This window comes from Micromonospora fluostatini, assembly GCF_050410825.1.
In the GTDB taxonomy this organism is placed as follows: Bacteria; Actinomycetota; Actinomycetes; order Mycobacteriales; family Micromonosporaceae; genus Micromonospora; species Micromonospora rosaria.
The window spans coordinates 4,618,778-4,675,092 of sequence record NZ_CP191251.1; the positions used below are offsets into that span (position 1 = coordinate 4,618,778).

Here is a 56,315-nt window from a genome sequence, read left to right on the forward strand (position 1 = left end):
GCCCTTCCGGTGCCGGACCAGGTGCGCGGTGACCCCCGGCGAGCGGTACAGCAACCAGACCACGGTGGCGCAGAGCCCGCCGAGCAGGGTGAACCCGACCAGGCCGGGCAGCGGCGGCACCCCCTCCCGGGGGACGATCAGCCGGCCCACCGCGAAGACGGTGGTCACGGCGAGGATCAGGCCGAGCGGCCGGGCCGCCACCCGCCCCCGCCGCACGTGCCCGATCAACACCAGGAAACCGAGGGTACGCAGCAGCGCCCAGCCGGTCCGCACCGCGAGCCCGTACCCCTGCTCCGGGGCGTACCAGAAGTTGAGCAGCTCGACCGCGACGGTGGCGGCGGCGGTCACGCCGAGCAGCACGACCAGCGCGCGGACGGCGGACGGCCGCCGGACCTGCGCGGTCCCGGCGGCCGTCTCCGGGGCGCCCCTGGGCACCCGGGCCGTGCTCGTGCCACCCGACGCGGCACCCGTGCCGTCCGACCCGGTGCGGGTGCCGTCCGACGCTGCCCGGGGCGGTTCCATGGCACCCGATGGTGCCCGGTCCGGGCAACCCACCGCCCGCGGGGGCGACGGCCGACGGCTCAGCGCTGCGGCGCCTCCGCGTCCAGTCGGGCCCGCAGCGCGTCCAGCTCGGCCCAGAGCACGCCCGGCAGCTTGTCGCCGAACTTCTCGAACCACTCGGTGACCAGCGGAAGCTCCCGGCGCCACTCCTCCGGGTCGACCTTCAGCGCGATCCGGACGTCCTCCGGGGTCATGTCCAGACCGTCGACGTCCAGCGCGTCCTGGGCGGGGACCATCCCGATCGGGGTCTCCACCGCGTCGGCGCGGCCCTCGATCCGCTCGACGACCCACTTCAGCACCCGGGAGTTCTCCCCGAAGCCCGGCCACAGGAAGTTGCCCTCGGCGTCCTTGCGGAACCAGTTGACGTAGTAGACCTTCGGCAGCTTGGCCTCGTCGCCGTCGGCGCCCTTGCCCATCTCGATCCAGTGCCGGAAGTAGTCGCCCGCGTGGTAGCCGATGAACGGCAGCATCGCCATCGGGTCCCGGCGCACCACGCCGACCGCGCCGGAGGCGGCGGCGGTGGTCTCCGAGGAGAGCGTCGCGCCCAGGTACACGCCGTGCACCCAGTCCCGGGCCTCGGTCACCAGCGGTACGGTGTCCCGCCGCCGACCGCCGAAGAGGATCGCGTCGATCGGCACCCCGTTCGGGTCGTAGTAGTCGTCGGAGAGGATCGGGCACTGGGTGATCGGGGTGCAGAACCGGCTGTTCGCGTGCGAGGAGAGCCCCTCGCTCTCCGGCGTCCAGTCGTTGCCCTTCCAGTCGGTCAGGTGGGCCGGCGGCTCACCCATCCCCTCCCACCAGATGTCCCCGTCGTCGGTGAGCGCCACGTTGGTGAAGACCGAGTTGCCCCGGTCCAGGGTGCGCATCGCGTTGGCGTTGGTCTTCCAGTCGGTGCCCGGCGCGACGCCGAAGAGGCCGTACTCCGGGTTGACCGCGTAGAGGCGACCGTCCGGGCCGAACCTCATCCAGGCGATGTCGTCGCCGATGGTCTCGACCTTCCAGCCGGGCAGGGTCGGCTCCAGCATGGCCAGGTTGGTCTTGCCGCAGGCCGAGGGGAAGGCCCCGGCGATGTGGTACGTCCGGCCCTCCGGAGAGGTGATCTTCAGGATCAGCATGTGCTCGGCGAGCCAGCCCTCGTCCCGCCCCATCACGCTGGCGATCCGCAGCGAGTAGCACTTCTTGCCGAGCAGCGAGTTGCCGCCGTACCCGGAGCCGTACGACCAGATCTCCCGGGTCTCCGGGAAGTGCGAGATGTACTTGGTCTCGTTGCACGGCCACGCCACGTCCTGCTGGCCCGGGGCGAGCGGGGCGCCGATGGAGTGCAGCGCGTGCACGAAGTCCGCGTCGTCGCCCATCGCCGCCAGGATCTTCGATCCCATCCGGGTCATGATCCGCATGGAGGCGACCACGTACGGGCTGTCGGTGATCTCGACACCGAACATCGGCTTCTCGGCCTCGACCGGGCCCATCACGAACGGGATGACGTACATGGTGCGCCCGCGCATGCTGCCGCGGTACAGCTCCGTCATCGTCCGCTTCATCTCGGCCGGCGCCATCCAGTTGTTGGTGGGGCCGGCGTCCGCCTCGTCCACCGAGCAGATGAAGGTGCGTTCCTCCACCCGGGCCACGTCCGACGGATCGGTACGGGCATAGAACGAGTTCGGTTTCTTTTCCGGGTTCAGCCGGATCAGGGTGCCGGCCTCGACCAGTTCGTCGGTGAGCCGACGCCATTCCTCGTCGGAACCGTCCACCCAGACCACACGGTCCGGGGTGGTCAGTTCGGCGACTTCTTTCACCCAGGCGAGCAGTTTGGGGTGGGACGTCGGGGCCTGATCGATTCCGCGAACAGTAGCCGGAGCAACCATGACACATCTCCTTGTGGTCGACGCTGACCGGGCTGTGGGATGCACGAGTTCTGGCGGGCGCGAGCCGCGTCGCCGTCGTGAAAACCTGGGATTGGGCTCAGGGTAGACCGGGCTGCCCGGCGAGTCAGTCGGACTGGTTGTGAAGAACTGCACAAGGTACGGCGGGAGTGCGGCATCACGATCTGATACCCGCTTTCCCGCGCAGTTTCACGCAAATCTTCCGGCGACACCCGGCACCGCTCACCGAGTGCAGCCACGGCGTCACGATCCCCAATCGGGTCGCGAAGAACCACCTCTCCCCTCCGCATCCGGCCACGCTCCATTCATCCGCGCCGGCACCGGCCACCCGGCGGGGACCGGGCGGGCACCCGGTCGGCCCCGCCCGGCGACGTCGGGTCCGGCCGGTCGGTGGTTACCCGCGGGATTCGCTTCCAACCGGTACGCTCGCCCCCGTGGCCGCGACGATGACCGACGGGCAGTCAGGCGCCCCGCCGACCCGCCCCGGGCTGATCGGATCGCTGCTCGACCGCTTCGGGCACCTCGTCCGGGAGCTCAGCAAGTTCGCCACCGTGGGCGGGATCGCCTTCGTCGTCGACTTCGCGCTCTTCAACTACCTGACCGCCGCGCAGGGCGTCGAGCAGGTCACCGCAAAGACGGTCTCCACCGTGATCGCCGCCACCTTCGCCTTCCTCGGCAACCGGTTCTGGACGTGGCGGCACCGCCAGCGTTCCAACCCGGCCCGGGAGTACGCGCTGTTCTTCCTCTTTAACAGCGTGGGCCTGGGCATCGCCGTCGCCTGCCTGGCGATCAGCCGGTACGGGCTGGGCAGCGTCTGGCCGGATGTGTTCCAGACCACCCTCGCTGACAACGTCGCCAGCTACGTGGTGGGCACCGGGCTCGGCACCCTGTTCCGGTTCTGGTCGTACCGACGGTTCGTCTTCGTCGAGGCGGGAACCCGAGAGGCCACGGATGCGGAGCGTGACCCAGCGTCCGGGGCGTGACCTGCCGCCCATCCCGTCCCCGCCGACCCGACTCGGCACCGTCCACTGGCCTAAGGTGTTTCGCATGCGTCTTGTCCGATTGCTGCCTGAGCGCTGGCAGAAGTTCATCCGCGAGGCGCTCACGTTCGGCATCGTCGGCGGCATCAACACCGTCATCAACTACGCGGTGTTCAATGCGCTGGCCCTGACCATCTTCGTCGACGGGCAACTCAAGGCGACGGTGGTCGCCACCGTGGTGGCGACGATCACGTCGTATCTGATGAATCGGCACTGGACGTACCGGGATCGCCCGAAATCGGCGATGCGCCGGGAATACGCCCTGTTCTTCCTGTTCAACGCCACCGGCCTGCTCATCGAGCTGGGCGTGCTCGCCCTGGCCAAGTACGGCATGGGCGTGACCGGCCTGCTGGCGCTGAACGTGGCCAAGACGGTCGGTGTCCTGTTGGCCACCCTGTTCCGGTTCTGGTCGTACCGGACCTTCGTCTTCCAACCCGCCCCGGCGGTCGCCGAGGCGAGCCCGCCCCCGGTCCCGCGCGACGAGTGGGACACCATGGCCGAGCTGGACCCGGTCGCGGACCTGGCCGAGTCGGTCAGCGAGCTGGAGGAGGCGGCGGAGCCCGGTGCCACCGCCGGCCAGTCGCCGCCGGCCACCGTCGGCCCCCGGGCCCCGGCCACCGACCCGGCGTACGTGTCACCCACCGCCCCGGCGCAGGGACGCTCCCTGTCGCTGGAGGCCGGCCTGCCCGCCGCACTGGACCGGGAGCTGGAGGCGGAACTCGCCGCCGAACTGCACGCCGGCACCCGCCGCCCCGGTCAGTGACCGGGTCAGGACAGTGACCCGGCCAGGACAGGTGACCGGGCCAGGGCGGTGACCCTGGCCCGGTACCCGCACCGCGCTAGCCGGCGGACGGGCTCTGGTCCGCCCGGGGGGCCCGCCCGGCCCGCTTGCCATCCGCCCGGGCGGGCCGCTCGCCGACCGGCCGGCCGTCCAGGGTCTCGGTGAGGATCTCCCGCAGCTCGCCGTCGTCCAGCGACCGCCGGTCGTGGTCGGCCTCGACCAGCTCGTACAGCGTGGTCTGCACCTGCCCGACGCCGGGCACGTGCGGCAGCACGGACTGGCCCCGCTCCCCGGCGGACTCGATGGTGAGCGTGCCGCTGCCGAAGATCCGGTCGACGACCCGCTGGTTCATCGAGTGGTCGTTGATCCGGCCCAGCGGGATGTCCCGCCGCTCCCGGGAGAACACCCCGTGCTGGAGCAGCACCCGCTCGTTGGTGAACAGGTAGTGCGTGGTCCGCCAGACCAGGAACGGCCAGAGCGCGAAGCGCAGCACCGCCAGCAGGGCCAGCCCGGTGAGGACGTACCAGACGATCCGACCGCCGTCGGGCAGCAGGAACGCCCCCGCCACCACCACGGCGACGGCGAGCACGAGCACCCCGACCGGGCGGACCAGCGCACGCCAGTGCGGATGCAGGTGCAGTACGACGTGCTCGTCCTCGGTGAGCACGTCTTCGGGAAACGCCACGGACAACCTCCTCGCGCAACGGGACGCGCTGACGGTAACCGCCCACCGCACGTCTCCGCGTCAGCCGCGCGGGCGTCCCCGACGGCCGCGCAGTCAGCGCAGGTGCAGGACGTCCCCGGCGGCCAGGTTCCGTGGGCCGGCGGCGGTCGCCACCACCAGGTGGCCGTCGGCGTCCACGCCGGTGGCGTCGCCGGTCACCTCGCCGCCGCCGGGGAGCAGCACCCGGACCGGACGGCCCACGGTCAGGCAGGAGTCGAGGTACGCCTCGCGCAGCCCGCTGGCCACCGCGTCCCCGCCGGCCGCCCGCCAACGGTCGTACCAGTCGGCGAGGGCGCGCAGCAGGGCGCGCAGCAGCGGGTCCCGGTCGGTGGCCGCCGCGCCGGCCAGTTGCAGCGAGGTCGCCGGCAGGCCGGTCGGGTTCGTCGGCAACTCGTCGGCGCGCAGCGTGACGTTGAGTCCGATCCCGAGCACCACGGCGGGTGGCGGGCCGGGCTGGTCCGGCGGTACCGCCTCGGCCAGCACCCCGGCGCACTTAGCGCCCTCGACCAGCAGGTCGTTCGGCCACTTCAGCCCGGCGTCCAGCTCGGCCAGCCGCCCCACCGCCTCGACCAGCGCCACCCCGGCGAGCAGCGGCAGCCAGCCGTACCCGGTCGCCGGGACCGGACGCCAGTCACGCTCGGCGACGGCCTCACCGGGCCGGAGCAGGACGCTGGCCGCGATCCCGGCGCGGGCCGGCGACTGCCAGACCCGGCCGCGCCGGCCCCGGCCGTCGGTCTGCCGCTCGGCGACCACCACCAGCCCCTCGGCCGCACCGGCACGGGCCGCCTCGGCGGCGTCCGCGTTGGTGGAGCCGGTCTCCGTCCGCAGGTCCAGGTGCCGCCACGGGCCGTGCGGGGCGACCAGCGCGCGGCGCAGCCGGGCCGCCGACAGCGGCGGCCGGTCCAGATCGGTGTACGGGGAGCCCGGCATCCCGCCAGCCTACGGGCCGGGCGCGACCGGACGCCCCGAGGCGTGGCCGGGGCGGGTTGAGGCGCGGCCGGGGCGGGTTGAGGCGCGGCCGGGGCGGGTTGAGGCGCGGCCGGGGCGGGTTGAGGCGCGGCCGGGGCGGGTTGAGGCGAACTGCACAGCTCGCGGGTGGCTGAACGGTCGTTATCCTCGCCTGGTGAATACGGAGACCGGGAGCAACCCTCACAGCACCGCCGGCAAGCTGGCTGACCTGGAGCGACGGGTCGACGAGGCGGTGCACGCCGGCTCCGCGCGAGCGGTCGGCAAGCAGCACGCGCGGGGCAAGAAAACCGCCCGGGAGCGGATCGCGCTGCTGCTCGACGAGGGCTCCTTCGTCGAACTGGACGAGTTGGCCCGGCACCGGTCCACCAACTTCGGGCTGGACCGCACCCGCCCCTACGGCGACGGGGTGATCACCGGGTACGGCACCGTCGACGGCCGGCAGGTCTGCGTCTTCGCGCAGGACTTCACGGTCTTCGGCGGCTCCCTCGGCGAGGTCTTCGGCGAGAAGATCGTCAAGGTGATGGACCTGGCCATGAAGATCGGCTGCCCGGTCGTCGGGATCAACGACTCCGGCGGCGCGCGGATCCAGGAGGGCGTGGTCAGCCTCGGCCTGTACGGGGAGATCTTCTTCCGCAACGTCCGCGCCTCCGGCGTCATCCCGCAGATCTCCCTGGTGATGGGGCCGTGCGCGGGCGGCGCGGTGTACTCCCCGGCGGTCACCGACTTCACCGTGATGGTCGACCAGACCTCGCACATGTTCATCACCGGCCCCGACGTGATCAAGACGGTCACCGGCGAGGACGTGGCGATGGAGGAACTGGGCGGCGCGCGGACCCACAACACCCGCAGCGGCAACGCGCACTACCTCGCCAGCGACGAGGACGACGCGGTCGAGTACGTCAAGGCGCTGCTGGCGTACCTGCCGTCGAACAACCTGGACGAGCCGCCCGTGGTCGACGCCCCCGCCGACCTCACGGTCACCGACACCGACCGGGAGCTGGACACGCTCATCCCCGACTCGGCCAACCAGCCGTACGACATCGTGCGGGTCGTCGAGCACGTCCTCGACGACGGCGAGTTCCTGGAGGTACAGCCGCTCTACGCGCAGAACATCGTGGTCGGCTTCGGCCGGGTCGAGGGGCGCCCGGTCGGGGTGGTGGCGAACCAGCCGATGCACCTCGCCGGCACCCTGGACATCGCCGCCTCGGAGAAGGCGGCCCGGTTCGTGCGCACCTGCGACGCCTTCAACATCCCGATCCTCACCTTCGTGGACGTCCCCGGCTTCCTGCCCGGCACCGGCCAGGAGTGGGACGGCATCATCCGCCGGGGCGCGAAGCTCATCTACGCCTACGCCGAGGCGACCGTCCCGAAGGTCACCCTGATCACCCGCAAGGCCTACGGCGGGGCGTACGACGTGATGGGCTCCAAGCACCTCGGCGCGGACCTGAACTTCGCCTGGCCGACCGCGCAGATCGCGGTGATGGGCGCGCAGGGCGCGGTGAACATCCTGTACCGGCAGGAGCTGGCCGCCGCCGAGGATCCCGCCGCCGTCCGGGCGGAGAAGATCGCCGAGTACGAGGACACCCTGGCCAACCCGTACGTGGCCGCCGAGCGGGGGTACGTCGACGCGGTGATCCCACCGCACGAGACCCGTACCCAGATCGTCCGGGCGCTGCGGATCCTGCGAACCAAGCGCGAGACCCTGCCCCCCAAGAAGCACGGCAACATCCCGCTCTAGGTGTAAGGAGGGGCCCCTTATTAACAGGCGTCTGTTAATAAGGGGCCCCTCCTTACACCCGGGCGCTCAGCGACAGGCGGGGTTGGCCGCCACGCACATCCGCTCGGCCGCCGCCCGAGCCAGGTCGAGCAGCCGGTTGCGGTGCTCCGACGTCAGGGTGAGCGACGGGGCGGCCTCCAGCCCGGTCGCCGGGACGATCACGCTGATCAGATCACCGACCCGGACGACGAGCGTGTTCTCCACCGGGTACGCCAACCCGGGGTCGAGGTCCGACTCGACGCCGGTCGGCGCGGTCCGGGTGTGTTGCAACAGGACCGCCTCGTCACCGGCGAAGTCGCGCACGGAGACCGTCCAGGCGTGGGTCACGGTGACCGAGACCCGCTGCCCCGTGACCGTCCATCCGGTGTCCTCGCTCCGGGCGCCCGAACAGGTGGCGACGAGGTCGTCCAGGCCGGCGAAGAAGCCCTCGGCCGCCTCCGGGGCCAGCCGGTACACGTCCTGGCTGACGAGCGCCGCCCCGGTCGCGCCGGGCCCGCTGGCCGGGGTGCGCTGGATCAGGGTCTGCGACCGGGAGTAGCGGGACACCGGCAGCCCGGGGGTCCGCCGGCTGTCGCAGAGCTCCAGGTCGGCGTCGAGGGAGACCGGCTTGGCCAGCCCGCTGTCCCCGAGCCGCAGGTTGCTGGAGACCGGCAGGTCGGCCGGGTCGAGCAGCGCCGCCACGGGGATCTCGGCCCGCGGGGCCGGCTGTCCGACCAGGCCGGGCAGGCCGGGCAGAAGCCCGCCGTGGGACCCCCAGGACAGACGCCCGGCGGTCACCACCCCCGAGACGACGACGAGCAGCACGACCGCCGCTCCCAGCGCGGTACGCCGCTGCCGGCGACGTCCCGCGCGGGCACGGATCTCGGCCGGCTCGGGCCAGGGGACGGCGCGCAGGTCCTCCCGCAGGCGTTCGGCGAACGACAGGTCGTCACGCATCAGCGACCTCCTCCAGGTCGGACACTGCGAGCAGGTCGGCCAGCGCCGACCGGCCCCGGTGCAGCCGGGCCTTGACCGTGCCGACCGGCGCGGCGGTCTCCCGGGCCACCTCGGCGACCGGCATGCCGAGCAGGTAGTACAGGGCCAGGGCGACGCGCTGCTCCTCGGGCAACTGGCGCAACGCGGTGACCACCGCCACCGTGTCGGTACTGGGCGGGGGAACCGGGTCGGTGGGGCCGTGCCGCAGGTACGCGCGGGCCCGGCTGCGCAGGCTGCGCCAGCGGCTCACCGCGATCCGCGAGGCCACCACCCGGGTCCAGGCCTCCGGGTCGTCGTACCCGCCCACCGTGGGCCAGCGCTGCCACGCCCGGATGTACGCCTCCTGGACCGCGTCCTGGGCCTCGGAGAGGTTCCCCGTGAGCGCGTAGACGAAGCCGAGCAGCCGTTGCCTGCTGCCCCGGTAGAACTCGTCGAACTCCTCGACGTCCGGCACCCGCCACCTCCCCGTGTCCGGTCGCAGGTGACACGCACGGTACCGGGGTGCCGGTTGCCGCCCCGCCGCACGAATCCGGCACGGTCGTGCCGGCAGCGCGTCAGCCGAGCAGCCCGGAGGCGGTGACGAAGGGGCCCGCCAGCAACGCCGCCCCGACGACCAACGCCAGCACGTTGACCAGCACGAAGAGCCCCACCCAGAACAGCGGCGGGAACGGGGTCAGCCGGGCCAACTGGTCGGCGTCGGACTCCGGCATCCGCCCCCGGGAGCGCATCCGCTGCAACTCGAAGACCGGTCGTACCCCGCCGAGCAGCAGGAACCACACCCCGGTCCAGGCGAACGCGGCCTGCACCTGCGGCGAGGCGTACCAGGAGACGGCGAGCACCACCCCGCCGGTGACCAGGAGGGACAGTACGCCGAACACGTTGCGTACCAGCAGCAGCATGGCCAGCAGGAGCGCCACGGCCACCCAGAGCAGCAGGGTGATCCGGTTCCCGCCGAGCAGCCCGGCACCGGCGAGCCCGACCAGGGACGGTGCCACGTACCCGGCGACCAGGGTGAGGATCATGCCCGGCCCGCTCGGTCGGCCGGCGGAGAGGGTCAGCCCCGAGGTGTCCGAGTGCAGTCGGATGCCGTGCAGCTTCCGGCCGGTGAGCAGGGCGGCCAGGGCGTGCCCGCCCTCGTGGGCGATGGTGACGACGTTACGGGCGATCCGCCACGGCACCTGGGTGGCGACCACCGCCAGCGCCCCGGCGGCGGTGAGCAGCACGAGCAGTGGCGGCGGATCGGGCTGGGCGCTGAGCAGCCGGTCCCAGAGGGAGGTGAGGCCGTCGATCAGGGGCATGGCCCGCGAGCCTACCGGCCGGCCCTGTGTCGCTCAGTCGCGCGTCACGGAGCGTTCCGCTGGCGTGTCGATCCGGCCACGCTGCGCTGATCCCCAGCCCAGAAGACGGTGGCGATACACATCTGTCGATGAAATTTTCCTTTTCTGGTCTTGCACCGGAGCAAAGTTATCTCCAAAGATTGACGTCTATCACAGGCGCTCCTGGGGAGGAACCATGCTCCGTACCAGATCAACGCTGCGACGACTGCTCGCCGCCGGCCTCGCCGCGCTCGCCACCACCGCCGTCACGCTCGTCGCCACCAGCGGCCCGGCGGCAGCGGCCACCACCCCCGGCATCGACGTCTCCCACTGGCAGGGGGGCATCAACTGGACCAGCGTCCGCAACTCGGGCGTCCAGTTCGCCTTCATCAAGGCCACCGAGGGGACGAGCTACAAGGACCCCAACTTCAACGCCAACTACGTCAACGCCTACAACGCCGGGGTGATCCGGGGGGCGTACCACTTCGCCCGGCCCAACATCTCCTCCGGCGCGGTCCAGGCCAACTACCTGGCCAGCAACGGTGGCGCCTGGTCGGCGGACAGCCGGACCCTGCCGGCGGCCCTCGACATCGAGGCCAACCCGTACGCCGGGGGCTACTGCTACGGCCTGAGCACCACCGGGATGCGCAACTGGATCCAGGACTTCCTCAACACCTACCGCTCCCGCACCGGCCGGTACGCGGTCATCTACACCACCACGAGCTGGTGGAACCAGTGCACCGGTAGCTGGAGCGGCCCGTGGGCCAACCACCCGCTCTGGCTGGCCCGCTGGTCCAGCACCCCGGGCGCGCTGCCGGCCGGGGCCCCGTTCTGGAGCTTCTGGCAGTACACCGACTCGGGCAGCGTCTCCGGGATCAGCGGCGGCGTCGACCGCAACCACTGGAACGGCGACCGCAACCGGCTGATCGCCCTCGCCAACAACACGTAGCAACCCCGCAGGCCCCGGCCGGGCGCGCGCCGTCCCCACGGCCCGCCCGGCCGTGCCGCGTCATATCGGGTACGCGTCGTCGGCCCATCCGTCGTCCGCGGGGCGCTACCGCTCCGGTGTCTCCGCCACGAACACCCCTACGCCGGACATGCCTTCGACCATGCCCTTGGCCTTGAGCCAGTTGATGGCGCCGCGCACCACCGTGATCGAGACACCGTACTGGGCGCGCAACTCCGCCGTGCTCGGCAGTCGGTCGCCCGGCCGCAGCTCACCGGATTCGATCTTCTCGGTCAATTCATCGATGATCTTCTGGGTTTTTGAGGTAGGCATCTGCACTCCCTGGTCCGCGCGGCCATTTGATCACGCGTGACGGGGAGCCACAAGCTTCAGGATGCATCAGGAGGCACAAAGCTTGCCTTGTGACGAGGCATATGCATAAGGTTGTACATGGCCGATTTCCCTGGTCCGCAGCCTGGCGGAGTCGGTTCCCCCCGCGCGGCGGCCCGCGTCTCCCCCGTACCCGGCGGGCCGCCGCGCGTCCCCACGCGCCTGGCGGAGGTGTCCGATTGGAACGGGACCGCGCACTGCTGCTCGCCGACCGGCACCAACCGCCGCCACTGTGGCGGTTGCTCCGGATCAAACTCTGCCCCGTCTGCCGGCTCCGCTGGCCCTGCCCGCGCTACCTGGACGCACGGGCCATCCTGCTCGGCAACGACCGCGTCGACGTGGCCGCGCTGCTGCGCCGCAACAGCCGCTGGCGGGCTTAAGCCGAGCACCAGGGCGACATCCGGCTGCCCCACCTCGGGCTGGCCGGTCGCGGCAGGACGGCCGATCGCGGCTACTGCGGCCACCTCCGGCACCCGGCCGGCTGCCCGCCGCCAGGGCACAGGTATAGCTGCCCGCCGGGGCACGGGTGCACCAGATGCGGGTCACCCTGTCCGCGTACTCTCGGCTGCCCGGCAGGCCGACGGAGCTGGCGCGGGCGAACGGGTCAGGCGCGGCGGCGGGGTACGGCCGCAGCGGTCGACGGATGTCGGGCGAGGCCCCCACGGCGCACCAGCAACCAACCGGCGAGCACGAGGACGGTCACGGTCACGGCGCCGAGAAGCGCCACCATCGTCGGCAGTCCGGCGGCGATCAGCAACACCGCCATCAGGCCCCACAACGCCACACACGGCTTACCGGCTCGGTGTCGGTACCTCATCGGTAGCACCTCCCCTTCATCGTCGAAGGTGAGATACCCAGTTGGTGGCCCCTCCATGCGAATCGACCCGCCCTGCGTGGGAATCCCGGGTCGATGCCGCCGGTCGGCCGGGGCCGAGGTCAGTCCTGCCGGTCCGGCACGAACCCTTCGGCGATCCGGTCGAAGTCGGGCAGTCTCGCCGACCACTCCCGGTCGGCGACCTCCCAGCGGATTGCGTAGCCCCGGTCGCTCGCCGTCACGAAACCCCGGTTGCGGACCCGGATGCGGGTGTCGTCGCGGGTCTCCCGCCACTCCCAGTCCGCGCACGTCTTCCAGAACCCGTCACACGAGCGGATGCTGATGAACTGGTAGTTCCGGACGAGACCCGCCCGGTTCGGCTCCTGCGCCCGCCAGTCCGCCTCCGCGTCCGGCTGCGGGTTGTTGGTCCACTGGATGAGCAGCTCACCGACGCCGTCGGGCTCGGTGAAGACGACGGTGTCCCTCCCCGGAGTGCTCCGCCGCCAGCCCTGCGGCAGCGGCACGGAGAAGCCGGCCCGGTCCTCGTGCAACCTCCAGCCTTCCGGCAGGCCCGGCTGCTCCGACCCGCTCGGCGACGGGCTCGGCGCGGACGGGCTGGGCGACGGGGTCGGGCTCGGGGCCGCGCTGGTCGGTGCGGGGGCGGCCGGCTCGGACGCCGGGCCGCTGGTCGCGGCGCTGGTGGCCCCGGCCTGCCCGCCCGGCTCCCGCTCGGAGTCTCCGCCGTCCTGGGAGGTCAACAGCGGCACCACCACCGCGAGGCCGACCAGCAGGAGCAGCACCACGGCCCCGATCAGCAGGTTCCGCCGTTGCGGGCTGGAGCTGGTCGTCGTGCCGGCGGGCACCGTGGCCCGCCCGGTCGACGCGGCCGCCGCCGCAGGCAGCACCGCGGTCGGGTTGGCCGGCGGGGGCTGGGCCGCGTCGTCGCCCCGGCCGGTCCCTGCCGACCCGGCTGCGGACGTCGCCGGGGCGGGCTTCGGCCCGTCCACCTTGGTCGTGGGCGCCGCGTCGGAACCCCCCGGGGCGGCCGGCTCGGCGGCAGCCTCCGCCGGTGGCGGCACCTTCGTGGTCGCGTCGGCGGACGAGATCGTGCGGGTGGCGTCGTCGCCGGACGGGACCTTCGTCGTGGCGTCCGCGTCGGCCGGCTCACCCGGCGACGGCACCTTCGGCGTCGGCACCTTCGCGGTGGCGTCGGCAGCCGCAGCGGCGGCGGCTGCGGCTGCGGCAGATGCCGACCGGGGCGCGGGCGGGGTCGGCTGGCCACCGGTCTGCGGCTCCGCCGGACGCGGTGCCGGGACCACCAGCGGGCGCGGCTCGCGCGGCCCGTTCGGCCCCGGCCGGCGCACGCCGTCGAGCAGGGGAATCGTGCGGGTACGCTTCCCGCCGGCCCGGCGCAGCAGTCGCTCGGCGACCTCGGCGTCGATCCGCTCCGCCGGATCCTTGCGGAGCAGGCCGGTCAGGACCGCCTTGAGCGGGCCGGCGTTCTTCGGCGGCGGCATCGGCTCGGTGGCCAGGGCCGCGAGGGTGGCGATGGCCGACGGCCGGGCGTACGGCGACTTGCCCTCGACGGCGGCGTAGAGCGTCGCGCCCAGCGACCAGAGGTCGGCCTCCGGCCCGGTCGTGCCGTCGCGGGCCCGCTCCGGCGAGATGTACGCCGGCGAGCCGAGCACCATGCCGGTGCGGGTCACGTTCGGGTCGCCCGGGATGGTGGCCAGCCCGAAGTCGGTCAGCACCACCCGACCGTCGTTGCCGAGCAGCACGTTGCCGGGCTTGACGTCCCGGTGCATCACGCCGGCCCGGTGCGCCGCCTTCAACGCCCCGAGCACGCCCAGCCCGATCTCCACCGCACGGGCCGGTGTCACCGGACCGTCCTCGGCGATGGTGTCCTGCAACGACTTCGAGGCGACGTACTCCATGACGATCCACGGGTCGCCGTCGGTGCGCAGCACGTCGAAGATCCGGACCACGTTCACGTTGTTGAGCCGGGCGATGGCCCGCGCCTCGCGCAACGAGCGTTCCCGCATCTCGCGCCGCTCGTCGTTGGTCAGGCCGGGCGGCGGCACCAACTCCTTGATCGCCACGTCCCGGTGCAGCACCTCGTCGCGCGCCTTCCACACCCGACCCATGCCACCCTGGCCGAGCGGCGATATCAGCCGGTATCGGTTGGCGACGAGTTGGGGCTGCGCGTCAGACATCGCCAGAGACGGTACCCGGCGGCTGTGACGCTCACACCGCCGGCACGCCACTGTGCGGGAAAGGACGTGCGTCGGCGCGTACCCTGGGGCCATGGCTGCCGAAGAACCGCTGTTCCGGGTCGTCCGGGGCACACCCAGCGCCGAGGAGACGGCCGCCCTCGTGGGCGTGCTCGCGGCCCGGTCGCACCCGGCAGCCGCTCCCGACCGGCCGGCCCCGTCCGCGTGGGCACGCAGCGGCCGGGCCCCGCACCCGGGCACCGTCGCCGGGCCGGGTGCCTGGCGCGCCTCCGGCCTGCCCCGCTGACCCACGACGGTACGGGGCTGCCAGGGCCCCATCCCACCGGCTAACCTCACTCAGGGAGACGGTGCCGTGACAGGTAGGGAGGGGTCGATGATCCCCGAGGAGGACCGCCCAGCATCCTGGTTGCGCGGCTACGGTGGCATCGAGGCCGACATCCGTCAGCTCCGGGATTTCGCGGCGAAGCTCGAAGCCGAGGTGCAGCGGCACTACGCGCCGCACCTGTCGTACATCGCCGACGACATGCAGGCGAAGCTGCCCAACCCGTGTGACGCCTTCATCGAGTTGGTCCACTTTCTCCAGGCGCACCACGAGACCCAGCAGGCGACCACCGACATGGTCTACGCCGTCGGCGGGCACACCGGCCGGCTCGCCCAGGCCGCCGGCCGGGTCGCCGGGGCGTACCAGGACTCCGACGCCTTCTCCGCCGCCCGGGTGACCGATGTGGAGCAGGCGCTCGCCGGCACGCAGGCCGCCAGGTTGCCGGTCGTCCCGCCCCGGCTGGTCGATCCGACCGGGCCCGACAACGCGGGGCCGGTGGTGCTGCCATGATCGAACGCGGCAGCGGCCGGACCTCCGGCCTCACCGACTGGCACCTGATGAACGTGCCCAGCATGTGGGCCTGCCTCCAGGACCAGGACACCACCAACCAGTGGCGTCAGGTGGCCGGCTGGGGCAAGGTCTGCGACCTGGCCAAGACGCACCTTTCCCGGCTCCAGGAGTACCGACGCGGCCTGGCCGAGGCATGGCCGCCGGAGACCAACTCCGCCGCCCGCGTGTACCTCGGCGAACTGGACCAACTCATCGAGCGGGTACAGCGGACACACGACGCGGCAGCCGCCAACTACACCGCGCTCTCCGCCGCCACCCACGCCATCGCCAGCAGCCGTGGCGAGCTGCGAAAGGTCTACGACGAGTACGTCACCAAGAGCCGACAGAAGCAGGCGTACGAGGAGATCGTCGCGGATTCCAAGGCGGTGGCCGGAAGCCGCCTACCCGAGCGCCCGCCGGTCACCGACGCCGACCTGACCCGGCTCGACGCACAGGCACGCACCATCATGTACGGCCTCAGCGGCGAACTCCAACACGCCCAAGTAATGCTCCAAAAGCCCCCACCTCCGCCAAGGCCTGCTATTCAAGACGGGGATCCCGACATATTTGCAGGTGCGGGAATCCAACCACCGACAATTCCACCGATCGCCCCTGTCCCTATTGCGCCTCTGACAGGAACTGGGCTAGCGAAGGTTCCGTCCCAAACGGCGCAGCCAGTGGCGACACCCGCTGCACCTTCGACCGGCCCGGTTCTGGGCAGCCCGACCCCTAGCGCGCCAACGCCGCCCGCAGGGGGCGGGCCCGTGCTTGGCGGAGCCGGCAGCGGAGTGCTACCGCCACAGACTTCGGCACCCAGCATCGGGACACCTCCACCCCCGGCCGCGCCCGGCCCAACGATAGGTCTACCGCCCACCACGGCCCCATTTCGCAACAGCAATTCCCTTCCGGGTTCTGTCGGGCAGCCAATCAACAGGAACACCAACGGCACGCCCCACGCGGCACAACCAAGCCCTCCACGACCAATGCCGCCTGGCGGGCTAATCGGCGGAGTTCCTGGCATGGGGCTTGGGCAACCGACTGCCGGCGCCGTACCACCGCGACGGGTTAACCCGGTCGGAGGCGTAATCGGTGGTGGTGGAGCAGGAACCGCGCCGACAGGTGGTGCTGGTTCCCGCCCCGGACTCGGCCGCAGTTCACAAATCGGCTCGACACATGGGATGCCCCCAATCGGTGGTGCACCTGGTCGACTAGGGCGATATGAGCAGAATGACACTCAGTCGCAACGCTGGGACCCAGACAACCCGTGGGAGGTCGACCGAGGGGTAGCCCCTGTCGTTCGTCCGCCTGACGACGAAGGCCCAATCGACCCCGGTCCGACCATCGGTCTAAATCGGTGACGATGAGATTTGGCCTACATCCAGCGCTAGTACTAGCACTGACAACTACCCTGTATGCAGCAGCTAGCAATGCCACCCCCATCACTGAGGGGTCGGGAATTATCCGCACCAAGCAGTGGCATCTAGAGTTCCTGCGTATCGACAAGGCTCACAAGTTGAGCCAAGGCGAAGGAATTGTTGTAGCAGTTCCAGATACCGGCGTGGACACCCATCCCGATTTGCGACAGAACCTACTTTCCGGAACTGACACGATTTCAGGTGGAATGGGAGATGGAAGAAAAGATCGGGACAGTCATGGCACATCGATGGCGGGCTTGATTGCAGCGCATGGAATAGGCAGTTCACGCGGAGCGCTCGGAGTTGCACCCAAAGCAAGAATTCTCCCGATATTCAGCTCTCCACCAAACGCAGATGGCACCCCTGACGCCCTTGCCCAGGGGATAGAGTATGCCGTCTCACAAGGCGTCGACGTGATTAGCGTTTCAAGCGGAGGCGGATCGAGCCCTAGGCTAAATCAGGCCATCAGCACGGCGCTAGCATCCAACATCGTCGTAGTGGCGGGTGCAGGAAATCGGCCCCGCGAAAGCCATGTCGCCTACCCTGCCCGGGAAACCCAGGTTCTCGCGGTGGGGGGAGTCGATCGAGTGGGTAATCATGCGGCGGTTTCGGTTACCGGGCCGGAGATCGATGTGGTCGCGCCAGCCGTGGACATCTACAGCACCAGTTACGACGGTAAGTACTCGAAGGGAACCGGGACGTCGAGCGCCACGGCGATCGTGGCGGGGGCGGTGGCGTTGATCCGGGCGAAGTATCCGTCGCTGCCGGCGAGCGAGGTCGTACACCGGTTGACTGCGACCGCCGTGGACAAGGGGCCGCCGGGTCGGGACGACCAGTACGGCCACGGGGTGATCGACCTGGTGGCGGCGCTGACTGCGGACGTACCCCCGCTGGGGTCGGTGCCGTCGACGGCGCAGCCGACGGCCGGTGCGGGGCCGACCCCGACGGCGGTCGGGCCGGGCGGGTCGGAGGCGGCGGGGCCGGACGGCGACGGTGGGTCGACGGCGCGCGGGCTGGCCACGCTCGGGGTGCTGGTCGCGGCGGGCGGGGTGTGGATGTACATGAATCGTCGTCGCCGTCGTGGCGACGACCCGCCGCCCCGGATCAGCAGGTAGGTTCGGCGGCGTGCCGAACACGACGCCGATCCGTCTCGTGCTCGCCTCGGCGAGCCCTGCCCGCCGTAAGCTCCTCCAGGCCGCCGGGGTCGAACCCGACGTGCTGGTCAGTGGGGTCGACGAGTCCCAGGTGACGCACGAACGGGCGGAGGACCTCTGCCTGGAGTTGGCCCGGCGCAAGGCGGAGGCGGTGCTCGGGCGACTGCGGCCGGGCGACGGTGAGCGCACGCTGGTGCTCGGGTGCGACTCGGTGCTGGCCTTTGACGGGGATGTTCTCGGCAAGCCGGACGACGCGGCGGACGCTGTCCGCCGGTGGGAACGGATGCGGGGGCGCAGCGGGGTGCTGCACAGCGGGCACTGCCTGGTCGACGTCACCGACGGGCGGCAGGCTGCGGCGGTGGCCTCGACGGTGGTGCACTTCGCGTCGATCGGTGACGACGAGATCGCCGCGTACGTCGCGACGGGTGAGCCGTTGGCGGTGGCCGGGGCGTTCACCATCGACGGGATCGGTGGCCCGTTCGTCGAGCGGATCGAGGGCGATCCGAGCACGGTCGTGGGGCTCTCGCTGCCCCTGCTGCGCCGCCTCCTCGCCGACCTGGACCTGCGGATCGTGGATTTGTGGACGAAGGTCGCGCCGGGGGGCCAATCGGTGCAGCCGCTGGTCTAACGTCCAGTCATGACCACCAAGTCGCTGCCGCTCACCGACGACCTGCACACCTACCTCGTGGCGCACGGGTCGCCGCCGGACGAGATCATGCGGGACCTGGCCGAGGAGACCCAGGCGGTGTTGCCGGGGCAGGCGCGGATGCAGGTCGCGCCGGAGCAGGCCGCGCTGCTGACCTTCCTCACCCGGCTGGTCGGCGCGCGGCAGGCGGTGGAGGTGGGCACCTTCACCGGGCTGTCCTCCCTGGCGATCGCCCGGGGCCTGGCCGAGGGCGGGCGGTTGACCTGCTTCGACATCTCCGAGGAGTACACCGGCATCGCCCGCCGGTACTGGACGCGGGCCGGCGTGGACGACCGGATCGAGCTGCGCATCGGCCCGGCCGGCGACACGCTGCGGGAGCTGCCCCAGGAGCGGTACCTGGACCTGGCCTTCGTGGACGCGGACAAGACCGGCTACCCGATCTACTGGGCGGAGCTGGTGCCCCGGATGCGGCCGGGGGGCCTGATCGCGGTGGACAACGTCCTGCGGGGTGGCCGGGTCATCGCCCCGCAGGACGAGGCGGACCGGGCCATCGCCGCGTTCAACGACGACGTGCTCGCCGACGTACGGGTGGACGCGGTGATGCTGCCGGTGGCGGACGGCCTGACCCTGGCCCGCGTCCGCTGACCCCTCCCCTGCCGGCGCCGTCCCCCGCCCCCTGCCGCTCGGCGGGCTGCGCTGCCCAGCGTGGTGTTAAGAAGGGGCCCCTGCTCTACCGAATGCGTTAACAAGGGGCCCCTCCTTACACCTTCAGCGGACGCTGCGGGCGAACTGGCGGGCGGCCCAGACCACGGCGGCGACGGCGAGCACGGCGGTGATGCCGAGCCCCTGCCAGACCTTGTCGTCGCCGAGGTTGCCGGCGAAGAGGGCCCGGGTGCCGTCCACCGCCCAGGAGAACGGGTTCCACCGGGCCACCGCCTGCAACCAGCCGGGGGCCAGGGCCAGCGGCAGCAGGATGCCGGAGAGCAGCAGCAGGGGCTGGGCGATGGTGTTCATCAGCGGGGCGAGGGCGTCCTCGCTCTTCACCTTGAGCGCGACGCCGTAGGAGACGGCCGAGGTCATCAGCGCGATCAGGGCCAGCAGCAGGTACGCCAGCAGCAGGTCGCCGAGGAAGACGCGCAGGTCGAAGGCGAGCGCGAGCAGGGTGATGATGACCGCCTGGACGATCAGCGACACCACGTCACGCAGGGAGCGGCCGAGCAGCAGGGCGAACCGGCTGATCGGGGTGACCCGGGACCGTTCGATGACCCCGGCGCGCAGTTCGGCGATGAGGCCGAAGCCCTGGAAGAGTCCGCCGAAGATGGCCAGCAGCACCAGCAGACCGGGTACGAAGATCTTGTACGCGGCGGCCTGGCTGGGCGCGTTCAGCGCCGCCTTGAGCAGCGGGGCGAAGAGCAGCAGGTACATCACCGGCTGGAAGACCCCGACGAAGACCCAGACGGGGTTGCGCAGCAGCAGCAGGATCTGCCGTTGGAAGATCAGCCAGGTGTCGCGGGCGAGTTTCATCGTCACTCCCGGGTGCGGTCAGGACTCGCGCAGCGAGCGGCCGGTCTTGGTGAGGAAGACGTCGTCGAGGCTGGGCCGGTGCAGCCCGATGGAGCGCAGGTCCAGCCCGGCGGCGTCGACCCGACGCAGGATCCGGGGGATGGCGGTGGCCCCCTCGTCGACGGAGAGCCGCAGGCTGGTGCCCTCGCCGGCCTCCAGCGTGCGGACGTACGGCTCGTCGGTGAGCACCCGGGTGGCCGACTCGACGGCGGCGGCGGTGTCCAGCCCGACGAGGACGACGTCGCCGGAGACCTCCCGTTTCAGGTCGGCGGGGGTACCCTCCACGACCACCTCCCCGTGGTCGATGATCGCGATCCGGTCGCAGAGCGCGTCGGCCTCCTCCAGGTAGTGCGTGGTGATGAGGACGGTCATCCCCTCGGCGCGCAGCCGCCGGATCTCGTCCCACATGTACGCGCGGCTCTGCGGGTCGAGCCCGGTGGTGGGCTCGTCGAGGAAGACGATCCTCGGCTCGTGGATGATGCCGAGCGCGATCTCCACCCGCCGTCGCTGTCCGCCCGAGTAGGTCCGGCACTTGCGGTCGGCGTACTCGGTGAGCTGGAAGGAGTCGAGGGCCCGGGTGGTCCGGGCCTGCGCGTCGGCCTTGCCGATGCCGTACATCCGGGCCTGGAGCACCAGTTCCTCGCGGGCGGTGGACTCGTCCCAGGTGCTGCCGCCCTGCGCGACGTACCCGATCCGGCGGCGCACCTCCCCCGGGGCCCGGCGCAGGTCGGCGCCGGCGAGGACCGCCTCGCCGCCGTCGGGCTCGATCAGGGTGGCGAGCATCCGCAGGGTGGTGGTCTTGCCGGCGCCGTTGGGGCCGAGGAAGCCGAAGATCTCCCCCTCGGCGACCGCCAGGTCCACGCCGCGTACCGCGTCGACGGTCGTGGTCCGCCGGCCCGCGCGGGACCGGAACGCCTTGCGCAACCCGTGCGTCTCGATCATCCTGGCTCCTCGTCCCGGGCGGCGGGGAGGTCTCGGGGCGGGGCGACGACGACCGCAGCGGCAGCGGCAGCGGCAGCGACTGCGGAGGCCGACTGCGGAGACAGCCTCCGTACGCGCCCGGACCGCCCGGCCCCGACACCGCACCGCCGACCCGCACCCCACACGTATCTCCTGGTCAAAGCCGATTATTTCGCCTCCACCCCGACCCGGCGGGCCGGTTCGCGACGTGCGGCAGGCCACACTGAGCGATCGTTAGGCCGGCGGTGCCGGCCGATACACTCCCGGGCAACGACAGGGGAGGAGCCAACGTGCGAAAGGTACTCATCGCCAACCGTGGCGAGATCGCCGTACGCGTCGTCCGGGCCTGCCGTGACGCCGGCCTGGGCAGCGTCGCCGTCTACGCCGACTCCGACCGGGACGCCCTGCACGCCACCCTCGCCGACGAGGCGTACGCCCTCGGCGGGGACAGCGCGACCGAGACGTACCTGCGGATCGACAAGCTGTTGGACGTGGCGGCGCGGGCCGGTGCCGACGCCGTGCACCCCGGGTACGGCTTCCTCGCCGAGAACGCCGACTTCGCCGAGGCGGTGCTGGACGCCGGGCTGACCTGGATCGGCCCCACCCCGCAGGCGATCCGCGACCTCGGCGACAAGGTCACCGCCCGGCACATCGCCCAGCGGGCCGGCGCTCCCCTCGTCCCGGGCACCCCGGACCCGGTCGCCGGCCCGGAGGAGGTGATGGCGTTCGCCGCCGAGCACGGCCTGCCGGTCGCCATCAAGGCCGCCTTCGGTGGCGGTGGGCGCGGGCTGAAGGTGGCCCGGACCATGACCGAGATCCCGGACCTGTTCGAGTCGGCCACCCGGGAGGCGGTGGCCGCGTTCGGCCGGGGCGAGTGCTTCGTCGAGCGGTACCTGGACCGGCCCCGCCACGTCGAGGCGCAGGTCCTCGCCGACCAGCACGGCAACGTGATCGTCGTCGGCACCCGGGACTGCTCGTTGCAGCGCCGGCACCAGAAGCTGGTCGAGGAGGCTCCGGCGCCGTTCCTCACCGACGCCCAGCGGGCCCAGATCCACGACAGCGCGAAGGCTATCTGCCGGGAGGCCGGGTACCACGGCGCGGGAACGGTGGAGTACCTGGTCGGCGCGGACGGGACGATCTCCTTCCTCGAGGTGAACACCCGGCTCCAGGTGGAGCACCCGGTCACCGAGGAGACCGCCGGCATCGACCTGGTCCGCGAGCAGTTCCGGATCGCCGACGGGGAGAAGCTGCGGTTCACCGAGGACCCGACGCCGCGCGGGCACTCCATCGAGTTCCGCATCAACGGCGAGGACCCGGGCCGCAACTTCCTGCCCGCCCCGGGCACGGTCACCGCGCTGCGGCTGCCCACCGGCCCCGGCGTCCGGGTCGACACCGGCATCTCCGCCGGGGACGTCATCGGCGGCAACTTCGACTCGCTGCTGGCCAAGGTGATCATCACCGGGGAGACCCGGACCGAGGCGCTGGAGCGGGCCCGCCGGGCGCTGGACGAGATGGTGGTCGAGGGGATGGCCACCGCGCTGCCCTTCCACCGCCTGGTGGTCCGGGACGCGGCGTTCACCGCCGCGCCGTTCACCGTGCACACCCGGTGGATCGAGACCGAGTTCGACAACACCGTCGAGCCCTTCACCGCCGCCGCCGGCCCCGCCGACACCCCCGCCGAGCGGGAGACCGTCGTGGTGGAGGTGGGCGGCAAGCGGCTGGAGGTCAGCCTGCCCGCCGGCTTCGGCTCGGGTACGGCCGCCGCCGCGCCCGCCGCGAAGAAGCCGGCCCGCCGGGGCGGTGCCGCCAAGGCGGGCAGCGGGGCCAGCGGCGACACCCTGACCTCCCCGATGCAGGGCACCATCGTGAAGATCGCGGTGGCCGACGGGGACATCGTCACCGAGGGCGACCTGGTGGTGGTGTTGGAGGCGATGAAGATGGAGCAGCCGCTGTACGCGCACAAGGCCGGCACGGTCAACGGCCTGGCCGCCGAGGTGGGCGCGGTGCTCACCGCCGGCGCGACCATCTGCACGATCGCCTAGGTGTAAGGAAGGGCCCCTTCTTAACGCCTCCGGTAGAGAAGGGAACCCTTCTCACCATGCCAGCCGGGCGGGTCAGCGGAGTGCGTCGGCGGCGGCGGCGCGGACCGCCTCGGTGAGGGCGGCCAGGATGGGCGAGTCGAGCCGCCAGTGCTGCCAGTACAGCGGCACGTCGACGAACCGGTCGGGGGCGAGGTCCACGCACCGGCCGGCGGCCACGTCGGCGCGGGCGAGCTGCTCCGGTACCAGGCCCCAGCCCAGGCCCAGCCGGATCGCCTCGCTGAACGCGGGCACCGACGGGACGTAGTGCACCGGCGGGTCGAGGTCCCGGCCGGCCACCGCCCGGATGAACCGGTGCTGCACCCGGTCCCGGCGGTCGAAGACGATCACCGGCGCCGCCGCGAGCGCCTCCTCGGTGACCCCGTCGGGAAACCACCGGCCGGCCGGGGCGGGCGCGGCCAGGGCGCGGTACCGCAGGGCACCCAGCCGGCGGACCCGGCAGCCCTGCACCGGCGTCCGCTGGGCGGTCACCCCGGCCATCACGGTGCCGTCGCGGAGCAGGTCGGCGGTGTGGTCCTGGTCGTCCTGCCGCACGTCGAAGCGGACCGCCAGGTCCGCCGGGAGCCGGGCCAGCGCCGGGACGAACCAGGTGGCCAGGGAGTCGGCGTTGGCCACCACGGCCACCCGGGTTCCGGTACCCACGCCGGAGCGGGACCCGGGCGTACCCGACAGTGGCCCGCGCGCCTCGGCCAGCGCCTCCCGTTCCAACAGCACCAGTTGCCCGGCGAGGCGCAGCAGCGGCTCGCCGGCCGGGGTGGCCCGGCAGGGCCGGCTCCGGCGGACCAGGACCTGCCCGACGGTGGCCTCCAGGGCGCGGATCCGCTGGCTGACCGCCGACTGGGTGACGTGCAGCAGCCGGGCGGCGCCCTCGAAGCTGCCCTCCCCCACCACGGCGGCGAAAGTCCGCAGGTGCGTCGCGTCCAGCCCTTCCATCAGCTCAGCTTATGCGGGGTAAGGAAGTTCAGTTGGACTGGTGTCGGGCACCGCTCGTAGCGTCGGCGTGTGCCGACACCCGACATGTTCACCTCGGCGGTCGCCGGGTTCACCGTCTCCCTCGCGCTGATCGTGGCCATCGGCGCGCAGAACGCCTTCGTCCTGCGCCAGGGCCTGCGCCGCGAACACGTACTACCGGTCGTGCTGACCTGCGCGGCCTCCGACGCCCTGCTGATCGGTGCCGGCATCGCCGGCGTCGGGACGGCGGTCACCGCCCAGCCCGGCCTGCTCACCGCCATCCGGTACGGCGGCGCGGCGTTCCTGCTCTGCTACGCGGCGCTGGCGGTCCGCCGGGCGGTACGCCCCGACGCGCTCGACCCCGCCGACCGCCCGCCGGCCACGCTCCGGGCGACCCTGCTGGCCTGCCTCGCCTTCACGTACCTGAACCCGCACGTCTACCTGGACACCGTGCTGCTGCTCGGCGGGATCGCCCAGCAGCACCCGGACCGGTGGTTCTTCGGGGCCGGAGCGATGACCGCGAGCGTGGTGTGGTTCACCGCGCTCGGCGCGGGCGCGCACCGGCTGGCCCCGCTGCTGGCCCGGACCGCTGCCTGGCGGGTGCTCGACGGCGTGATCGCCCTGGTGATGACCGTGGTCGCCGTCGCCCTGCTGCTCGGCTGACCACGACGGCGGGGTGACCACGACGGCGGCGTGACCACGACGGCGGGGTGACCACGTCGGCGGGGTGACCACCGCAACCAGTGGTTCCCGGTACACCAGGGGGCGCGAGGCCCGGCGGGCGGGAATGATGGCCGGGTGAGGTTTCTTCATGGCACGGTCCCCGCGCACGACCTGACCTACAACGACGTCTTCATGGCGCCGGCCCGCTCCGACCTGGGCTCCCGCCTCGACGTGGACCTGGCCACGAACGACGGCACGGGCACCACGATCCCCCTCGTGGTGGCGAACATGACGGCGGTGGCCGGGCGGCGGATGGCCGAGACGGTGGCCCGGCGCGGCGCGATCGCGGTGATTCCGCAGGACATCCCGATCGACGTGGTGGCGACCGTCGTCGCCTGGGTCAAGCAGCGGCACCTGGTCCACGACACCGCGATCACCCTGGGCCCGACCGACACCGTCGGCGACGCCATCCACCTGCTGCCCAAGCGCGCCCACGGGGCGGTGGTCGTGGTGGACGACGACGGCCGGCCGCTCGGCGTGGTCACCGAGGCGGACACCGAGGGCGTGGACCGCTTCGCCCAGGTACGCCATGTGATGTCCACCGAGCTGCACACCGTCCCGGCGGACGCGGACCCCCGGACCGGTTTCGACCGGCTCTCCGCCGCCCGCCGCCGGCTCGCGCCGGTGGTGGACGGCGACGGCCGGCTGGTCGGGGTGCTGACCCGACAGGGGGCGCTGCGCGCCACCCTGTACCGGCCGGCGGTGGACGACCGCAACCGGCTGCGGATCGCGGCGGCGGTGGGAATCAACGGCGACGTCACCGGCAAGGCGCGGGCGCTGCTGGAGGCCGGGGTGGACACGCTGGTGGTGGACACCGCGCACGGTCACCAGCAGCGGATGCTCGCCGCGCTGCGGGCGGTCCGCGCGGTCGCCCCGGGCGTCCCGGTGGCGGCCGGCAACGTGGTCACCGCCGAGGGGGTACGCGACCTGGTCGAGGCGGGCGCGGACATCGTGAAGGTGGGCGTCGGGCCGGGCGCGATGTGCACCACCCGGATGATGACCGGGGTGGGGCGACCCCAGTTCTCCGCCGTACTCGACTGCGCGGCGGCGGCCCGGGAGCTGGGCCGGCACGTCTGGGCCGACGGTGGCGTCCGGCACCCCCGGGACGTGGCGCTGGCGCTGGCCGCCGGGGCGTCCAACGTGATGATCGGCTCCTGGTTCGCCGGGACGTACGAGTCCCCCGGCGACCTCTACAACGACGAGGACGGCCGGCGGTACAAGGAGAGCTTCGGGATGGCCTCGGCGCGGGCGGTGAGCGCCCGGACCGCCGACGACAGCCCGTTCGACCGGGCCCGCAAGGCGGTCTTCGAGGAGGGCATCTCCTCGGCCCGGATGTACCTCGACCCGCACCGACCCGGCGTCGAGGACCTGATCGACGAGATCATCGCCGGGGTACGAAGCGCGTTCACCTACGCGGGCGCACGCAACCTCACCGAGTTCCACCAGCGGGTGGTGGTCGGGGTGCAGAGCACGGCCGGCTACACCGAGGGGATGCCGCTACCCACCAGTTGGTGACCCCGCCGGCCGCTGCCCCGGCAGCCGCCCCTGTTCCGGAGCACCCTCCTGCGCCGAGCCGGATGCCTGCTCCGAGGTGCGCTGCCGCCCCGAGCCGAGTGCTCGCTCCGACGTGCGCTCCGGGGTGTGCTCCAGGGTGCGCTCCGGGGTCGGGGTGTGAGAAGGGGCCCCTTCTCTACCGGAGGCGTTAACAGGGGGCCCTTCCTTCTCCTTCTCCGCCTCCACCTCCACCGGCAGCCGGGCGCAGGCCACCAGGCCGAGCAGGAGGAAGGCGGCGGCGGCGAAGGCCGCGTACCGGGTGGCGTCGGAGAAGGCGGCGCGGGCCTCGGCGGCGATCGCCGCCGTGGCGGGGTCGTCGGCGAGGCCGGTGATGGCCGCGCCCGCGCTCTGCTTCACCGCCGTGACGATCTGGTCGCGCTGGGCGGGGTCGAGGCCGGGCTGGTCGGCGAGGCGGGCCCCGAGCAGGCCGCCCAGGCTGGCGAAGAGGACGGTACCGAGCACCGCGATGCCGAGCGCGGAGCCGACCTGCCGGGCGGTGCTCTGCACCCCGGAGCCCTGCCCGCTCTGCCGGACCGGCACCTCCCGCAGGGAGACCCCGGTGAGCTGGGCGGTGGCCAGGCCGACGCCGACGCCGTAGACGAAGAGCAGGCCGACCGGCGCCCACCAGGGGGTGTCCGGGGCGACGACCAGCCCGAGACCGGCCACCCCGACCAGTTCGGCGGCGACACCCAGGCGTACCACCCGGACGGCACCCCAGCGCCGGGTGAGCGCCGCGCCGAGCCCGCTGGAGAGGAAACTGCCCACGGCGAGCGGCAGCAGCGCCAGCCCGGTGCCGAAGGCGCTGTACCCGAGGACGTTCTGGTACCACAGCGGCAACGCGAAGAGCAGACCGAACTCGCCGAGGCTGACGATCGCCGCCGCGGTGATCCCGTTGCGGAACGAGCCGATGCCGAACAGGGAGAGGTCGAGCAGGGCGGGCCGGCCGGCCCGGTTGCGCCGGATCTGGTGACGGACGAGTACGGCGAGGGCGAGCAGCCCCAGCCCACCGGCGACCGGTACCGGCGAGACGGCGGCCGTCCAGTCCAGCCCGAGGAGGTCGACCGACTGTTCGCGCCACCACCAGCCGTAGGTGCGCCCCTCGATCAGGGCGAAGACCACCCCGGTCATGCCGACCACGGACAGCAGCGCGCCGAGCCAGTCGACGCCCCGCTCGACCCGTTCGTCGCGGGACTCGGCGACCAGGGCGAGGGTGGCCACGACGATGACCGCGCCGACCGGGACGTTGATCCCGAACGCCCACCGCCAGGAGTGCTCGGTGGTGAGCCAGCCGCCGAGCAGCGGCCCGAGCGCGGCGGCACCGCCGATGGTGGCCCCCCAGACGGCGAACGCGATGCTCTTCTCCCGCCCGGTGAAGGTGGCGTTGAGCAGCGACAGCGAGGTGGGCAGCATCATCGCGCCGCCGAGCCCCTGGAGCACCCGGGCGCCGATCAGCGCCTCCCCCGAGCCGGCGACCGCGGCCAGGACGCTGGCCGCGACGAAGACCACCACCCCGGTGACGAACATCCGGCGACGCCCGGCCCGGTCGGCGAACCGGCCGGCCACCAGCAACAACGCCGCAAAAACCAGGGTGTACGCCTCCTGCACCCACTGGGCCTCACTGGAGGTGATGCCGAGGTCCCGGATGATCGCCGGCACCGCGACGTTGACGATGGTCGCGTCCACGATGATCGTCGCGACGCCGAGGCTGAGCGCCAGCAGGCCAAACCAGCGTGCCCGTCCCTGAGAGCGCATCGCCGCCTCCTTGATCGCTAGATTATCTAGCTACCTGAGCTGCTAGCTTCTCCCCATGGCAGCCGCGCGGTCAACGTCGACACACCGACCGGAACCGGGCGAGAATCCACCCCCACCGGAGCCGGCCGGGGAGCCCCGGCGGCCGGGACCACGGGAGAGTCCCGGCCGGAGCGAGACGGCGCGGGCGCTGCGCGAGGTGATCCGGGCGTCCGGCGACATCCGGGCGGCCCTCGCCCGGCGGCTCGGCATCGGGCCGACCGACGCCGCCGCGATCGACCACCTGGTCGCCAGCCCCGAACCGCTCGGCCCGGTCGAACTCGGCAACCGCCTCGGCATCCGCTCCGCCTCGGCGACCACCCTGGTCGACCGCCTCGTCCAGGCCGGCCACGTCGAGCGGACCCCGCACCCCGGCGACCGGCGCCGGGTCGCCCTCCAGGTCACCGACCACGCCTTCACCGAGGTCGTCGAGGCGCTGAGCCCGATGCTGGCCGGAATCGAACAGGCCGTCGACCGCCTCACCCCCGACCAGGCCGCCGCCACCACCGCCTTCCTCCGCGAGGTGACCACCGTCATGCGCACCTACGCCACCCCCACCAACCCCCCACCCCCCTAACCACCCCACCCCGCCACACCTCCCTCCGCACCGCACCACTACCGCATCGACGATCTTGCACTTGCCGCCCCCGCATAAGCCACGAAAGGGGCAGCGGTTGGGCCGCAAGTGCAAGATCGCGGAGGGCGGGGCGCGCGGGGGCAGCGAGGGGGTGGGTGGGTAATTCGTTTGGACCCTGACAGTCAGGGGGCTAATCTGCCTCCCATGGATCTGGTCACCCTCGGTGACGTGCCGCTCGAACGACTGCTCATGGTCGCCGCCCACGTCACCGCCCAGCGGTGGAATCGTTACCTGGCCGAGGAGCACGGCCTGACCCAGGCCGGGCTGGGTGCCCTCACCGCCATCGCCGAGCACACGGAGGTGCCGCACCGCGTGGTCGCCGAGCGCTGCTTCGTCCGGCCGGCCACGCTCACCGGCATCATCGACACTCTGGAGCGGGACGGTCTGGTCGTCCGACAGCGCGACGAGTCCGACCGGCGCAGCGTCCGGCTGGCGCTGACCGACGCCGGGCGGGAGAAGCTCGCCACCGTCACCGCGGCCATCGCGACCGCCCGCCCTCTCACCTCGGCCGACCGCGACCCGGGCCGGGGGGCGGTGGTCCGTGAGTTCCTCCTCGAGGTCATCGGCACCGGCGAGCACCCTGGGCACGGCGGGCGACCCGGACACGTCACCGAGGAGGGGGCCCGATGCTGATCCGGTTGCTGCGGGACCGGCTGCGTCCCTACCACCGGACGTTGACGGCGGTGGTGCTGTTCCAGTTCGTCGGCACGATCGCGTCGCTCTACCTGCCCAGTCTCAACGCCGACATCATCGACCTGGGCGTGGCCCGGGGCGACACCGACTACATCGTCCGCACCGGCGGGTGGATGCTGCTGGTCAGCCTGCTCCAGATCGTCTGCGCGATCGCCGCGGTACGGCTCGGCGCGCGGACCGCGATGGGGTTCGGCCGGGACGTCCGCGCGGCGGTCTTCAACCAGGTGAACCGCTTCTCCGCGCGGGAGGTTGCCCAGTTCGGCGCGCCGTCGCTGATCACCCGGAACACCAACGACGTGCAGCAGGTCCAGATGCTGGTCCTGATGAGCTGCACCATGCTGGTCGCCGCGCCGATCATGAGCGTCGGCGGGGTGGTTATGGCGCTGCGGGAGGACGTCGGCCTCTCCTGGCTGATGCTGGTCAGCGTGCCGGTCCTCGCCCTCGCGCTCGGTGCGGTGATCCGCCGGATGGTCCCCGGGTTCCGCCTGATGCAGACCCGGATCGACACCGTGAACCGGGTGCTGCGGGAGCAGATCACCGGCATCCGGGTGGTCCGGGCGTTCGTCCGGGAGCCGTACGAGACCGACCGGTTCGGGGTCGCCAACGCCGAGCTGACCGCCACCGCGCTGCGGACCGGGCGGCTGATGGCGCTGATCTTCCCGATCGTGATGCTGGTGCTGAACGTCTCCAGCGTGGCGGTGCTCTGGTTCGGGGCGCAGCGGGTCGACGCCGGGGCGATCCAGGTCGGCGCGCTCACCGCCTTCCTCCAGTACCTGATGCAGATCCTGATGGCGGTCATGATGGCCACCTTCATGCTGATGATGGTGCCCCGGGCGGCGGTCTGCGCCGAGCGCATCGTCGAGGTGCTGGACACCGAGCCGTCGGTGGAGCCGCCGAAGCGCCCGGCCCGTACCGTCGGCACCCGGGCGGAGCTGGAGTTGCGTGACGTCCGGTTCCAGTACCCCGGTGCGGCGGCCCCGGTGCTGCACGGCGTCTCGTTCCGGGTCCGGGCCGGCGAGACCACCGCGATCATCGGCAGCACCGGCGCCGGCAAGTCCACGCTGCTCTCGTTGGTTCCCCGCCTGGTCGACGTGACCACGGGCGCGATCCTGGTGGACGGGGTCGACGTGCGGGAGTTCGAGCCCGACGAGTTGTGGCGCCGGATCGGGCTGGTGCCGCAGCGGCCGTACCTGTTCAGCGGCACGGTCGCCAGCAACCTGCGCTACGGCAACCCGGACGCCACCGACGAGCAGCTCTGGGCGGCGCTGGAGATCGCCCAGGCGCGGGACTTCGTCGCGGCGTTGCCCGAGGGCCTCGACGCGCCGATCGCCCAGGGCGGCACGAACGTCTCGGGCGGCCAGCGGCAGCGGCTGGCGATCGCCCGTGCCCTGGTCCGCCAGCCCGAGATCTACCTCTTCGACGACTCGTTCTCCGCGCTCGACCTCGGTACCGACGCCCGGTTGCGGGCCGCCCTGCGGCCGGTGACCGCGGACGCCGCCGTGGTGATCGTGGCGCAGCGGGTCTCCACCATCGTCGACGCCGACCAGATCGTGGTGCTGGAGGACGGGGCCGTGGTCGGCACCGGCCGGCACGCGGAGCTGCTGGCGGACTGTCCCACGTACGCCGAGATCGTCGCGTCCCAGCAGACCACGGAGGTGCCGGCGTGAGCGGGCAGCGAGGGCCGGAGCAGAACGGCCGACAGGTGCCGGAGCAGGGCGGGGGACAGCCGGAGCCCGGTGGTCAGCGGGTGCCCGAGCAGCAGGCCGGCGACGCGACACCGAGGCGGCTTCCGGCCGGGGGCGGCCACCGGGGCGGCGGCTGGATGAACGCCGGGATGCCGGCCGAGCGGTCGATGAACTTCGGCCCGTCCGCGCGTCGGCTGCTCGGGCGGCTGCGCCCGCAGCGGCTGCACCTGGTGGCGGTGATCACGCTGGCCGTGGTCAGCGTCGCGCTGAGCGTGATCGGGCCGAAGATCCTCGGGCACGCCACGGACATCATCTTCACCGGCGTGATCGGGCGGCAACTGCCCGCCGGGAGCACCGCCGAGCAGGCCGTCGAGGGGGCCCGCGCGGCCGGCAACGACAACTTCGCCGACATGCTGGCCCGGATGGACGTGGTGCCCGGGACGGGCATCGACTTCGCCGCGCTGACCCGGGTGCTGCTGCTGGCGCTGGTCCTGTTCCTGGTCGCGAGCCTGCTGCTGTGGTGGCAGGGCTGGTTGCTCACCGGCGTGGTGCAGCGGACCGTCCGGCGACTCCGCGCCGACGTGGAAGACAAGATCAACCGGCTGCCGCTGCCCTACTTCGACAGGCAGCCCCGGGGCGAGCTGCTCAGCCGGGTCACCAACGACATCGACAACATCTCGCAGACCCTCCAGCAGACGCTGAGTCAACTGCTCACCTCGCTGCTCACCGTGGTCGGCGTGGTGGTGATGATGTTCGTGATCTCGCCGTTGCTGGCCTGGGTGGCGCTGGTGGCCGTACCGCTGTCGGTGGTGGTCACCCAGCAGATCGCCAAGCGGTCGCAGCGGCAGTTCATCGCCCAGTGGACGCACACCGGGGAGCTGAACGCGCAGATCGAGGAGGCGTTCACCGGGCACGAGCTGGTCAAGGTCTTCGGCCGGCAGCGGGAGGTGGAGGCGGCCTTCCACGCCAAGAACGAGGAGCTGTTCAGGGCCAGCTACGGGGCGCAGTTCATCTCCGGGATCATCATGCCGGCGATGATGTTCATCGGGAACCTCAGCTACGTGGTGATCGCCGTGGTCGGTGGCCTGCGGGTCGCCTCCGGCACGATGAGCCTCGGTGACGTGCAGGCGTTCATCCAGTACTCGCGGCAGTTCACCCAGCCGCTGACCCAGGTCGCCGCGATGGCGAACCTGCTCCAGTCCGGGGTCGCCTCGGCGGAACGGGTCTTCGCGGTGCTCGACGCCGACGAGCAGACCCCGGACCCGGCCGTGCCGGCCCGGGTCACCCGGCCGCGCGGCCGGGTCGCCTTCGAGCACGTCAGTTTCCGGTACGCGCCGGACACGCCGCTGATCGAGGACCTGTCGCTGGTGGCCGAGCCGGGCCACACGGTGGCCATCGTCGGGCCGACCGGCGCCGGCAAGACCACCCTGGTCAACCTGATCATGCGGTTCTACGAACTGGACGCCGGGCGGATCACCCTCGACGGGGTGGACGTCACCACGCTGCGCCGCGACGACCTGCGCGGCCGGGTCGGCATGGTGCTCCAGGACACCTGGCTGTTCAACGGCACCATCCGGGAGAACATCGCGTACGGCCGGCCGGACGCAGGCGAGGAGGAGATCATGGCGGCGGCGCGGGCCACCTTCGTGGACCGGTTCGTCCGCAGCCTGCCGGACGGCTACGACACCGTCATCGACGCCGAGGGCAGCAACGTCAGCGCCGGGGAGAAGCAGCTCATCACCATCGCCCGCGCCTTCCTGGCCGAGCCGTCCCTGCTGATCCTGGACGAGGCCACCAGCTCGGTGGACACCCGCACGGAGGTGCTGCTCCAGCGGGCGATGGCGGCGCTGCGCTCGGACCGGACGAGTTTCGTCATCGCCCACCGGCTCTCCACGATCCGCGACGCCGACCTGATCCTGATGATGGAGCAGGGCCGGATCGTCGAGCAGGGCAGCCACCGGGACCTGCTCGCCGCCCGGGGCGCCTACCACCGGCTGTACCAGGCCCAGTTCTCCCAGCCGGTGGCCGACGACGCCACCCTGGAGCCGGCGCCGGTGGCGACCTGAGCAGCCAGCGACGGCGGGACGGCAGAGGATTGGACAGGCCGCCGGCACGGGACCTGCCGGCGGCCCGGGCGGCCCCGACGGCCAGGAACGGGGGACCTGGCGTCTCTCGGCCGCGCGTCGACAACGGTACGCCGCCGATCCCCGTTCCGCCGACCCCGGTGGCGCGGGCGCACCCGGGGTCACCGGTCGCGTCGGCCGCTCGTCTCCCCTCGCCGGGACGTGTCCCTGGTCACCACGGGCCGGGGCTGTCCCGGGTGACGGTCGACACGCCGGCAGGCTCGCACCGACAGACCGACCGGACCCGGCGAGGTGGCGGCCATGCTCGAAGCGCCTGTTGACGTCACGTCCCCGCTCTGGGCGTACCTCGTCCTGCTGGGTCTGTTGGCGCTCGACGCGTTCGTCCCGGTCGTCCCGACCCAACTTCTCATGGTCAGCAGCGGGGCGCTCACCGTCTACGGCACGCTCAGCCTGCCGGTGACGATCGCGGTCGGCGCGCTCGGGGTCTTCCTCGGCGATCTCGCGTGCTACCTGCTCGGCCGGATCGCCCCCGACCGCCGCCCGCCCGGCCCCGCCGTACCCGGACGGGCCCGTCGGGTCGCCGGCCGGGTGCTGCACCGGCTGCGTCAACCGGGACCGCTGGTGATCCTGCTGTGCCGGTTCGTCCCGGGTGGGCGGATGGCGGCCTGCTTCTCCGCCGGCCGCAGCCGGTACCCGTACCGGCTCTTCCTGGGGTGGGACGCGGCGGCGGCGCTGGCCTGGGCGTCGTACGGCGCGCTGGTCGGGCACCTCGGCGGGATGGCGCTGGCCGGCTCGGCCTGGCGGCTCGCCGTGGTCGCCGGGGTGGCGGCGCTCGGGTTCGCGGCGGCCGGCTGGGCGCTCACCCTGCTCGGTCCCCGCGACGGCGGGACGCCCCGGCGAGCGCCGGTGGTGCCCACCGGGCAGCCGGCCGGGCCGGGGGACGACGCCGGCCGGTAGGGGTGTTCCCCGACCGGCCCCCGGTCTTCGCGGCCACCGATCTCGGTGTCCGTCCCGGATCCCCCGGGCGGCTGCCGACGACAGGCTGGTCGCATGCGTGCGAACCGGTACGGCGGGCTGCTGGCGCTCGGTGGGATCGCCCTGGCGGGGGTGCTCGCCGTGGTCGGGCACCTCGACGCCGCCGACGGGTTGGACCCGTGGACGGCGACCATCAGCGACTTCGCCGTCTCCGACCGGGGCGGCGCGATCGACGTGGCGATGGTGGTGCTCGCCGGGGCCAGCGCCGCCCTGTTCCCCGCGCTGCCCCGGCCCGGGTACCGGATCGCGCGGGTGCTGCTGACCGTCTGGGTGGGCGGGCTCCTGGTCGCGGCGGCGGTGCCGACGAACGCGCCGGGGCTGCCCATGGACACCGCCGCCTACGTCCACCGGTACGCCTCGGTGGCGGCGTTCCTGGCGCTGCCGGTGGCCGGCTGGCTGCTCGCCGACCGGCTACCGGCGGCGACCGGCCGGTGGGTCCACGCTCTGGCACTGGTCAGCCTGGCCCTCGCGGCGACCATGGTGGGCTCCGCCTACCTGGCCGACCGGGCCCTGCTCGGCCTGGTCGAGCGACTGCTCATCGTGGTCGAGGCGGTCGTCCTCGGCAGCCTGGCCCTGGCCGCCGCCCGACCGGCCGGGACCACCCGGGGGTCACTCCAGCTCGTGCAGCATGAGCTGGCGGGCGGCCTCGGTGATGGAGCCGGACAGCGACGGGTAGATGGTGATCGTCTGGGCCAGTTCGTTGACGGTGAGGTTGTTCTCCACCGCCATGGTGATCGGCAGGATCAGCTCGCTGGCCTTCGGGGCCACCACCACCCCGCCGATGACCTGCCCGCTGGCCGGGCGGCAGAACAGCTTCACGAAGCCGTCGGAGACCTCGTCCATCTTGGCGCGGGCGTTGCCGGCGAGCGGCAGCATCACCGGGCGGGCCGGGATGGTCCCGGCGTCCACCTCGTTCTGCGAGACGCCGACGGTGGCCAGTTCCGGGTCGGTGAAGACGTTCGCCGCGACGGTCCGCAGCCGCAGCGGGCGGACCGCCTCGCCGAGCGCGTGCCACATCGCGATCCGGCCCTGCATGGCGGCGACGCTGGCCAGCGGCAGCACGCCGGTGCAGTCCCCGGCGGCGTAGATGCCCGGGACGTTGGTCCGGGAGACCCGGTCGACGGTGACGTACCCGCCCCGGGCCAGCTCGATGCCGTACTCGGCCAGGCCCAGGTCGGCGGTGTTGGGGATCGACCCGACCGCGATCAGCGCGTGCGAGCCGGACACCCTGCGGCCGTCGGAGAGCTCGACCTCGACGCCGTCGTCGGTGCGGCGGACCGCCTCGGCGCGGGAGTTGTTGAGGATGCTCATCCCCCGGGAGCGGAAAACCCGCTCGATGGCCATCGCGGCGTCGGCGTCCTCGTGCGGCATCACCCGGTCCCGGCTGGAGACCAGGGTGACCTCCACCCCCATGGCGAGGTACGCGCTGGCGAACTCGGCGCCGGTGACGCCGGAGCCGACCACGACGAGGTGCTCGGGCAGCTCGGGCAGGTCGTACACCTGACGCCAGGTCAGGATGCGTTCGCCGTCCGGGACGGCGGTGGGGAGTTGGCGGGGGGTGGCGCCGGTGGCGATCAGGACGGTCGACGCGGCGATCGAGTACTCACCGCTACCGTCGGCGGGGGTGACGACGACCCGGTGGGTGTGACCGAGCGTGTCCTCACCGATCCGGGCCGTACCGGCGACGAAGGTGACACCGGCCTTCACCAGCTTCGCCTGGATGTCGGCGGACTGCGCCAGGGCGAGCCGCTTGACCCGCTCGTGCACCGCGGTCGCGTCGACGGTGACCGCCTCCAGGCCGTCGGAGAGCACCCCGAACGCGTCCGTGTCCCGGTACCCGGTGACCACCTGTGAGCTGGCGATGAAGGTCTTCGACGGGACGCAGTCGGAGAGCACGCAGGCACCGCCCGCCCCGTCGGCCTCCACCACCGTGACGTCGGCGGACAGTTGCGCGGCGACCAGTGCCGCCTCGTACCCGGCCGGCCCACCGCCGATGATCACGATCTGGCTCACCGAGTCCGCCCCTCGCTCGTGCCCACAGTGACTTTCTTCTCTCCATCGCGTCCGACACGCACCGTCGTATTCTCCCTCACCCGTCCGCCGGGCTATCGTCATCGCCGTGCGTCATTACGCCGCCTACGGCTCAAACCTGGACCCCGCCCGAATGCGTGCCTACTGTCCGCATTCGCCGATGGTGGGCATCGGCTGGCTGGAAGGCTGGCGGCTCACCTTCGCGGGCGAGGACGTGATCGGCTGGGAGGGCGCGGTCAGCACGGTCGTGGAGTCCCCCGGCGACCGGGTCTTCGTGGCCCTCTACGACATCCACCCCTACGACGCCGCCCAGCTCGACGAGATCGAGGGGGTGACCGCCGGCACGTACCGCAAGCTGCGGGTGCGCGTCTCGACCCTGGACGGCGACGTGACCGCCTGGATGTACGTCTTCGACGGGTACGAGGGCGGCCTGCCCACCTCGTGGTACCTCTCGGAGATCGCGAACGCCGCCGAGAAGGCGGGCGCCCCGGACGACTACGTCACCGAGCTGCGGTCCCGCCCCACCGGCACCGCCACGGCGTAGCACGTCTCCCACGCCCCCAGTCTGCGCCGCCGCCGCGCACCGCACCCGCCCGGGGGGCGGAAACGCGAGCACGCGTCACATTCGCCACGGACGGTGACGGGTCGACCCCGCTCGGCTCCGGTTCCGACGCCGGGGCGGCAGGGCCCACGCACCACGGGCCGGCCCCGGTGGCGGCCCTCAGCCGGGCCGACCCGCTCAGCTCGGCACCGACAGCTGCCGGTCGGCCGTGGTCAGCAGCTCCACCAGCTCGGTTCGCTCCCGCGCGGTGAGCACCTGGAACGCGGGCGAGACCAGCCGGTCGGTCACCGCCGCCGCCCAGAGCTGCCGCCGCACCAGCGGCCCGGTCGGCGGGTACGGCGGCGGCCAGCCGCAGGCCAGCGCACGGGCCTCGCCGTCCGGGCCGAGGAGCACCGCCTCCAGCGGGGTCATCCCCGCCGCCCGGGTGGCGACCAGGTACCCGCCGACGACGTGCTCACGCAGCACCCGCAGCCCGACGGCGACCCGGGCGGCCGGCGTACCGGTCGGCACCGCCACCTCCCGCCAGGCGGCGAAGAGCGGCATCCCGGTGGCGTCCGCCGCCGCCACCGCCCGCTCCAGCAGGACGGCCAGGCGGTCCACCCGGGGCAGGGCGCGCAGGTGCTCGTCGCCCCAGCGGCGGCACTCGGCGAGGGTGGCGACGACCACCTCGGCGGGGCGTACCGCGCGGGTCGCCGCGTCCCAGCCCTCGGCCACCGCCCCGGGGGAGACGAAGCCGAGGGCGGCGGTCACCGTGCCGGCGGAGACCTCCCCCAGCGGCCCGGCCCGGCCGGCGACGTAGCACGCCCAACCGGAGATGCCGAGCTGCCGGGCCCGCTCCACCATGCCGGGGCTGCGGCTGGCCGCCTCGCCGAGGGCCAGCACCACGGGCCGGCTGGCGGCGGCGGCCTGCTCCGGGGTCAGCCCGGTCGCCGGGGACCGGACCACCCGCCGGGCCCGCCCGTCGGTGTCCTCCAGGCTGCTTCGCTGGCTGCGGTCATTCATTTGGATCAGTCTGCCCCGCCGTCGCCACGCTCCGCATCCCCCTCCCCGGCGACCAGCGCCTCCACCGCCGCCTGCACCTCCCCGGTACGCCGCCGGGCCGCGGTCGCCGTCCGCTCCGCCGCCCGCCGGGCCCGCCGCGCCCGGCCCAGTTCCTCCTCGGTGGCGGCCCGCCGCCGTTCCACCTCGGCCAGCTCGGCCTCCAGGGCGGCGAGCGCGGTGGCCTCCTCGCGTTCCGCCGCCGCCGCGCCGGCCACCTCCGCCTCGGCCCGCTCCTGCGCGGTGCGCGCCGCCGCCAGTTCCCGCTCCAGCGCCCGGCGACGGCGGTTCCGCTCGGCCCGGACCGCCCGGTCGTCCCGGGCCCGCCGGGCCGCGCCCCGGTCCGGTACCCGGTCAACGGGTGTCTCGTCGGCCGCCGTGACCAGCCGCAACTGCGGGCGGGGCACCTCACCGAAGCCGGCGTAGCTGGCCGCCCGCAGCAGCCGGCCGGCGCGGACCTGCTCGGCCACCTCGGCGTCGGAGAGCGCGGCGTTGAGCGTCGACTCCACCTCGGCCAGCGGGAGCTTCCCGGCCGCCGGGGCGCCCTCCTGCTCGGCCGCGAGCCGGCGCGCCTCGGTGACCAGCGCGGTGACCACCGCGCGCCGCCGGGCGGAGAGTTCCCGCAGCCGGGGGCCGCGCAGCTCGCGCTGGGCGGCCCGGAGCCCGGTGGCGAGCTGCACCAGGTCGGCCACGAGGTCCGGCCGGCAGATGGCGAGCAGGTTGACCAGCCAGGCCGCCACGGTGGGCCGGCGGAGCCGGGCGAGCTGCCGGGCGGTGTCCGGGTCGCCGGCCCGGCGGGCCTCGGCGACGGCGGCGTCCCGGGCCGCGACGAACCGGTCCGGCGGCGTGCGGTAGAGCCGCTGGACGAGGTCGGTGGCGGGGCCCGGCACCGGCTCAGCCGGGAACCCGGGTGCCGGGTTCCAGCCGCTGGTACGGGCAGTTGGACAGGGCCGTGTACTGCCGGTCGAGGACCGCCAACCCGTTGCCGTTGAGCAGGGCGTCGTGCAGGGCGAAGGCACGTCGGGGGGCGACCGCCCGGATGAAGTCGACGACCTCGGCGAACTTCGACCAGGGCGCGTGGATCGGCGCGAAGAGGGTGTCCACCGGTACGTCCGGCACCACCAGGGAGTCCCCGGGGTGGTAGACCGTCGAGTCGAACAGGTACCCGACGTTGTCGATCACCGGGATGTCCGGGTGGATCACCGCGTGCCGGCCGCCGTACACCTGGACGGGGACCCCGGCCGCGGTGAACGACTGTCCGGGTTCGACCGGGCGCAGCGCCTCGGCCGCGTCGCCGAGCGGGCCGGCCAGGGCGGCCGGGCCGTGCAGGACGAACGGCCGGCGGTCGAGCTGCCGGGTCACCGCCGCGACGTCGAGGTGGTCGGGGTGCTCGTGGGTGACCAGCACCGCGTCCGCCCCGTCCAGCGCCGTCGCCGCCTCGCTGAAGCCACCCGGGTCGACGACTAGCACACCCCCGTCATGCTCGATCCGGAGGCAGGAGTGGGCGTACTTGGTGAGGTGCATCGCGCTTCTCCTCGCTTTATTCGATCGTGACGTCCTCGGGCGCAGTCTGCCGGAACCGGCGCCGCGCCGCCGGGCGTCCGACGTATCACACAGCGACGACCCGACAGATCGGAGCGACGATGACGACACGGGGAGGACGCCGCCGGGCCGGCACCGTCCTGACCGCACTGGGACTGCTCACGGTGCTGGTCGCGGGCGGATGCAGCCGTGGCGGCGGTTCGGAGAGCGCGAGCGACTCGGGGGTCGCGCGGGACTCGGCCGGGGCTCGGCCGGGAGCCGTCGAGGCCCCGCAGCGGGGCCCGGGGGCGGCGCCCGCGCAGCCGGAGGGAGCCCCCGCCCAGCCGGGGCAGGGCGCGGCGGACCTGCGGGTGGAGCAGCGGTCCATCGTCTACACCGGAACGATGCGGGTTCGGGTGACCGACGTCGATGCGGCGGCCCAGGAGGCCACCACGGCGGCCACCTCGGCGGGGGGCTTCGTCGGGGGTGACGAGCGGCGCAGCGCCGGTGCGGGCGGGCGGGCCGAGCTGACCCTGCGGGTGCCGGCGGACCGGTTCGCCGGGGTCCTCGACCAGCTCGCCACGCTGGGCCGGCAGGAGTCCCGGAACATCTCCACCGAGGACGTCACCGAGGAGGTGGTGGACCTCGACGCCCGGATCACCACCCAGCGGGCCCGGGTGGAGAGCGCCCGGCGGCTGCTGGCCCGCGCCGAGGACATCGGCGACCTGGTCACGGTGGAGCGGGAGCTGGCCAGCCGGGAGGCCGACCTCGCCGCGCTGGAGGCGAAGAAGCGCCGGCTGGCCGACCTGACCGCGCTCTCCACCATCACGGTGACCCTGGTCGGTCCGGACGCGAGCACCGCCGACGAGGACCGGACCGGCTTCCTGGCCGGGTTGCAGGCCGGCTGGCGGGTCTTCGGCACGTCGGTGACGGTGCTGCTGACCGTCCTGGGCGCGCTCCTGCCGTGGCTGCTGGTGATCGGCGTACCGGTGGGGGCGTTCGTCGCCGTGCTGCGTCGCCGCCGGCGGCGGTCCACCCCGCCACCGGCCGGCGGCCCACTGCCGGCGGCCGGCGGGCCCCGGCCGCCGATCGTCGGGCCCCGGCCACCGGTGGGCGAACCGCAGCCGACGGCCGGCGGGCCCCGGCCGGCGGCCGGGCCGACGCCGCCGGCGGGTCCTGCGGGGCCGGCCGGCTAGCGCGTCGCCGCCAGGGCCCGCAGCGCGGTCTGGACCAGGAGCCGCACCCCGGCGGGGATGGCCCGCTCGTCGACGTCGAAGGTGGGGCGGTGCAGGTCCACGTTGGGGCCGGCCCGGCCGACGCCGAGGCGGGCCAGCGCGCCGGGGACGTGCTCCAGGTACCAGGAGAAGTCCTCGCCGCCCATGCTCTGCGGGGTCTCCGCCGCCGCCTCCGGCCCGAGGGCGGCGGCGGTGGCGGCGGTGAGCACGCCGATCGCGCGGGCGTCGTTGCTGACCGGCGGGCGCCCGCGCAGGTACTCCAGGTCGACGGTGGCGCCGGTCGGCGCGAGCACGTCCCGGACCACCTGGGCGACGATCTTCGGGGCCTGTTCCCAGGCGTCGCGGTCCATCACCCGCAGCGTGCCGGAAGCGGACGCCTCGGAGGGGATCACGTTGTACCGGGTGCCGGCGGAGGCGTGACCGAAGACCAGCAGCAGCCCGCTGCTCGCCGGCACCCGGCGGCTGACCAGGGCGGGCACCTCGGTGACCAGCCGGCCGAGCGCGTCGACCAGGTCGACGGTCAGGTGCGGGCGGGCGGTGTGCCCGCCCGGCCCGCTCAGCCGCACGGTCACGTTGTCGGCGGCGGCGGTGATCGGGCCGACCCGCAGGCCGACCTTGCCCACCGGCTGGCTCGGGTCGCAGTGCAGCGCGAAGATCTGCACGACGTCCTCCAGCCCGCCGGCCTCGATGACCTCCAGCGAGCCGCAGGGCAGGATCTCCTCGGCCGGCTGGAAGATCAGCCGGACCCGGCCGGGCAGTTCCCCGACATCGGCGAGCTGGGCGAGCAGCATCCCCACCCCGAGCAGGATGGTGGTGTGCACGTCGTGGCCGCAGGCGTGGCAGACCCCGTCGACGGTCGACCGGTATGGCACGTCCTTGGCGTCGGTCAGCGGCAGCGCGTCGATGTCGGCGCGCAGCGCCACCACCGGGCCGTCCGGCCGGCCGTCAATGTCGCAGATGACGCCGTTGCCCTTGGGCAGCAGCCGGGGGTTGAGCCCGGCGAGGGAGAGTTCCCGGGCGACCAGGGCGGCGGTCTCGAACTCCGCACCGGAGAGTTCCGGGTGGGAGTGGATGTGACGGCGGGTGGCGACCAGCCCGGGTACCCGCAGCGCGAGGAGGTGGTCCAGCTCGGCGGGCAGGGGCTGGGAGCCGGGGAAGTCCAGCGGTCCCGAGGGCCCCGGGTGGCCGGCTCCGGGCAGGGTCAGCGCACTCGTCACGTCGGCATCTCGATCACTAGGAATGGATGGATCTTCGGGCAGGACAGCAGACAGCCTAGACCGCTGACGGTGACGCTGCGCAACCTCGTTCCGGTGATGATCAGACCGCGATGCGTCACGAACACCCTGGTCGGAGGCGTCGACAACGTGCGGGACAGCAGGTAGATCGGGGTCGAAGGCCGCCATCTGACCCACACCTCCTACAACGCGTAACCGGCCGGAGATCCAAAAATCAGTGCCGCACACCGGGAGTGATGGTCCGAATTGTCGCATTGGCAGGCTCGCCGGCCGTACGCTCCGACAACTACCCGACGACACCCGGCGACGACCGCACCCGACGCTCACACGCCCGGCCCCGCCTCGACCGCACACGCTGTGCGTCCCACCTCACCCGATCGGATTACCCCCCACGCCACCGATCATCACCCGGGCGCGCCCGCTCCGCTCAGGGACGGCGACGCCGGGCCCGACCACCGGGGACACCGCGCGTCGGAGCGGGCGGCGGCCCCGGAACCGGCGTACCGTCGTCCACATCCCGGGAGACAGCACCCGCGTGGTGGACGGTGCGCAGGGTGAGGGATACCGCACACCACGGGACCGACCTCGGAGGTGAACCCGCGGGTCAGCCCCATCGTTTCGATAAACGTCCGTCGCGCCGGGTTTCGCATCGGGCGTCGGAACAAGCAAGATAGGGGGGTTGTGTCCCAGCCCCCTCGAACTCCCCCGGTGGCTTTTCTGTGACTCAGATTCCGACGTGGAGCGGCGGACCGGTCAGTCCCCCGAACGGACGTGCGGCACCCGGCACCACCATCGGTAACCGGTACTCGCTGCGTTCCCCGGTGGGGAACGGCGGCATGGGCACGGTCTGGCGTGCCGCCGACACCCTGCTGCGCCGCGACGTCGCGGTGAAGGAGGTCGTCCTTCCCCCGGGGCTGGCCCCCAGCGACCGTGACGCGATGTACGAGCGCACCCTGCGCGAGGCCCGTGCGGCGGCGGCCATCCAGCATCCGGCGGTGGTGCAGGTCTACGACGTGGTGACCGAGGCCGGTCGCCCGTGGATCGTGATGGAGCTGCTGGACGCCCGCAGCCTCGCCGACATGGTGATCGAGGACGGCCCGGTCGCGCCCCGGGCGGTCGCCAAGATCGGCATCGCGCTGCTCGGCGCGCTGGAGGTGGCGCACTCGATCGGCGTGCTGCACCGCGACGTCAAGCCGGCCAACGTGCTGATCTGCACCGACGGCCGCTGCGTGCTGACCGACTTCGGGGTCGCCCGGATGCCCACCGACGTGCAGCTCACCACCCCCGGGATGGTGCTCGGCTCGCCGCACTTCATCTCCCCCGAGCGGGCGATGGGGCAGGACTTCGGCCCACCGAGCGACCTGTTCTCGCTGGGCGTGACGCTCTACACGGCGGTGGAGGGCCGGCCGCCGTTCGACAAGGGCGACCCGATCGAGACCATGCACGCGGTGGTCGAGGACCCGCCCGCCCCGCCCTCGCGCAGCGGGCCGCTCACTCCGGTCCTGATGGGCCTGCTGGAGAAGGACCCGGCCCGCCGGCTGGACGTGCACACCGCCCGGGCCACCCTGCGCGAACTGCTCACCGGCCCACTGACCAGCACCGCCAGCGCCGTGCACTCGGTGACCGACCCGTACGCGGTGGTGCCGGTGCAGCGGCCGGCCACCCCGCCACCGGTCGCGCCACCCGCGCCGAAGCCGAAGCCGAGCGGCACGATCGGCGGCCGGGCGATGCTCGCCCCCGGCGAGTCGCTCACCGACCGGCTCGCCGCGCTGCGCCGGGGCGAGCAGCCCACCGGCGCGCCCACCACCAGTGCCGCCGCACTGGTCGACACCAGCGCGGACGCCCTGGCCACCCCGCTCGGCGCGGCGGCCGGCGGGCTGCCGGCGGCGGCCCCGACCGACGCCGCCGGGGCCGACGGGTCGGAGGCGACCCAGCGCCTGGGCGCCGGGGAACGCGCCGCCGCCGGCCGGACGGCCGACGCCACCCAGGCGGTCCCGTTCGGGCCCCGCCCCACGGAGGCCCCGCCGGGCGGCACGTACGGCAGCCGGCCCGCCGAGGCCACCCAGCCGTTCGGCGCCCGGCCCGCCGAGACCCAGCCCTTCGGCGCCCGGCCCGCCGAAGCGACCCAACCGTTCGGCGGCCGCCCGGCGGAGGCCACCCAGGCCTTCGGCGCCCGGCCGGCCGAGGCGACCCAGCCGTTCGGCGCCGGTGCGGCGGACGCCACCCAGGCGGTGCCGTGGGCGACCCCGGGCAACGGCCAGCGGGCCGGCGGCACCTACGGCGGCGGGAACCAGTGGTCGGTGCCGGGCACCGGTCAGCCCTGGGCCACCGCCCCGGCGGCCGGCACCGGCGGCGCGCCGGGTCCGGCGCAGAAGACGGGCGGACGGCTGGTCAGCACCATCAAGGGCTGGCCGCGCAAGGTCCAGCTCGCGGCGGCCGGCGGGCTGGCCGTGCTGCTGCTGATCGGCGCGGTGGCGCTGGCCGGTGGCGACGACGAGCCACCGGTCGCCCCGCAGGCCGGGCCGAGCGTCACCGCCGAACCCGCCGAATCCGGTATGGAGCTGCGCGAGCACTCCGCCCGGGGGGTCCGGGTGAACGTGCCGAAGGACTGGAAGCGCGGCACCGGCGGCAGCTTCGTGGACTACACCGACCCGGACGACTCCGGCCGCCGCGTGCGGATCATCGTGGAGAACTTCGGGACCACCTCGATGCGCTGGGCCGAGGTCGCCTCGGACGGGCTGCGCAACCGGGGCGGCACCTGCGCCAGGCCGTACAACCAGCTCGCCATGGAGGAGACCGAGCTGGCCGGGAAGGCGGCGGCGGAGTTCGAGTACACCTGCGGCGACGGCGACAAGCGCCGGCACGGCCTGTGGCGCGGGGTGGTGCACGACGGGAAGGCGTACTCCTTCTACCTCACCGCCACCCACGACCGGTTCGAGGAGAGCAAGCCGATCTTCGACGAGATGGTGAAGTCGTTCCAGCTCACCGGGGCCGGCTGAGCCGTACCCCGGCCGGCGGGTCAGCGCCGGACGAGCCGGGACGCGACGGCGGGCCGTCGCCGGCCACCCCCTCGGGGGCGGGCCGGCGGCGGCCCGCCGTCGTGCTATCAACATGGGATGGCGGCCGAGACCACTGACATCGACGACCTCCGTACGCGGGCCCGACGCTGGCTCGACGACGACCCCGACCCGGCCAGCCGGGAGGAGCTACGGGACGTCCTCGACCGGCTGCCGGCCAGCGCGGACGAGCTGGCCGACCGGTTCGCCGGGCCGCTGACCTTCGGCACCGCCGGGCTGCGCGGCCCGCTGCGGGCCGGCCCGAACGGGATGAACCTCGCCGTGGTCACCCAGGCCGCCGCCGGCCTGGTCGGCTGGCTCGCCGCGCAGGGCGGGACCGGGCCGCTGGTGATCGGGTACGACGCCCGGCGCGGCTCACGGGAGTTCGCCGTCCGCACCGCCCAGGTCGCCACCGGGGCGGGCCGGCCGGCGCTGGTGCTCCCCCGCCCCCTGCCCACCCCCGTGCTCGCCTACGCGGTGCGGCAGCTCGGCGCGGTGGCCGGGGTGATGGTGACCGCCAGCCACAACCCGCCGCAGGACAACGGGTACAAGGTGTACCTCGGGGCGGAGCTGGGCGGCGACCTCGGCGCCGGGGCGCAGATCGTGCCGCCGGCCGACGCCGGGATCGAGGCGGCCATCCGGGCCGTCGGCCCGCTCGTCGACGTGCCGCTCGGCCCGCCCGGTCAGGTGCTCGGCAACGAGGTGGTGGCCTCCTACGTGGAGCGGGCCGCCGCCGTGATCGCCCCGGCCGGCCCCCGGGACCTGGCCGTGGCGTACACCCCGCTGCACGGGGTGGGCGCCGCCGTGCTCACCGCCGCCTTCGCCCGCGCCGGCTTCGGTGTCCCCGGCATCGTGCCCGACCAGGCCGAACCCGACCCGGACTTCCCCACCGTCGCCTTCCCCAACCCGGAGGAGCCGGGGGCGGTCGACCGGCTGGTGGCGCTCGCCGAGACCATCGGCGCGGACGTCGCCCTCGCCAACGACCCGGACGCCGACCGGTGCGCGGTGGCCGTCCGGGTCACCCCCGGTGGGGCCGACGGCTGGCGGATGCTGCGCGGGGACGAGGTCGGGGTGCTCCTCGCCGACCACCTGATGCGCCGGGGCGTACGCGGCCTCTACGCCACCACGATCGTCTCGTCGTCGCTGCTGCGGGCGATGTGCGCGGCCCGGGACCTGCCGTACGACGAGACGCTGACCGGGTTCAAGTGGATCGTCCGGGCCGGTGGCGGCAGCCAGCCGCTGGTCTTCGGGTACGAGGAGGCGCTCGGCTACTGCGTCGCCCCCGACCACGTCCGGGACAAGGACGGCGTCACCGCCGCGCTGACCGTCGCCGAACTCGCCGCCGACCTGCGCGCCACCGGCCGTACGCTGCTCGACCGGCTGGACGAGCTGGCCGCCGAGTTCGGCGTGCACCAGACCGACCAGCTCTCCGTCCGGGTGACCGACCTGCGGGAGATCGCCGACGCGATGGCCCGGATCCGCGCCGCCACCCCCACCGACCTGCTCGGCTCGCCGGTCACCTCGGCACAGGACCTGCTGCCCGGGGCGGACGTGGTGATCCTGCGTACCGACACCGCCCGGGTGGTGATCCGGCCCTCCGGCACCGAGCCGAAGCTCAAGGCGTACCTGGAGGTGGTGGTGCCGGTCGCGGACGGCGACGTGCCGGCGGCCCGGGACCGGGCCACCGCCGCCCTGCGCGCCCTGCGCACCGAGACCGCCACCGCCCTGGGGGTGTAAGGAGGGGCCCCCTCTTAACGCTTTCGGTAGAGGAAGGGCCCCTTCCTCACCCCCGGTCAGCGGCGGGGGCCGAGGGCGGCGTCGACCGCCTGGCCGAGGGCGAGGACCACCAGCGACACCGACGGGCGGACCACCGAGTCCTCCGTGCTGACGGTGCCGGAGAACCCGGCCCCGCCGGCGATCTCCGCCAGCCGCTTCTCGACGTCCCGGGCGTCGTCGCCGTCGAGCCCGAGGGCGGGCTCCATCCGGACCGCCGCGACCAGGGTGGCGAGGGCGGCGGTCCGCTCGTCGGGAGCCGGTCCGCCGGTCAACGCCTCGGCCAGCCGCCGCCGGGTGTCCTGCTCCACCGTCGGGTCGACCATCGGGTACCGGTGGACCACGATGAACCCCAGCTCGGTCTCCTCGACGTCGCGGACCACACCCCGGTCGACCAGGTCGCCGAGGATCCGGTCGCGGAGCCGGTGCCGCAGCCGCTGCACCCAGGAGGCGGGCGAGTGCGGCGCCTCGGCGGCCATCCGGTCGAGCACCCCGTCGACGATCGGCTCACCGGTCGGCGTGGGGTCGGTCACCGCCAGGTTGCCGTCGGCGTACGCGATCCGCCCGGCCAGGGCCAGTTCCACCAGGACCGCGGCGGCCATGCCCAGGTCCAGGCTGATCCTCGGCATGGTCGCCCGGCCGGTTTCGTCGTCGTAGGCGAGCAGGAGCAACTCTTCGGCGAGCGCAACACCAGTCATGGCCCGAGACGCTAGCCGGTCCCCCCATCTGACCGGAATGGACTCGCCCAGCGAATCGGCGGCGCCCGAGGCGAGCATGCGGAGGCTCAGAAGCGGGGCATGCCGCCGAACTGGCGGTCACCGGCGTCGCCGAGGCCGGGGACGATGAACTTCCGGTCGTTGAGCTCGGCGTCGACGGAGGCGGTGACGAGGCGCAGCGGCAGGCCGGACCGGGCCAGGCGGTCGATGCCGGGGGGCGCGGCCAGCACGCAGAGCACGGTGATGTCGGTGCAGCCCCGGTCGGCCAGCAGCCGGCAGCAGTGCTCCAGGGAGCCGCCGGTGGCCAGCATCGGGTCGAGGACCAGCACCGGCAGGCCGCTGAGGTCCCGGGGCAGCGACTCCATGTAGGCGCGCGGCTCGTACGTCTCCTCGTCGCGGGCCAGGCCGACGAAGCCCATCGACGACTCGGGCAGCAGCCCGAGCGCGGCGTCGGCCATGCCCAGCCCGGCCCGCAGCACCGGCACCAGCAGCGGCGGGTTCGCCAGCCGGGTGCCCTCGGCGTCGGTGACCGGGGTCTGGATCGGGTACGTCTCCACCGGGAAGGACCGGGCGGCCTCGTACACCAGCATGGTGGTGAGTTCGTGCAGCGCCGCCCGGAAGGTGGCGGAATCGGTACGCGCGTCCCGCATGGCGGTCAGCCGCGACTGGGCGAGCGGATGGTCAATGACGTGTACGTCCACGATCGCTCAACCTACCGGTCCGCCCGGTACCGCACCGCGTCCGCGGCGTCACCGGCGACGTCGCTCACCACGGGGTGTGGCGTCGCCGACGTCGACAACGGTCGCTCAAGATCACTTCCGCGGTGGATGCGTAGACTTCGCGACATGACGGCGACAACGACGTCGGCCCGGTCGGACCTGGCCGAGCTGGGACGATCCGAGACCGCGCTGCGGACCTTCCTGCACGGCCTACCCGGCGTGGACCAGATCGGCGCGGACCAGCGGGCGGCGCAGCTCGGCACCCGCTCGATCAAGACCACCGCCAAGGCCCAGGCGATCGACCTGGCGATCCGGATGGTCGACCTGACCACCCTGGAGGGGGCGGACACCCCGGGCAAGGTGCGGGCGCTCGCCGCCAAGGCCCTGCGCCCCGACCCGGCCGACCCGTCCTGCCCGCACGTCGGGGCGTTGTGTGTCTACCCCGCGATGGTGCCGTACGTGGCCGAGGTGCTGCGCGGCTCGCAGGTGCACCTGGCCAGCGTGGCGACCGCCTTCCCGTCCGGTCAGGCACCGCTGGAGATCAAGCTCGCCGACACCCGGGCCGCCGTGGCGGCCGGGGCCGACGAGATCGACATGGTGATCAACCGGGGCGCCTTCCTGGCCGGCCGCTACCAGGAGGTCCACGACGAGATCGTGGCCACCAAGGAGGCGTGCGGGCCGGCCCACCTCAAGGTCATCCTGGAGACCGGGGAGCTGGCCACCTACGACAACGTACGTCGCGCCTCCTGGCTGGCGATGCTGGCCGGCGGGGACTTCATCAAGACCTCCACCGGCAAGGTCCCGGTCGCCGCGACGCTGCCGGTGACCCTGGTGATGCTGGAGGCGGTCCGCGACTTCCGGGCCGCCACCGGGCGGCAGGTCGGCGTGAAGCCGGCCGGCGGCATCAAGACCACCAAGGACGCCATCAAGTACCTGGTCATGGTCAACGAGACCGTCGGCGCGGACTGGCTGGACCCGGACTGGTTCCGGTTCGGCGCCTCCAGCCTCCTCAACGACCTGCTGATGCAGCGCACCAAGCTGACGACCGGCACCTACTCCGGTCCCGACTACTTCACCCTGGACTGAGCGTGATCTTCGAATACGCCCCCGCCCCCGAGTCGCGCTCGGTGGTGGACCTCAAACCGTCCTACGGCCTGTTCGTCGACGGCAGCTTCGTCGACCCGGCCGACGGTGGCAGCTTCACGTCCGTCAACCCGGCCACCGAGGAGGTGCTCGCCGAGGTCGCCGAGGCCGGGCCGCAGGACGTCGAACGGGCGGTCACGGCCGCCCGGAAGGCGTACCAGAAGGTCTGGGGTCCGATGCCGGGCCGGGACCGGGCGAAGTACCTCTACCGGATCGCCCGGATCGTCCAGGAGCGCTCCCGCGAGCTGGCGGTGCTGGAGTCCCTGGACAACGGCAAGCCGATCAGGGAGTCCCGGGACGTCGACCTGCCGCTGGTCGCCGCGCACTTCTTCTACTACGCCGGCTGGGCCGACAAGCTGCCCTACGCCGGGTTCGGCCCAAGGCCGACGGGTCAGCACAGCGGTGCCGACCCGAAGCCGCTGGGCGTGGCCGCGCAGGTCATCCCGTGGAACTTCCCGCTGCTGATGCTGGCCTGGAAGATCGCCCCGGCGCTCGCCGCCGGCAACACGGTGGTGCTCAAGCCGGCCGAGACCACCCCGCTGACCGCGCTGATCTTCGCCGAGATCTGCCAGCAGGCCGACCTGCCGGCCGGCGTGGTCAACATCGTCACCGGGGCGGGCGGGACCGGTCGGGCGCTGGTCGAGCACCCGGGCGTGGACAAGGTCGCCTTCACCGGCTCCACCGAGGTCGGCAAGGCCATCGCCCGGTCCGTCGCCGGCACCCGCAAGAAGCTCACCCTGGAGCTGGGCGGCAAGGCGGCCAACATCGTCTTCGACGACGCCCCCGTGGACCAGGCGGTCGAGGGGATCGTCAACGGCATCTTCTTCAACCAGGGGCACGTCTGCTGCGCCGGCTCCCGGCTGCTGGTCCAGGAGTCCGTCGCCGAGCAGGTGCTGGCGTCGTTGAAGCGGCGGATGGCCCGGCTGCGCGTCGGCGACCCGCTGGACAAGAACACCGACGTCGGGGCGATCAACTCGGCCGCCCAGCTCGCCCGGATCCGCGAGCTGTCCGACGTCGGTGCGGCCGAGGGGGCGCAGCGCTGGTCGCCGCCGTGCGAGCTGCCCGAGCGCGGCTTCTGGTTCGCCCCGACGGTCTTCACCGGGGTCACCCAGGCGCACCGGATCGCCCGCGAGGAGATCTTCGGCCCGGTGCTCTCCGTCCTGACCTTCCGCACCCCGGCCGAGGCCGTGGAGAAGGCCAACAACACGCCGTACGGGCTGTCGGCCGGGATCTGGACCGACAAGGGTTCCCGGATCCTCTGGCTGGCCGACCGGCTGCGCGCCGGGGTGGTCTGGGCCAACACGTTCAACAAGTTCGACCCGACCTCGCCGTTCGGCGGGTACAAGGAGTCGGGCTACGGCCGCGAGGGCGGCCGGCACGGGCTGGAGGCGTACCTGAATGTCTGAGCGGGTCGCGGTACGCAAGACGTACAAGCTCTTCATCGGCGGGAAGTTCCCGCGCAGCGAGTCGGGACGGTCGTATCTGGTGCAATCCGCGAACGTGTCGTTGGCATCGCGCAAGGACGCCCGGGACGCCGTCGTCGCCGCCCGCGCGGCCGTCAAGGGGTGGTCCGGGGCGACCGCGTACAACCGGGGGCAGATCCTCTACCGGGTCGCCGAGATGCTGGAGGGCCGCCGCGAGCAGTTCGTCGCGCTCGGCGTGCCCGGCGACGAGGTCGACGCGGCCACCGACCGCTGGGTCTGGTACGCCGGCTGGTCCGACAAGCTCGCCCAGGTGCACGGCGGCGCGAACCCGGTCGCCGGGCCCTACTTCAACCTCTCCGCGCCCGAGCCGACCGGGGTGGTGGCCGTGGTCGCCCCCGAGGCCCCGGCGCTGCTCGGCCTGGTCAGCGTGATCGCCCCGGCGATCGTCACCGGCAACACCGTCGTGGTGGCGGCCTCCCCGGCGGCGCCGCTGGCGGCGGTGACCCTGGCCGAGGTGCTGGCCACCTCCGACCTGCCCGGCGGGGTGGTCAACGTCCTCACCGGCCGGATCGGCGAGACCGTGCCGACGCTGGCCGCGCACCTGGACGTCAACGCGATCGACCTGACCGGGGTGACCGACGCCGACCTGGCGGCCGACCTGGAGGTCAAGGCGGCGGAGAACCTGAAGCGGGTGCTCCGTCCGGTCCCGGCCGACCACGACTGGACCGCCGACCCGGGGATCGGCCGGATGACCGCCCTGCTGGAGACCAAGACGGTCTGGCACCCCAAGGGCGTCTGACCGGGCTCGACTCCGGCGTCGTGGGGCCGGTCGTGGCGGGTCCGCCCGGCTCGGTCTCCGGGCGGAGGATGGTGTTGCTCGGGCCTTTCGAGCTGCCCCGTCTGTGGGACCACCACCCCGACCCCGGGCGGGCGACCACCCAGAGCCAGGCGGACCACCCCGACCTGGAGGACCACCCCCGACCCGGAGGACCATCCCGGCCTGGAGGACCACTCGACGCCGCCCAGCAAGCCCGGAGGACCACACCGACCCGGAGGACCACCCGAGGCCGCCCCCGGCAGCCGGCGCTGTCCCGAGCCGCCCCACGCCACGGCCGCCGGTCACCACGGCCGCCGGGCCGCCCCGTCGGAGCGGGCCGGGCCGCAGGGTACGGGGCGACCGTCGCCGGTGGGGTCGTTCCGGCACCGGGCGGGGTCCGGGGTTGCCCCGTTCGTGGGGGCAGTTCGACAGCGGCGGCGGCCTGACCGGACGCGGCACCGGCGGCACGGTGCCCCGTTCGTGGGGGCAGTTCCACAGGCTGCGTGGGACATGACCCCGCCGCACACGACGCTCACGCGCCGGGCGGGCAGACGGGCGGACGGGCGGGTCGGTGGGGCAGCGGACGGGGCGCTGCTCCTACTACTACGGGGGGTAGGATTGCGGGGTGACTCGACTCGGTGATCTCGAACGTGCGGTGATGGACGTGCTGTGGGACACGGTCCCGGCCACGTCGGGCGGGGTGACCGTGCGGGAGGTCGCCGAGGCGCTGGACGGCCGGGAGTTGGCGTACACGACGGTGATGACCGTGCTGGACCGGCTCGCCGGCAAGGGCATGGTGCAGCGGGAGCGGGAGGGGCGTGCCTGGCGGTACCGGGCCGCCGCCAGCCGTGAGGCGCACATCGCCCAGCTCATGCTCGACGCGCTCGATCTCGGCGGCAGCCGGGACGCGGCGCTGGTCCGGTTCGCCCGGTCGGTGACCGGCACCGAGGCCGACGTGCTGCGGGCCGCGCTCGGTGCCGAGGCCGGGCTGACCGCGCCGACGACCGCCCCCGCCGCCCAGCCGGCCACCGGGCCGGCCGGGGCCGACGGGGCGACGGACCGGTAGGGCGGCGGCCGTGGTGTACGCCGCGCACTTCGGCGCCGCGGTGCTGGTCTGCTGGCTGACCGCACAGGTGCTGTCCCGCTCCACCTGGACCTGGCGCGCCCCCCGGGTGGCGATCCTCTGCTGGCAGGGGGTCGGCCTGGCGCTCGGGCTCTCCGCGATGGGCCTGCCGATCGCGGCGGGGCTGGCCGCGTACGACCGGCCGACGGGCAGCGCGCTGGTCGCCCTCGTCACCGACCTGCTCCACGGTGAGCTGCCCGCCGGGGTGGGGGCGGTGCACCTGTCCCTGGTCGGGGTCGGGTTCGGCATCGGCGCGGTGCTGTTGACCACGACCGTGCGCAGCGTCCACGCGACGGTACGCGCCCAGCGTCGGCACCGGGACCTGCTCACCCTGGTCGCCCGGAACGACCCGGCCGTGCCCGGCGCGCTGGTGCTGGACCATCCCGGCGCGGCGGCGTACTGCCTGCCCGGGATGCGGCCCCGGGTGGTGGTCAGCGCGGGCACCCTGGACCTGCTCGACCGCGCCGAGCTGGAGGCCGTGCTCACCCATGAGCGGGCCCACGCCCAGGAGCGGCACGACCTGGTGCTGCTGCCGTTCACCGCGCTCTGCCGGGCGCTGCCCTGGCTGCGCTGGGTGCACGAGGCGCACGACCGGGTCGCCCTGCTGGTCGAGATGCGCGCCGACGACAAGGCCCGGGAGTTGCACGCGGAGGCACCCCTGGCCGGGGCGCTGCGACGGTTCGCGGCGGCCGGCAACCGGATCACCCCGGCCGGCACGCTCGGCATCGGCGACCGCGACCTGGACGTGCGGGTGCAGCGGCTGCTGGTCGCCGACCGGCCGCCCCGGCTGCTCGGCGCCACCGCGCTGGCGGTCACCACCAACCTGGCCGCCCTGCCCATCTGCCTCTTCCTGAGCTGACCGACCCGCGTCGCCCCGCATCGACCCGCGCCGGCCCGTCCGGCGCGGGCCGGACCAGCCCCGCACGGCCACAACTACTACATCCTGTCGTAGTATTTACTACGACGGTACGTAGTAGTTATATGTAGGCGAGCTACGTGTAGAGTCGCTACGACAAGCGAGCCGACCTATGGAGTGCCGACCATGGACACCCTGCTCCTCGCCCGACTCCAGTTCGCCAGCACGGCGTCGATCCACTTCCTCTTCGTGATCGTCACGCTCGGACTGGTCACCCTCCTGGTCGGCCTCCAGACCGCCGGCTACCTGACCCGCAAGCCGAAGTACGAGCGGCTGACCCGGTTCTGGGGCACGCTGTACGTGATCAACTACGTGCTCGGCATCGCCACCGGGATCGTGATGGAGTTCCAGTTCGGGCTGAACTGGAGCGGCCTGTCCCGGTACGTGGGCAACGTCTTCGGCGCTCCGCTGGCGATCGAGACGCTTGTCGCCTTCTTCCTGGAGTCCACGTTCCTCGGCATGTGGATCTTCGGGTGGCACCGGCTCGGCCGGGGCGTCCACCTGGCCCTGCTCTGGGGCGTGGCGCTCACCGCGTACGCCTCGGCGTTCTGGATCATGGTGGCCAACGCCTGGTTGCAGAACCCGGTCGGGTACGAGGTCCGCGACGGCGTCGCCCACCTCACCGACTTCTCCGCCCTGCTCACCAACCCCGCCCTCGGCATCGCCCTCGGACACGTGGTCTCGGCGGCGCTGCTCACCGGCGGCCTGCTGATGGCCGCGGTCAGCGCCGGGCACCTGCTGCGGCGTACCCCCGACTTCGAGCTCTTCCGGACCTCGCTGCGGCTCGGGGTGGTCACCGCCGCCGTGGGGATCCTCCTGGTGCAGGGCTTCGGCTTCGCCCAGTTCGCCCCGGTCAACCAGGTGCAGCCCACCAAGTTCGGCTCCTCGCCCGACGGCGGGGCGCTGATCGCCGAGTGGACCGCCCGCTTCGGGCCGGGCGACTACACGCCGCCGGTGCTCGCCAACGTCGGCCTCGGCTTCATGATCCTGATCGGGATGGGACTCAGCCTGTTCTGGCTGCTGCTCCCGCTGCTCTGGCGGGACCGGATCATCCGGCTGCGCTTCCCGCTCTGGCTGATCATCTGCTGCCTGCCGCTGCCCTTCGTCGCCGCCATCCTCGGCTGGATCGCCCGGGAGATCGGCCGTCAGCCCTGGGTGGCGTACGGGCTGCTGCCGACCGAGCAGGCGGTCTCCCCGGTCGGGTCCGGGGTGCTGCTCGTCTCGTCGGTCACCTTCACCCTGCTGCTCGGCGCCCTCGCCGTCACCAACTGGACGCTGCTCGCCCGGCACGCCGCCCGGGGCGCGGCCGACCCCGCCCTGGGTCGCCCACCGCAGCACACCCGCCCGCCCGCCACCGAAGAACCCGCGTTCGCCTGAGGGAGACGACCCGTGGAGCTCGCCTGGTACGCCCTGCTCGGCCTCTTCTTCGCCACCTACCTGGTCCTCGGCGGCTACGACTACGGGGTGGGGCTGCTGCTGGCCCGCCGCACCGACCCCGCCCGGCGGCGGGCCGCGCTGCACGCGGTCGGGCCGTTCTTCCTCGGCAACGAGGTCTGGCTGGTGGCCGCCGTCGGCATCCTCTTCGGCGCCTTCCCCACCCTGGAGGGGGAACTCCTCTCCGGTCTCTACCCGGCGGTCACCGGGGCGCTGGTCGGCGTGATCGTGGTGACCGCCGGGGTGCAACTGCGCAGCCGCCCCGCCGGGCCGCGCGCCCGCGCCGGATGGGACCGCGTGATCGTCGCCGGCAGCACCCTCGCCGCGCTGGGCTGGGGCGCGGTGCTGGGCGGGCTGCTCCAGGGGGTACCGCTGACCGCCGACGGTCACGTCGACGGGGTGGGCCACCTGTTCACCCCGTTCGTGGCCGCCGTCTGCCTGGCGCTGCTCGCCCTGGTGGCCGCGCACGGTGCGACGTTCCTCACCCTCCGGCTGCCGGCCGCCGAGGTCCCGCCGCTGCTGCGGCTGGCCCGCCGGCTGGTGCCGGTGGCGCTCGTCACGGTCGGCGCGGCCACCGTCGTGGCCCTGCTCTCCCCCCGGGTACGCGACGCCGTGCAGCAGCCGCTGGTCGCCGTACTCCTGCTCGGGGCGCTGGTCGCCGCGCTGCTGGCGGCCCGGGTGGCGCTGGCGCTGCGGCGGACCGGGGTGGCCTTCGTCGCCACCAGCGTGGCGCTGGCCCTGCCGGTGCTGCTGGTCGGCGCGGCGGCCTGGCCCTACGCGCTGGTCTCCACCGCCGGCCCGGATACCGGGCTGACCGTGGCCGAGGCGGCGGCCAGCGCGCCCACCCTGCGGCTGCTGGGCTGGCTGGCGCTGCCGCTCGTGCCGGCCCTACTAGGCTTTCAGGCGATGTGCTGGTGGGTGTTCCGAGGACGGGCCGACGGCAGGACACCGGTGTACTGGTGAACCGCCGTCCGTTCGATCCGCGTCTGCTGCGCCGGGTCCCCGCGGCCCGGGGCGACCTCGTGCTGCTCGCCGTGCTCGGCGTGGTCGCCGCGCTGCTGATCATCGCGCAGGCCACCGCGCTGGCCGCGCTGCTGGCGACCGGATTCGACGGTCGGCTCGACCGGCCGGCGCTGGCCGGCTTCCTCGCCGCGGTGACCGCCCGGTCGGCGCTGACCTGGGCGCAGGGCACCGTGGCCGCGCGGCTGGCCGCCACGGTCAAGGCCACCCTGCGCGGGGACCTGCTCGGCGCGGTCGGCCGGCACGGTCCCACCTGGGTCGCCGGGCAGCGGGCCGGGCAGCTCGCC

At 73.3% G+C, this 56,315-nt stretch carries 50 protein-coding genes and 2 pseudogenes (2 of these 52 running past the window's edge); 31 read left to right on the forward strand and 21 right to left on the reverse strand.

Going from position 1 to position 56,315, the window contains the following annotated elements:
* Nucleotides 1-522: the beginning of a hypothetical protein gene (locus tag ACQUFX_RS20165; RefSeq protein ID WP_428961909.1), read on the reverse strand. It extends 546 nt beyond the left edge of the window; 522 of the gene's 1,068 nt are visible here — the first part of the coding sequence; it begins with the start codon at nt 520-522; its stop codon lies beyond the left edge, outside the window.
* A gap of 59 nt (nt 523-581) precedes the next feature.
* Entirely contained in the window at nt 582-2,426 is a 1,845-nt protein-coding gene (locus ACQUFX_RS20170; protein WP_428961910.1) for a phosphoenolpyruvate carboxykinase (GTP), read from the reverse strand.
* A 464-nt stretch (nt 2,427-2,890) separates the two neighbouring features.
* Between ACQUFX_RS20170 and ACQUFX_RS20175 the strand changes: the two genes are divergently transcribed.
* Nucleotides 2,891-3,427 carry a GtrA family protein gene (locus ACQUFX_RS20175; RefSeq protein ID WP_428967009.1) on the forward strand — a complete coding sequence of 179 codons (537 nt, stop codon included), beginning with the start codon at nt 2,891-2,893 and terminating at the stop codon, nt 3,425-3,427.
* A 64-nt stretch (nt 3,428-3,491) separates the two neighbouring features.
* Nucleotides 3,492-4,247, forward strand: a complete 756-nt coding sequence (locus tag ACQUFX_RS20180; protein ID WP_428961911.1) for a GtrA family protein — start codon at nt 3,492-3,494, stop codon at nt 4,245-4,247.
* Nucleotides 4,248-4,323: 76 nt separating this feature from the next.
* Here the strand turns inward: ACQUFX_RS20180 and ACQUFX_RS20185 are convergent, their stop codons facing one another.
* Both ACQUFX_RS20185 and ACQUFX_RS20190 read right to left on the reverse strand, forming a co-directional pair.
* On the reverse strand, nt 4,324-4,950 hold the full coding sequence (locus ACQUFX_RS20185; RefSeq protein ID WP_428961912.1) for a PH domain-containing protein: 627 nt from the start codon (nt 4,948-4,950) through the stop codon (nt 4,324-4,326).
* A gap of 93 nt (nt 4,951-5,043) precedes the next feature.
* A complete protein-coding gene (locus ACQUFX_RS20190; RefSeq protein ID WP_428961913.1) occupies nt 5,044-5,919 on the reverse strand; it encodes a biotin--[acetyl-CoA-carboxylase] ligase in 876 nt (291 codons plus the stop codon).
* A 193-nt stretch (nt 5,920-6,112) separates the two neighbouring features.
* Here ACQUFX_RS20190 and ACQUFX_RS20195 point away from each other — a divergent pair, with 193 nt between their 5' ends.
* Nucleotides 6,113-7,696, forward strand: coding sequence for an acyl-CoA carboxylase subunit beta (locus tag ACQUFX_RS20195; protein ID WP_428961914.1), 1,584 nt, complete (start codon nt 6,113-6,115; stop codon nt 7,694-7,696).
* Between the two features lie 66 nt (nt 7,697-7,762).
* Here ACQUFX_RS20195 and ACQUFX_RS20200 read toward each other — a convergent pair whose 3' ends face one another.
* The 3 genes from ACQUFX_RS20200 to ACQUFX_RS20210 all read right to left on the reverse strand — a co-directional run bounded on the left by ACQUFX_RS20200 (nt 7,763) and on the right by ACQUFX_RS20210 (nt 10,008).
* Nucleotides 7,763-8,671 carry a hypothetical protein gene (locus ACQUFX_RS20200; RefSeq protein ID WP_428961915.1) on the reverse strand — a complete coding sequence of 303 codons (909 nt, stop codon included), beginning with the start codon at nt 8,669-8,671 and terminating at the stop codon, nt 7,763-7,765.
* A complete protein-coding gene (locus tag ACQUFX_RS20205) occupies nt 8,664-9,164 on the reverse strand; it encodes a SigE family RNA polymerase sigma factor (RefSeq protein WP_428961916.1) in 501 nt (166 codons plus the stop codon). The genes ACQUFX_RS20200 and ACQUFX_RS20205 overlap by 8 nt, the downstream gene beginning before the upstream one ends.
* A 100-nt stretch (nt 9,165-9,264) precedes the next feature.
* Nucleotides 9,265-10,008: a M50 family metallopeptidase gene (locus ACQUFX_RS20210; protein WP_428961917.1), complete on the reverse strand. Its 744-nt coding sequence runs from the start codon at nt 10,006-10,008 to the stop codon at nt 9,265-9,267.
* Between the two features lie 214 nt (nt 10,009-10,222).
* Between ACQUFX_RS20210 and ACQUFX_RS20215 the strand changes: the two genes are divergently transcribed.
* Nucleotides 10,223-10,975: a GH25 family lysozyme gene (locus ACQUFX_RS20215; RefSeq protein ID WP_428961918.1), complete on the forward strand. Its 753-nt coding sequence runs from the start codon at nt 10,223-10,225 to the stop codon at nt 10,973-10,975.
* A gap of 105 nt (nt 10,976-11,080) precedes the next feature.
* On the opposite strand, the gene ACQUFX_RS20220 is transcribed toward ACQUFX_RS20215, so the two are convergent.
* Nucleotides 11,081-11,305, reverse strand: coding sequence for a winged helix-turn-helix domain-containing protein (locus tag ACQUFX_RS20220; RefSeq protein ID WP_428961919.1), 225 nt, complete (start codon nt 11,303-11,305; stop codon nt 11,081-11,083).
* Between the two features lie 236 nt (nt 11,306-11,541).
* Here ACQUFX_RS20220 and ACQUFX_RS20225 point away from each other — a divergent pair, with 236 nt between their 5' ends.
* The gene (locus ACQUFX_RS20225) at nt 11,542-11,742 is read left to right on the forward strand and encodes a hypothetical protein (protein WP_428961920.1); all 201 of its coding nucleotides are present in this window, start codon (nt 11,542-11,544) and stop codon (nt 11,740-11,742) included.
* Nucleotides 11,743-11,966: 224 nt separating this feature from the next.
* Here the strand turns inward: ACQUFX_RS20225 and ACQUFX_RS20230 are convergent, their stop codons facing one another.
* Nucleotides 11,967-12,179, reverse strand: coding sequence for a hypothetical protein (locus ACQUFX_RS20230; protein ID WP_428961921.1), 213 nt, complete (start codon nt 12,177-12,179; stop codon nt 11,967-11,969).
* 119 nt (nt 12,180-12,298) lie between these two features.
* Nucleotides 12,299-14,389, reverse strand: a complete 2,091-nt coding sequence (locus tag ACQUFX_RS20235) for a serine/threonine-protein kinase (RefSeq protein ID WP_428961922.1) — start codon at nt 14,387-14,389, stop codon at nt 12,299-12,301.
* A gap of 91 nt (nt 14,390-14,480) precedes the next feature.
* Between ACQUFX_RS20235 and ACQUFX_RS20240 the strand changes: the two genes are divergently transcribed.
* The 5 genes from ACQUFX_RS20240 to ACQUFX_RS20260 all read left to right on the forward strand — a co-directional run bounded on the left by ACQUFX_RS20240 (nt 14,481) and on the right by ACQUFX_RS20260 (nt 19,138).
* Nucleotides 14,481-14,693, forward strand: a complete 213-nt coding sequence (locus tag ACQUFX_RS20240; protein ID WP_428961923.1) for an acyl-CoA carboxylase subunit epsilon — start codon at nt 14,481-14,483, stop codon at nt 14,691-14,693.
* Nucleotides 14,694-14,780: 87 nt separating this feature from the next.
* On the forward strand, nt 14,781-15,239 hold the full coding sequence (locus tag ACQUFX_RS20245) for a hypothetical protein (RefSeq protein ID WP_428961924.1): 459 nt from the start codon (nt 14,781-14,783) through the stop codon (nt 15,237-15,239).
* A gap of 1,399 nt (nt 15,240-16,638) precedes the next feature.
* On the forward strand, nt 16,639-17,808 hold the full coding sequence (locus ACQUFX_RS20250) for a S8 family serine peptidase (RefSeq protein ID WP_428961925.1): 1,170 nt from the start codon (nt 16,639-16,641) through the stop codon (nt 17,806-17,808).
* Between the two features lie 10 nt (nt 17,809-17,818).
* On the forward strand, nt 17,819-18,475 hold the full coding sequence (locus ACQUFX_RS20255) for a Maf family protein (protein ID WP_428961926.1): 657 nt from the start codon (nt 17,819-17,821) through the stop codon (nt 18,473-18,475).
* A gap of 9 nt (nt 18,476-18,484) precedes the next feature.
* On the forward strand, nt 18,485-19,138 hold the full coding sequence (locus tag ACQUFX_RS20260; protein ID WP_428961927.1) for an O-methyltransferase: 654 nt from the start codon (nt 18,485-18,487) through the stop codon (nt 19,136-19,138).
* Between the two features lie 123 nt (nt 19,139-19,261).
* Here the strand turns inward: ACQUFX_RS20260 and ACQUFX_RS20265 are convergent, their stop codons facing one another.
* Nucleotides 19,262-20,017: an ABC transporter permease gene (locus ACQUFX_RS20265; protein WP_428961928.1), complete on the reverse strand. Its 756-nt coding sequence runs from the start codon at nt 20,015-20,017 to the stop codon at nt 19,262-19,264.
* An 18-nt stretch (nt 20,018-20,035) separates the two neighbouring features.
* On the reverse strand, nt 20,036-20,998 hold the full coding sequence (locus ACQUFX_RS20270; protein WP_428961929.1) for an ATP-binding cassette domain-containing protein: 963 nt from the start codon (nt 20,996-20,998) through the stop codon (nt 20,036-20,038).
* Nucleotides 20,999-21,306: 308 nt separating this feature from the next.
* Between ACQUFX_RS20270 and ACQUFX_RS20275 the strand changes: the two genes are divergently transcribed.
* Nucleotides 21,307-23,058 carry an acetyl/propionyl/methylcrotonyl-CoA carboxylase subunit alpha gene (locus tag ACQUFX_RS20275; RefSeq protein WP_428961930.1) on the forward strand — a complete coding sequence of 584 codons (1,752 nt, stop codon included), beginning with the start codon at nt 21,307-21,309 and terminating at the stop codon, nt 23,056-23,058.
* Between the two features lie 72 nt (nt 23,059-23,130).
* On the opposite strand, the gene ACQUFX_RS20280 is transcribed toward ACQUFX_RS20275, so the two are convergent.
* The gene (locus ACQUFX_RS20280) at nt 23,131-24,048 is read right to left on the reverse strand and encodes a LysR family transcriptional regulator ArgP (RefSeq protein WP_428961931.1); all 918 of its coding nucleotides are present in this window, start codon (nt 24,046-24,048) and stop codon (nt 23,131-23,133) included.
* Between the two features lie 84 nt (nt 24,049-24,132).
* On the opposite strand from ACQUFX_RS20280, the gene ACQUFX_RS20285 reads away from it, so the two are divergent.
* Nucleotides 24,133-24,729 (forward strand): LysE/ArgO family amino acid transporter, encoded by a 597-nt coding sequence (locus ACQUFX_RS20285; RefSeq protein ID WP_428967010.1) that lies wholly within the window; start codon nt 24,133-24,135, stop codon nt 24,727-24,729.
* Between the two features lie 135 nt (nt 24,730-24,864).
* Nucleotides 24,865-26,304: a GuaB1 family IMP dehydrogenase-related protein gene (locus ACQUFX_RS20290; RefSeq protein WP_428961932.1), complete on the forward strand. Its 1,440-nt coding sequence runs from the start codon at nt 24,865-24,867 to the stop codon at nt 26,302-26,304.
* 231 nt (nt 26,305-26,535) lie between these two features.
* Here ACQUFX_RS20290 and ACQUFX_RS20295 read toward each other — a convergent pair.
* Nucleotides 26,536-28,095 (reverse strand): annotated as a pseudogene (locus tag ACQUFX_RS20295) (MFS transporter); the annotation flags it as partial.
* 196 nt (nt 28,096-28,291) lie between these two features.
* Between ACQUFX_RS20295 and ACQUFX_RS20300 the strand changes: the two are divergent.
* The 6 genes and pseudogenes from ACQUFX_RS20300 to ACQUFX_RS20325 all read left to right on the forward strand — a co-directional run.
* The gene (locus ACQUFX_RS20300; RefSeq protein ID WP_428961933.1) at nt 28,292-28,708 is read left to right on the forward strand and encodes a MarR family winged helix-turn-helix transcriptional regulator; all 417 of its coding nucleotides are present in this window, start codon (nt 28,292-28,294) and stop codon (nt 28,706-28,708) included.
* Nucleotides 28,709-28,912: 204 nt separating this feature from the next.
* Nucleotides 28,913-29,401 carry a MarR family winged helix-turn-helix transcriptional regulator gene (locus ACQUFX_RS20305; RefSeq protein WP_428961934.1) on the forward strand — a complete coding sequence of 163 codons (489 nt, stop codon included), beginning with the start codon at nt 28,913-28,915 and terminating at the stop codon, nt 29,399-29,401.
* Nucleotides 29,395-31,128 carry an ABC transporter ATP-binding protein gene (locus ACQUFX_RS20310; RefSeq protein WP_428961935.1) on the forward strand — a complete coding sequence of 578 codons (1,734 nt, stop codon included), beginning with the start codon at nt 29,395-29,397 and terminating at the stop codon, nt 31,126-31,128. The genes ACQUFX_RS20305 and ACQUFX_RS20310 overlap by 7 nt, the downstream gene beginning before the upstream one ends.
* 167 nt (nt 31,129-31,295) lie before the next feature.
* Complete coding sequence (locus tag ACQUFX_RS20315) at nt 31,296-33,212, forward strand: ABC transporter ATP-binding protein (RefSeq protein WP_428967011.1); 1,917 nt, start codon at nt 31,296-31,298, stop codon at nt 33,210-33,212.
* Nucleotides 33,213-33,530: 318 nt separating this feature from the next.
* The gene (locus ACQUFX_RS20320; protein WP_428961936.1) at nt 33,531-34,187 is read left to right on the forward strand and encodes a DedA family protein; all 657 of its coding nucleotides are present in this window, start codon (nt 33,531-33,533) and stop codon (nt 34,185-34,187) included.
* Nucleotides 34,188-34,280: 93 nt separating this feature from the next.
* Nucleotides 34,281-34,781 (forward strand): annotated as a pseudogene (locus ACQUFX_RS20325) (DUF998 domain-containing protein); the annotation flags it as partial.
* A gap of 93 nt (nt 34,782-34,874) precedes the next feature.
* Here the strand turns inward: ACQUFX_RS20325 and ACQUFX_RS20330 are convergent.
* Nucleotides 34,875-36,278 (reverse strand): NAD(P)H-quinone dehydrogenase, encoded by a 1,404-nt coding sequence (locus tag ACQUFX_RS20330; protein ID WP_428961937.1) that lies wholly within the window; start codon nt 36,276-36,278, stop codon nt 34,875-34,877.
* A gap of 106 nt (nt 36,279-36,384) precedes the next feature.
* Between ACQUFX_RS20330 and ACQUFX_RS20335 the strand changes: the two genes are divergently transcribed.
* Nucleotides 36,385-36,840 (forward strand): gamma-glutamylcyclotransferase, encoded by a 456-nt coding sequence (locus ACQUFX_RS20335; protein ID WP_428961938.1) that lies wholly within the window; start codon nt 36,385-36,387, stop codon nt 36,838-36,840.
* A gap of 195 nt (nt 36,841-37,035) precedes the next feature.
* On the opposite strand, the gene ACQUFX_RS20340 is transcribed toward ACQUFX_RS20335, so the two are convergent.
* The 3 genes from ACQUFX_RS20340 to ACQUFX_RS20350 all read right to left on the reverse strand — a co-directional run bounded on the left by ACQUFX_RS20340 (nt 37,036) and on the right by ACQUFX_RS20350 (nt 39,420).
* Complete coding sequence (locus tag ACQUFX_RS20340) at nt 37,036-37,779, reverse strand: SCO6745 family protein (RefSeq protein ID WP_428967012.1); 744 nt, start codon at nt 37,777-37,779, stop codon at nt 37,036-37,038.
* Between the two features lie 86 nt (nt 37,780-37,865).
* Nucleotides 37,866-38,786, reverse strand: a complete 921-nt coding sequence (locus ACQUFX_RS20345; protein ID WP_428961939.1) for a hypothetical protein — start codon at nt 38,784-38,786, stop codon at nt 37,866-37,868.
* A gap of 4 nt (nt 38,787-38,790) precedes the next feature.
* Complete coding sequence (locus ACQUFX_RS20350) at nt 38,791-39,420, reverse strand: MBL fold metallo-hydrolase (protein ID WP_428961940.1); 630 nt, start codon at nt 39,418-39,420, stop codon at nt 38,791-38,793.
* A 119-nt stretch (nt 39,421-39,539) separates the two neighbouring features.
* Between ACQUFX_RS20350 and ACQUFX_RS20355 the strand changes: the two genes are divergently transcribed.
* Nucleotides 39,540-40,613, forward strand: a complete 1,074-nt coding sequence (locus ACQUFX_RS20355) for a DUF4349 domain-containing protein (RefSeq protein WP_428961941.1) — start codon at nt 39,540-39,542, stop codon at nt 40,611-40,613.
* Here the strand turns inward: ACQUFX_RS20355 and ACQUFX_RS20360 are convergent.
* Nucleotides 40,610-41,869 carry an amidohydrolase gene (locus ACQUFX_RS20360; RefSeq protein WP_428961942.1) on the reverse strand — a complete coding sequence of 420 codons (1,260 nt, stop codon included), beginning with the start codon at nt 41,867-41,869 and terminating at the stop codon, nt 40,610-40,612. The two genes, ACQUFX_RS20355 and ACQUFX_RS20360, sit on opposite strands and share 4 nt — an antisense overlap.
* A gap of 737 nt (nt 41,870-42,606) precedes the next feature.
* Between ACQUFX_RS20360 and ACQUFX_RS20365 the strand changes: the two genes are divergently transcribed.
* Together ACQUFX_RS20365 and ACQUFX_RS20370 are read left to right on the forward strand one after the other, a co-directional pair.
* Nucleotides 42,607-44,886, forward strand: coding sequence for a serine/threonine-protein kinase (locus ACQUFX_RS20365; RefSeq protein ID WP_428961943.1), 2,280 nt, complete (start codon nt 42,607-42,609; stop codon nt 44,884-44,886).
* A 117-nt stretch (nt 44,887-45,003) separates the two neighbouring features.
* A complete protein-coding gene (locus tag ACQUFX_RS20370) occupies nt 45,004-46,680 on the forward strand; it encodes a phospho-sugar mutase (protein ID WP_428961944.1) in 1,677 nt (558 codons plus the stop codon).
* Nucleotides 46,681-46,736: 56 nt separating this feature from the next.
* On the opposite strand, the gene ACQUFX_RS20375 is transcribed toward ACQUFX_RS20370, so the two are convergent.
* Nucleotides 46,737-47,414 carry a GOLPH3/VPS74 family protein gene (locus tag ACQUFX_RS20375; RefSeq protein ID WP_428961945.1) on the reverse strand — a complete coding sequence of 226 codons (678 nt, stop codon included), beginning with the start codon at nt 47,412-47,414 and terminating at the stop codon, nt 46,737-46,739.
* Nucleotides 47,415-47,500: 86 nt separating this feature from the next.
* The gene (gene upp, locus ACQUFX_RS20380) at nt 47,501-48,133 is read right to left on the reverse strand and encodes a uracil phosphoribosyltransferase (protein ID WP_396890518.1); all 633 of its coding nucleotides are present in this window, start codon (nt 48,131-48,133) and stop codon (nt 47,501-47,503) included.
* Nucleotides 48,134-48,277: 144 nt separating this feature from the next.
* Between upp and deoC the strand changes: the two genes are divergently transcribed.
* The 8 genes from deoC to cydD all read left to right on the forward strand — a co-directional run.
* The gene (gene deoC / locus ACQUFX_RS20385) at nt 48,278-49,237 is read left to right on the forward strand and encodes a deoxyribose-phosphate aldolase (protein WP_428961946.1); all 960 of its coding nucleotides are present in this window, start codon (nt 48,278-48,280) and stop codon (nt 49,235-49,237) included.
* 5 nt (nt 49,238-49,242) lie between these two features.
* The gene (locus ACQUFX_RS20390; protein ID WP_428967013.1) at nt 49,243-50,700 is read left to right on the forward strand and encodes an aldehyde dehydrogenase family protein; all 1,458 of its coding nucleotides are present in this window, start codon (nt 49,243-49,245) and stop codon (nt 50,698-50,700) included.
* A complete protein-coding gene (locus ACQUFX_RS20395) occupies nt 50,693-51,517 on the forward strand; it encodes an aldehyde dehydrogenase family protein (protein WP_428961947.1) in 825 nt (274 codons plus the stop codon). Before ACQUFX_RS20390 ends, ACQUFX_RS20395 begins: the two co-directional genes overlap by 8 nt.
* Before the next feature lie 643 nt (nt 51,518-52,160).
* Nucleotides 52,161-52,601 (forward strand): BlaI/MecI/CopY family transcriptional regulator, encoded by a 441-nt coding sequence (locus ACQUFX_RS20400; RefSeq protein WP_067370404.1) that lies wholly within the window; start codon nt 52,161-52,163, stop codon nt 52,599-52,601.
* 10 nt (nt 52,602-52,611) lie between these two features.
* Complete coding sequence (locus tag ACQUFX_RS20405; RefSeq protein WP_428961948.1) at nt 52,612-53,517, forward strand: M56 family metallopeptidase; 906 nt, start codon at nt 52,612-52,614, stop codon at nt 53,515-53,517.
* Between the two features lie 183 nt (nt 53,518-53,700).
* On the forward strand, nt 53,701-54,951 hold the full coding sequence (locus ACQUFX_RS20410) for a cytochrome ubiquinol oxidase subunit I (RefSeq protein ID WP_428961949.1): 1,251 nt from the start codon (nt 53,701-53,703) through the stop codon (nt 54,949-54,951).
* Between the two features lie 12 nt (nt 54,952-54,963).
* The gene (locus ACQUFX_RS20415) at nt 54,964-55,971 is read left to right on the forward strand and encodes a cytochrome d ubiquinol oxidase subunit II (RefSeq protein ID WP_428961950.1); all 1,008 of its coding nucleotides are present in this window, start codon (nt 54,964-54,966) and stop codon (nt 55,969-55,971) included.
* On the forward strand, nt 55,968-56,315 hold the 5' portion of the coding sequence (gene cydD / locus ACQUFX_RS20420) for a thiol reductant ABC exporter subunit CydD (RefSeq protein WP_428961951.1). It continues 1,323 nt past the right edge of the window; 348 of the gene's 1,671 nt are visible here — the first part of the coding sequence; its start codon is at nt 55,968-55,970; the stop codon falls past the right edge of the window. The genes ACQUFX_RS20415 and cydD overlap by 4 nt, the downstream gene beginning before the upstream one ends.

What these genes read in the sequence shown, in the direction of transcription:
- ACQUFX_RS20375 (WP_428961945.1), bottom strand. Translation starts at nt 47,414, where the DNA reads ATGACTGGTGTTGCGCTCGCCGAAGAGTTGCTCCTGCTCGCCTACGAC.
- ACQUFX_RS20170 (WP_428961910.1), bottom strand. Translation starts at nt 2,426, where the DNA reads ATGGTTGCTCCGGCTACTGTTCGCGGAATCGATCAGGCCCCGACGTCC.
- ACQUFX_RS20190 (WP_428961913.1), bottom strand. Translation starts at nt 5,919, where the DNA reads ATGCCGGGCTCCCCGTACACCGATCTGGACCGGCCGCCGCTGTCGGCG.
- ACQUFX_RS20230 (WP_428961921.1), bottom strand. Translation starts at nt 12,179, where the DNA reads ATGAGGTACCGACACCGAGCCGGTAAGCCGTGTGTGGCGTTGTGGGGC.
- ACQUFX_RS20235 (WP_428961922.1), bottom strand. Translation starts at nt 14,389, where the DNA reads ATGTCTGACGCGCAGCCCCAACTCGTCGCCAACCGATACCGGCTGATA.
- ACQUFX_RS20410 (WP_428961949.1), top strand. Translation starts at nt 53,701, where the DNA reads ATGGACACCCTGCTCCTCGCCCGACTCCAGTTCGCCAGCACGGCGTCG.
- ACQUFX_RS20220 (WP_428961919.1), bottom strand. Translation starts at nt 11,305, where the DNA reads ATGCCTACCTCAAAAACCCAGAAGATCATCGATGAATTGACCGAGAAG.
- ACQUFX_RS20260 (WP_428961927.1), top strand. Translation starts at nt 18,485, where the DNA reads ATGACCACCAAGTCGCTGCCGCTCACCGACGACCTGCACACCTACCTC.
- ACQUFX_RS20200 (WP_428961915.1), bottom strand. Translation starts at nt 8,671, where the DNA reads ATGCGTGACGACCTGTCGTTCGCCGAACGCCTGCGGGAGGACCTGCGC.
- ACQUFX_RS20305 (WP_428961934.1), top strand. Translation starts at nt 28,913, where the DNA reads ATGGATCTGGTCACCCTCGGTGACGTGCCGCTCGAACGACTGCTCATG.
- ACQUFX_RS20395 (WP_428961947.1), top strand. Translation starts at nt 50,693, where the DNA reads ATGTCTGAGCGGGTCGCGGTACGCAAGACGTACAAGCTCTTCATCGGC.
- ACQUFX_RS20355 (WP_428961941.1), top strand. Translation starts at nt 39,540, where the DNA reads ATGACGACACGGGGAGGACGCCGCCGGGCCGGCACCGTCCTGACCGCA.
- ACQUFX_RS20265 (WP_428961928.1), bottom strand. Translation starts at nt 20,017, where the DNA reads ATGAAACTCGCCCGCGACACCTGGCTGATCTTCCAACGGCAGATCCTG.
- ACQUFX_RS20285 (WP_428967010.1), top strand. Translation starts at nt 24,133, where the DNA reads ATGTTCACCTCGGCGGTCGCCGGGTTCACCGTCTCCCTCGCGCTGATC.
- ACQUFX_RS20280 (WP_428961931.1), bottom strand. Translation starts at nt 24,048, where the DNA reads ATGGAAGGGCTGGACGCGACGCACCTGCGGACTTTCGCCGCCGTGGTG.
- ACQUFX_RS20270 (WP_428961929.1), bottom strand. Translation starts at nt 20,998, where the DNA reads ATGATCGAGACGCACGGGTTGCGCAAGGCGTTCCGGTCCCGCGCGGGC.
- ACQUFX_RS20315 (WP_428967011.1), top strand. Translation starts at nt 31,296, where the DNA reads ATGCCGGCCGAGCGGTCGATGAACTTCGGCCCGTCCGCGCGTCGGCTG.
- ACQUFX_RS20240 (WP_428961923.1), top strand. Translation starts at nt 14,481, where the DNA reads ATGGCTGCCGAAGAACCGCTGTTCCGGGTCGTCCGGGGCACACCCAGC.
- deoC (WP_428961946.1), top strand. Translation starts at nt 48,278, where the DNA reads ATGACGGCGACAACGACGTCGGCCCGGTCGGACCTGGCCGAGCTGGGA.
- ACQUFX_RS20250 (WP_428961925.1), top strand. Translation starts at nt 16,639, where the DNA reads ATGAGATTTGGCCTACATCCAGCGCTAGTACTAGCACTGACAACTACC.
- ACQUFX_RS20175 (WP_428967009.1), top strand. Translation starts at nt 2,891, where the DNA reads ATGACCGACGGGCAGTCAGGCGCCCCGCCGACCCGCCCCGGGCTGATC.
- ACQUFX_RS20320 (WP_428961936.1), top strand. Translation starts at nt 33,531, where the DNA reads ATGCTCGAAGCGCCTGTTGACGTCACGTCCCCGCTCTGGGCGTACCTC.
- ACQUFX_RS20310 (WP_428961935.1), top strand. Translation starts at nt 29,395, where the DNA reads ATGCTGATCCGGTTGCTGCGGGACCGGCTGCGTCCCTACCACCGGACG.
- ACQUFX_RS20245 (WP_428961924.1), top strand. Translation starts at nt 14,781, where the DNA reads ATGATCCCCGAGGAGGACCGCCCAGCATCCTGGTTGCGCGGCTACGGT.
- ACQUFX_RS20180 (WP_428961911.1), top strand. Translation starts at nt 3,492, where the DNA reads ATGCGTCTTGTCCGATTGCTGCCTGAGCGCTGGCAGAAGTTCATCCGC.
- ACQUFX_RS20350 (WP_428961940.1), bottom strand. Translation starts at nt 39,420, where the DNA reads ATGCACCTCACCAAGTACGCCCACTCCTGCCTCCGGATCGAGCATGAC.
- ACQUFX_RS20370 (WP_428961944.1), top strand. Translation starts at nt 45,004, where the DNA reads ATGGCGGCCGAGACCACTGACATCGACGACCTCCGTACGCGGGCCCGA.
- ACQUFX_RS20210 (WP_428961917.1), bottom strand. Translation starts at nt 10,008, where the DNA reads ATGCCCCTGATCGACGGCCTCACCTCCCTCTGGGACCGGCTGCTCAGC.
- ACQUFX_RS20215 (WP_428961918.1), top strand. Translation starts at nt 10,223, where the DNA reads ATGCTCCGTACCAGATCAACGCTGCGACGACTGCTCGCCGCCGGCCTC.